A 50,077-nucleotide genomic window follows, 5' to 3' on the forward strand; every position below is an offset into this window, starting at 1 on the left:
AGTATTTGTTTTTTGGTTATGCATAATAAAAACTTTTACTCCACCTATTTATTAAATTTAACTATTTTTAAGCAAAATTAAAAATTACAAACTAATTTTCATTAAAAAATTTCAAATCAACAAAGTTTTTGAAAGAGTCAATTTTTAACTATTTTTATATAATATTAACTTCTAAAATTATATTATAATAATTTAATAATTTTGTTGATATCATGGACAAAAAAGAGTTAATTAATAGTGGAAAAGTAAAAAGCGTATTTACCACAGATGATGACAATGTAGTAATCATTGAGTTTAGAGATGATATGACTGCTGGTGATGGTGCAAGAAAAGAAGTTATGAATGATAAAGGAGCTTACAATGCCGTAATTTCTGCTAAAATCTTTAAGGTTTTAGATGAAAACGGTGTTGAAACCCAGTTCATTGACTTGCCTGAACCAAATGTCATGATTGCAAAAAAGCTGGATATGATTCCAATTGAAGTTATTGTGAGAAATATTGCTACAGGCAGTTTAGTCCGCAAATATCCTATTGCTGATGGTACTAGATTAGAACCGCCAGTTGTTCAAATGGACTTTAAAGATGATGAATATCACGATCCAATGTTAAATGATTCTCTTATAAAAGCATTAGGAATCGCAACTCAAGAAGAAATTGATATCTTAACTGAAAAGGCTTTGAAAATCAATGAAGTCTTAACCAAATTCTTTGCTGATGCGGGAATTATCTTAGTTGATTATAAAGTTGAATTCGGTAAGGATAAAGATGGAAACATTCTTTTAGGTGATGAAATTTCCCCTGACAGTTGCAGATTGTGGGATAGTGAAACCTTGGACATGCTAGATAAGGAATTGTTTAGAAAAGGAAAAGATGATGAAGTAATGGATGCCTATATTGAAGTTTATAATAGAGTTATTCCGGATGATGAAAAGGTGATTTAAGTGTTATTCGATATTGAAGTGAAAATTTCTTTGAAAAGTGGTATGTTAAACCCTGAAGCAACAACAATTGAAAGGTCTCTTGATTTATTAGGCTATGAAGTTAATAACGTTAAAACCGTTGAAACCATTAAGTTCCAAATGGAAGGTGAAGACAGAGAAGTAATCAGAGAAAATGTCGTTGACATGTGTGAAAGATTACTTTGTAATCCTGTAATTCATGATTATAAAATTAATGTTATTCCACAAAACATGGCTTGCGGTAAATAAGGTGTAATAATGAAAATTGGAGTAATTAGATTTCCAGGAACTAATTGTGACCGTGATGTAGCACAAGCATGCGAACTGGCTGGTCTCAACCCAGAATATGTCTGGTGGAGTGAAGAAAAATTAACAGACTATGATGGAATTGTTATTCCTGGAGGATTTTCATATGGCGATTACTTAAGAGCTGGTGCAATGGCTTCAATCACACCAGTTATTGATGGTATTAAGCAATTGGTAAAAGAAGAAAAACCAGTTTTAGGAATTTGTAATGGAGCACAGATTTTAGGAGAAATCGGACTTGTTCCAGGAATATTCATTACAAATGAGAACCCTAAATTTAATTGTGAATGGGTTGATTTAAAGGTTGCAACCAACAGAACCCCCTTTACAAAAGCATTTGATAAAGGTCAGAGTATTGCGCTTCCAATAGCTCATGCAGAAGGAAGATTTTACACAGAAGACATTGATTTGTTAAAAGACCAAGACCAAATCGTATTGCAGTTCGAAGGTAAAAACCCTAATGGTTCTATGGAAGCTATCACTAGTGTTTGTGATGAATCTGGTCTTGTTTGTGCTATGATGCCTCACCCAGAAAGAGCATGTGAGGAAATATTCGGTTCGGATGATGGTTTAAACTTCTTTAAAGGATTTTTATAACGTGATAAAATGGTAGTTTATTTAATTGGTGCAGGACCTGGAGATGCTGATTTAATAACTCTTAAAGCTGTAAAAGCTCTAAATAAAGCTGATGTTGTTTTATATGATTATTTGGCTAATGAAGAAATATTGGCTCATGCTCCTGAAACTGCGGAAAGAATATATGTCGGTAAAAAAGCGGGCGAGCATTATAAAACTCAGGATGAAATTAATGAGTTAATCATTGAACAGGCTCAAAATCATGAAAATGTTGTAAGACTTAAAGGCGGAGACCCTTTTGTCTTTGGTCGTGGTGGAGAAGAGATATTGGCTTTGATGGAACATGATATCAAATTTGAAGTAATTCCAGGTGTAACTTCAGCTATTGGAGCACCAACTTCTCTTGGACTACCGGTAACTCACAGGGCAGTAGCCACATCAGTTACAATAGTGACTGGTCATGAAGACCCGACAAAGGCCGAAAGCCAAGTTCATTGGGATTATACTGCTGATACTTTAATAATATTGATGGGTATTGGAAATATCAAAGAAAATACTTCAGAAATAATGAAATATCGGTCACCTGACACACCGGTTTGTGTTGTTGAGAGCGGAACATTACCTGATGAAAATCTTGTATTCGGCACATTGGAGGATATTTCAGATAAAGAAATCAACACTCCAGCAATCATGATCATTGGGGATGTTGTAAAAATGTATAAGGATATTTATGATTATCAAAGGTGAATAGCATGTGCGGAATTGTAGGATGCATATTAAAGGAGGATGGGGATGTAGCACCCATTCTATTTGATTGCATATCCAAATTAGAATACAGAGGATATGATTCAATAGGTTTAGCAACTTTCAGTGATGATAAACTCTTCATTAAAAAAGATAAGGGTAAAATTGTTGAGGTGGATAAGAAATTAAACCTTACTGACATGCCTGGAAACTTTGGTATAGCTCATGTTAGATGGGCTACACATGGTGACCCATCAAAATTAAATTCACATCCTCATGTTGATGAGGATAATCATGTAGCTGTTGTCCATAATGGTATTATTGAAAATTATTTGGAAATTAAAGAAAAATTAATCCTTGAAGGTCATGTTTTTAAATCAGATACTGATACTGAAGTAATTCCACATTTAATTCAAAAATTTATGGATGAAAAATTTGATTTGGAGCATGCTGTCAGAAAAACAATTGATGTGATTGAAGGAGCTTATGCAATAGCTGCCATTAGTGTCAATGAACCTGATAAAATTGTTGCAACACGTAAAGACTCACCTTTAATTGTTGGAATTGGTGAAGACGGCTATTATCTTGCTTCAGATTCTCCAGCTATCCTAAAATATGCTCGCGATATAATTTATCCGGAAAGAGGAGAAATCGTTATTATAGACAGGGATGGTGTCGTTGTTCATGATGAATTTGATAATGTGGTCAATAAAGAGATTGACACTATTAATTGGACACCTGAGATGGCTGAAAAAGAAGGTTATGATCATTTCATGATTAAGGAAATCAATGAGCAGGCAATTGCTGTGAGGAATACTCTAACTCAAAAGGACAATATTCAAGAAATTATTGGTGATGTGGGCGATATTCAAAGAATATGTTTTGTAGCTTGCGGAACTTCTTACCATGCATCCTTAACCGGTAAATATTTAATTGAATCTCTTGCAGGCATTCCTACTGATGTTATTCTCGCTTCAGAATTTAAATATTCAGCGAATACTTTAAATGATAAAACATTAGTTATTTTCATATCTCAATCTGGTGAAACTGCCGATTCTCTTAAAGCATTGGATGTAGCTAATGAAACTTCAAAGACATTGGGTATTGTTAATGTTGCAGGTTCATCAATTACTCGAAGAGCAAAATATGTAATTCAAACTCAAGCAGGTCCTGAAATAGGGGTTGCAGCAACTAAAACTTATGTTGCTCAGTTAACTGCAATTTATTTGTTGGCGGCATTAATATCTAAAAATGTTGAACTTTTAAAAGAGCTTGAAAAGGTACCTGAATTCATTGATGAAACATTAGAAAGTGTTGACTTGATTAAGGATTTATCAAAAAGATATAATTATGCACGTGATTTCTTCTATTTGGGAAGAGGTTACTCATACCCTACTGCACTTGAAGGCGCTTTAAAACTTAAGGAAATTACTTACATTCATGGGGAAGGTTATGCAGCGGGCGAACTAAAACACGGTCCTTTAGCTTTAATTGATGAGGGAATTCCTGTTGTTGTTGTAATTCCTCCTGGAGACAATTATAAAAAAACAATGAGTAATTTAGAGGAAGTAAAATCTAGAGGAGCTAATGTTTTGGCTATCGGTTCAGTTAATGATGAATCTCTAAAAGCCAAGGCAGATGACATAATTGCAATTAATGGTGATGTAAAAGAAATCATTGCTCCATTGGTTTATATTGTGCCGTTGCAATTGATAGCTTATTACATTACTCTTGAGAAAGGGCATGACCCGGATAAGCCTAAAAATTTAGCAAAATGTGTTACTGTTGAATAATCTTTTTTATTAGCTTAAATTTCATTTTAGCTATTAAAATCTATTTTTTTTATATTTATTTAATATATTTCAGTTATTTAATTTTTTAAGCTATTGAATTTGTCAAAACTAATTATCCTGATATTTCAGCAGGTTAGGTGGATTTTAAATAATAGCTTTGTAAAATATGTCAATTTTAAATTACTCTTGTCTTTTGATATCAATTTCAATCAATTTAACCTTTTTATAGTGATTATTAACTTTTTTTGACTTATTTATTCAAAATTTAACTTATTTGTGCTTTTTTTAGAAATCAAAAGCTTTTTATACATTAAACTATTAACACTTTATTATAAACAAATGTTAAATGGGGTTAACGTATGTTTAATAAAAAAATTAGTTTAATTTTAATTACGCTAGTTTTTATGTTGTCCCTATCTGCAGCTGTCGCTGCTGATACAAACTCAACTGATGACATGATTACTAGTGATGTGGATGAGGAACCTCCATCGGGAGACATGGAAATTCTATCCACCAGTGAAAGTTCAGCTTATCAGGCTAATGAAGACAACGGCACATTAACTGCCGGTGAAAATCAATATTCATTGACTGGTAATGATGTAACTATGTATTATAAGGGCGGTTCAAGTTACAGTGTAATATTGCGCAATGGAACTGTTCCCGTAAACGGTGCAAAGATCACATTGAAGCTTAACGGAGCAAGTTATGAAAGAACTACCGACTCTTCAGGTAAAGCTTCCCTTGTTTTAGATTTGAAACCGAACACTTATACAATCTCAGCTATTTTTGGCAACATTACTACAACTAATAAGATTAAGGTATTGCCTGTAATTAAGGCGGGTGATGTTACTAAACCATATAAAGGTTCAAAAAAATATACTGCCACTTTTTTAAACTCAAAAGGCAGTCCATTAAAAAATACTGAGGTCAAATTTAAATTAAATGGAGTTACATATACGCAAAAAACGGATAATAATGGTGTGGCCAGTCTTGCTATTGATTTAAAAGCTGGAGATTATGTAGTATATGCAATTCATCCTAATGGATATCAGGTTTCTAATAAGATAACCGTCAAATCATCAATTAGTGCATATAATCTTAATAAGTATTATTTGGGTTCAAAAAAGTTCAAAGCCCAATTCTTCAAGTCAAACGGTAAAGTCCTCAAGAAAGAATACATCACATTTAAAATTAAAGGAATTACCTATCATAAAAAGACAAATTCCAAGGGTGTTGCTTCCTTAAAGATTTTATCTCAACCTGGAACTTATAAAATAAAAGTGATTAATCCAAAAACAGGCGAAAAGAAAACTAAAACTATTACAGTATTGGCACCATTATCCGCCAAGTCCATGAAGGTTTTCACTGATGTCAAATCCAAATTTAAAGTAACATTACATAAACCAAATGGAAAATTGGCAAAAAATAAAAAGATGTACATATATATCGATGGGGCTAGGAAAAAAGTTAAAACGGATTCCAACGGTGTTGCAACTCTCAAATTCAAGCTGCCAAAAGGAACCTATGTTTTCAGATCAGTGGACCCATTTACTAAATATTCCGTAAGCAAAAAGGTTTATGTGAAATTAGCTTCGATTAAAGCGTATAACATTGGGGCAATAGCCAATGAAGCTTCAGCATATCAGGTTACTTTATATAAACAGAACGGAAATGTGGCTAAAAAGACATATATGCAAATAACACTCAATGGCCAAGTTCACAAGGTCAAAACCAATTCCAAAGGTATTGCAACTGTCAAATTCAAATTGCCTGTCGGAAAGTATAATGTTGTTTGTAAAGATTTGGATACAGGTTATACAATAACCAAGAAGATTACCATTGTTAACGACCGTATGGGAATATCATATGATAAGTATGGTGTTTCTGAAGACGGATTGACAATTTTGGCTATAGGCAGGCCATCTGCATCAGGGGAATTATCAAAGTATGGTTATAGTTTCTATATGGTGGAATTTGAAAGAACTTGTCCTCATTGCCATGGTCATAATCTGTATTGGGGTATCTTTTGGGCTGGAGATGAAACCTCCAATTGGGGTGTTTTCCCGGCGACTGGTAACAAGGAAGGTGGAAGTGTTGAAGGTACTATCTTCTGTAAAGATTGTGACGCTGATTTCTCAATATTCGGTAAAGAACACATTAATTCAAATCCAATGTACCTAAAAGTCATATCCGGGCCTGAAAAATCTTCAAAAGATATAGCATATATACTTAAAAGCGGAAATTATGTGCGAATATAATTTCCCATCTTAACTTTTTTTAATCTTTTTTTCATTTTTAGAATTCTGTTTGTTGAATTGTTTTCTGAATTCTGCCTTTCTGCGTAATCGTTTTCAACTTCTACAATATAATTTGCTTCAGGGGAAGTTGTTGAAGGGATATTCATTTTTGCAAGATTGCGTTCCACACGTCTTTTTAGTTTTTCATCATCCATTTCCTGGCCTAGGAATATCGGTGTTTTGACAGCCGAGGAAATTTTTGTGTTGTGTCTTGCATTGTGTCTTTCTTCGGTTCTTGTATCCAGTATTAATTCACTGGAACTGTTTAAACCGGGATCCCTAAACGGAATTCCTACGTCTGATAGGGCTATCCTTATTTCATCGTTTTTCGGCAAAGCCCAATCAAGCATTTCCGGATTTGGACTGGCCAATGTTCCCCCTTGCATTCTTCCAAATATAGGTCCCAATCCGATGTAAAAGTCAGCTTCAATGAATCCTTCTCTGACAGGTGCTGATGAGGTGTATGTTGCAACTATCCCGTCATCCTTAATCACTCGTCTGAATTCTTTGAAGAATTCAACTGAAAACAATTCTGGAGCCATATTCTGGCTGAACGGGTCTAAGAATATTGCATCATAAGTATTGTCTTTAAGGTTTTGTACAGTTTGTCTGGCGTCTTCAATAAATACATTAATATTAATATTTTTAGGAATTTCCGCAGTTTCTAAACTTAAAGTCGCATAATCCTGTGCAATCAGCTCATCCTCAATGGCTTTTTTGGTAATGTCATGTTCTGGGATTGGTGAGGGTACTAAGAGTCCGCAGGCAAATGTTGCTTTTGATATTTCAACCATGTCTATTGTCAGATTGGCGGTTGAATTTTTCATGAAGTCAGCTATTGCCGCTGATGAGTTATAGCCCAGTCCGGCACATATGTCTAAAATGGCGATGTCTTTTGAATAATCAAATTTCATCGGTTTGATAAACTTCTCAAATGACTCACTTATTGCACCGGTAGATGTATGTAATGTTTCAACTTTGTTGTTTATTTCTTTTGAGTTAATAGAATAAGATCCATCATCGGTTAAAACAAAGTAATCGTTATAAGTGTCAAAAAAATTTAGTCTGTATTCATTATTTCGACTACTTTTTTCCTTAGCAAAAGTTTCATTTATCAAATCGAATATGTCATCATTAATTATTCTAGCACTATTTTCATAACTCATTTTATCTAGGTGATAGTTTAGTTTCTAAAACTTTAAATACTTGATTATTTTAATTAATAGTATTAGTTTAGAAATATAATTTGTTTATTAGATTTTTTTTAATGCAATCTTTCTTAATAATAATTAATTTACATGTTTTTATCATTTTTAAAGTCTTTGATGAGCAAAATTTATATAATTTCTAATTTAAATGTTATTTTAAAGAATTGTAGTAAGGTAAAATAAATGTTCGAGATTAAAGCAAAAGATGGAAAAGGACGTGTTGGTGTTTTAAAAACCAAACATGGAGACGTAAAAACTCCTGCATTAATGCCGGTTATTCATCCCAGAAAACAAGCTTTGGATGTAAGTAAATACGGTGCGGATATTGTAATAACCAATGCTTATTTGATTTATAAAGATCCTGACTTAAAACAAAAAGCTATTGATGAAGGATTACATAAGTTAATTAACTTCGATGGACCTATCATGACAGATTCAGGGTCATTTCAATTGTCTGTCTATGGAGATGTGGAAATAACAAATAAAGAGGTTATCGAGTTCCAAGAATTAATTAAAACAGATATCGGAACAAGTTTAGATATTCCGACTGCCCCATTTGTTGACAGGGAAAAGGCAGAAAGTGACATGAAAATCACTCTTGAAAGGGCCCGTGAAGCAATAGAATATAAAAAAGAACAGAATATGGAAATGTTATTAAATTCTGTAGTGCAGGGATCCACATTCCTTGATTTAAGACGGGAATGTGCAAAAGAATTATCCGCTTTAGATGCCGATTTGTATCCAATCGGAGCAGTTGTTCCATTAATGGAATCATATCATTATAAAGATCTTGTTGATGTTGTGATGAACTCAATGAAAGAACTGTCAGATACAGTTCCTCGTCATCTAATGGGCGCAGGACACCCTATGATATTTGCATTATGTGTTGCAATGGGTTGTGATTTATTTGACTCAGCAGCATATATCTTGTATGCAGAAGATGACAGGCTTTTATCAACAAGAGGAACATTTAAATTAGAAAACCTGCAGGAAATGCCATGTTCTTGTGAAGTGTGCACTAAATACACTCCCGATGATTTAAGGGCAATGCCTAAAGAGCAAAGACGTGATTTAATAGCTCAACATAATTTGCATGTTTCATTTGCGGAGTTAAGATTAATTAGGCAGGCAATTTATGATGGGAATTTGATGGAGCTTGTTGAAGAAAGATGCCGTGCTCACCCAGCACTCCTGGAAGCTCAAAGACAACTTGGGAATTATTCCAGCGATTTGGAAAAATATGAACCTAGAAGTAAGAAATCAGCATTTTTCTACACAGGTCCGGAATCATTATGCAGACCGGAAGTATTGAGGCATATGCAAAAATTACGTGAAATGCCTAAAAAACGTGATTTAGTGATTTTGCCTCCAACAAAAAAACCTTACTCTAAATTTATCTCAGGAAAACTTGGCGAATTCTATATATATGGTTCTGAACAGGAATTGGATTTAGAAAATACTGATTTTATGGTTTTAGACATACCGTTCGGATTAATACCATTGGAAATCGATGAAGTCTATCCATTAAGCCAAAATGACGCTCCTAAAACTCGCGATGTGGACAGCATTGAATTCATTGAAGATTTCATTAATGAATTTGTAGAGTATTATGAACAAGTTTTAATCCATTCGAAAATAATTAAAGACCTGGAAATTGGCCTTTATAATAGATGCAGTTCTGATGAGATAAGATATCAAAAAGATGATGTTAAAAAAGTTAAAGCAATTGCCGATTATCAATTTGGAGTTGGAGCCGGAGAAGCATTATTTACAGGAAATATCAACATCGAAAAAAGTAAAAAAACAGGTAAAATCAGACATATTTACGATGGCAAAGTTTTGATTGTAAATATGAGGGCCTCTGATTCTTATTTAATCTTATCAAAAGAAGGTGCAAAAAGACTTCACAATGCCATGCCTTATCCGCAAAATAGAGTTGTTGTAAATAAAGACTCAGAACCATTTGCATTGGATGGAAAAAGTGTATTTTGCAAATTTGTCGTAGATTGTGACGAAAACATCCGTGCAAAAGATGAAGTTTTAATTGTAAATGAAGAAGATAAATTATTGGCTTATGGAAAAGCATTGCTGGGCGCCTGTGAAATAGAGCAGTTTGAAACTGGACAAGCCATAAAAACCCGTAAGGGAATGAAAAAGTGATACTATGAGCGATAATGATAAAGTAAATACAGGTCATCATATTGAAAATAAGGAATTAATTAAAAACGCAAGAAAACCGGAAGGGGAGCTAGGTCATCAAATCCTTGATAGAATGAATAAATCTCACGAATCAATGGCACAATGGGGAGTAACCCATTTTGAAATCGAAAAGGATAACAAAATTCTAGATATTGGATGTGGCGGTGGAAGAAACATTGAAAGGTTTGCAGAACAGATTTCCGATGAGGGAAGAGTTGTTGGAATAGATTATTCTGATGTCAGTGTTGAAAAATCAATCGAATTAAACAAAGAAGCTATTGATAGAGGAATTGTTAATGTATTGCAGGGATCCGTTTCTGAAATGCCATTTTACGATGAAACTTTTGATATTGTAACTGGATTTGAAACAATTTATTTTTGGCCGGACTTTATCAATGATTTAAAGGAAGTTAATAGGGTTCTAAAAAAAGGAGGATTAGTCTTTTTCTGCAATGAAGCAGTTTATAGAGAAGGAGAAATGGAAAAATATGATGATTTAGTAGAACTATTGGATATGAAAATATATTCAGAAGATGTTTTAAAAGAATCATTGGAAAAAACCGGTTTCAAGGATTTTAAAGCCTATATCAATGAAGAAAATGATTGGATTTGTATTACTGCCGTAAAAATCTAATTTTCACTCATATTTATCATTATGGCGAAACCTTTATATATTATTAAAACATATGTTTAGTTGTTGTTAGTTTTTATGCGGTGTTAGTCCAGCCTGGTTAAGACTCTAGCCTGCCACGTTAGCGACCCGGGTTCAAATCCCGGACGCCGCATTTTTTTATATGCAGTCGTGGTATAGTCTGGTTATTACTTGGGCCTTCCAAGCCTACAACCCGGGTTCGAATCCCGGCGACTGCATCTTGTTTTAATATTTTTTTTTTAAAATTCTTTTTTTGTTTAAAAAATGAGCTATTTTAGTTACTTTTATATAATAATAAGAATATAATATAAATAATTAAATTAATTTTTAATTACGTTAAGATTATAATTTAAGGTGATTTAATGGTAGGAATAGTAGGATATGGGGCACATGTGCCATCATATAGAATAAAGGTAGAAGAGATTGCTAAGGTATGGGGGGATGACCCTGTAGCTTTATCAAGAGGATTAGTTGTTAATGAAAAATCCGTACCTTCTCCTGATGAGGATACTGCAACTATTGCAGTTACTGCTGCAAGATATGCACTTGCAAGAGCTCAGATTGATCCATCAAAAATTGGTGCCGTTTATGTTGGTTCCGAATCACATCCATATGCAGTAAAACCAACTGCTTCCATTGTAGCTGAAGCGGTTTGCGCAACTCCAAAGTTAACTGCAGCTGATTTGGAATTTGCTTGTAAAGCAGGAACAGCAGGCATACAAATGTCAATGGGTCTTGTAGAATCTGGAATGGTAGAATATGCATTGGCAATTGGTGCTGATACATCACAAGGAGCTCCTGGTGATGCTTTGGAATACACTGCATCTGCAGGTGGTGCGGCTTATATTATCGGTAAGGAAAATACAATAGCTGATATTAACCATACATGCAGTTTTACAACAGACACTCCTGATTTCTACAGAAGGGAAGGTCAAGACTACCCATCTCACGGTGGACGTTTCACAGGTGAACCTGCTTACTTTAAACATGTTTTGAGTGCAGCAAAAATGTTATTTGAAGAAACTGACTCAAAACCTGAAGATTACGATTATGCATGTTTCCACCAGCCTAACGGTAAATTTTACTTGAGGGCAGGTAAAAAATTAGGATTTAGTGATGATCAAATTAAACAAGGTTTATTGACTCCAAATATTGGAAACACATATTCCGGTGCTGTACCTTTAGCATTATCCAATATTTTGGATGTTGCAGAGCCTGGAGATAACATATTTGTTATTTCATACGGTTCAGGTGCTGGAAGTGACGGTTTCACAATAACCGTTAAAGATGAAATTGTTGAAAGAAGAGAATTAGCTCCAAAAACACAAAGCATCATTGACCAAAAGACTTATGTCGATTATGCTGTTTATGCTAAATATAAAGGTAAAATCAAAATGTAAGGGGGCTTAAAAATGAGAGATGTTGCGATTATCGGAGTTTCACAAACAAAATTTGGTGAATTATGGGATTCATCATTCAGAGATTTAATTGCTGAAGCGGGTGTAAAGGCTTTAGTGGATGCTGACATTGACGGTAATGATATTGAAGCAATGTTTGTTGGAAACATGTCCTCTGGACTATTTGTACAACAAGAACACATTGCAGCACTTATTTCTGACCATGTAGGTCTTAATCCTGTTCCAACCACAAGAGTTGAAGCTGCTTGTGCATCAGGTGGATTGGCATTAAGACAAGGTATCATGGCGGTTGCATCAGGTTTCCATGATGTTGTAATTTCTGCAGGTGTTGAAAAGATGACTGATGTAGTAGATGCTACTCCAGCTATTGCTACCGCATCAGATCAGGAATGGGAAGCTCAACAAGGTGCTACTTTCCCATCATTATATGCAATGATTGCAAAAAGACACATGCATGAATATGGCACTACACGTGAACAGTTAGCACAGTTTTCCGTAGTGAACCACAAAAATGCATCCAAAAATCCAAATGCACAATTCCCATTTGAAATTAGTGTAGATAAGGTAATCAACTCTACAATGGTTGCAGACCCATTAACATTATTGGACTGTTCTCCAGTAAGTGACGGGGCAGCGGCAGTTGTAATGGTGCCTGCTGAAGATGCTAAAAAGTACACTGACACTCCAATTTATGTAAAGGCTTCTGCACAAGCTTCTGGAACTTTAACTTTACACGATAGAAAAGATATCACTACCATTGAATCTACAAAAGTGGCTTCCAGAAAAGCTTATGAAATGGCAGGAGTTACATGCAAGGACATTGACGTTACTGAAGTGCACGACTGTTTCTCCATTAATGGATTATTGGCAGTTGAAGACTTAGGATTCGCTGAAAAGGGTAAAGGAGGAATAGCTATTGAAGAAGGTCAAACTGAAATCGATGGTGATTTCCCAATCAACTCATCAGGTGGTCTTAAAGCACGTGGACACCCATTAGGCGCTACCGGTATTGCTCAAGCTGCTGAAATCGTATGGCAACTTAGAGGAGAAGCTGGAGCACGTCAAGTAGAAGGTGCAGAAATCGGTATGACTCACAACATTGGAGGTACCGGCGGTACTGCAGCTGTACACATTTTTGGAAGAGACTTATAGGTCTCTTTTACTTTTTCTTTTTTTATGATAATCAATACTGGTTCAAGAACAGATATTCCTGCTTTTTACTCAAAGTGGCTCTTAAACAGAATTGAGGAAGGATTTGTTTGCTCTAAAAATCCGTATAATAACGATATTTATAAATATCCTTTAGATTCTAGAATCATTGATTGTTTATGTTTTTGCACTAAAAACCCAAAACCCTTATTGAACAATTTAGATAAACTCTCACAATTCAGACAATTCTGGTTTGTAACAATCACTCCCTATGGCAGGGATATTGAAGTCAATGTTCCTAATTATAAAAATGTGATTAAATCATTTAAACAACTATCTGACTCATTAGGGGTTAATAAGGTTTCTTGGAGATATGATCCTATTTTTATTACAGAAAAATATTCTCTAGATTTTCATATTGAAAAATTTGAGGAATTCGCCTCACGATTGTCAACATATACAAATGATTGCACTATCAGTTTCATTGATCTGTATCAAAAAGTTTTAAAAAATTTTCCTGAGGTAAAAGAAGTTACAACACAAGAAAAATTGGTCATTGGTGAAGAATTTGCAAAAATTGCTAGTAAATATGATATTAAAATGAAAACATGTGTTGAGGGAACATTGCTTGACCAGTTTGGGTTTGATTCATCAGGGTGCATGACTACAAAAGTTATAGAAAATGCCATCGGAAAAAATCTTAAGATTCCTAAAGGAAAATATGAAATCCGCGAATGTGATTGTATATTTGGAAGGGATATTGGAGCATATAACACTTGCATGCATGGCTGCAGGTATTGTTATGCAAATTATTCCACAAAGCTTGTTAAAATGAATCAGAAGTTGCATAATCTAGATTCACCTCTTTTAATTGGTAATGTTAAGGATAGTGATGTTGTAAAAGAAATTTCAGAACCAAGTTTCATTGATGGGCAAACTAAATTAATATAATTATTTTTTATTTTTGAATTTTAATTTCACCGTAAACTATATAGGGGATGTTTTTCTCACTACAATTTTACGAAGTGGCTTCAACAAGCTTTAAATTTTTGATTAAACTATATATATTCAGTTAAAAAATCTCCAATATAAAATGTGTTGGGAGGTAGATAAATATGATTTTTAACTTATTATATTTATTTGCTAATCATTGCAGTTTTTCTCACAACTGTTATGGTAATCCCTCATCACACCTAAAGGGGGTGATAAGTAATGGAGATTATTATCTTCATAATTGTATCATATAGTTTTAATATTCTTTCAATTATTAAAGTTATTAATGACTATAATGGCAATTTGAGATAATAATTCATATTTTCACCTTCGTTTTAGGCAATTAAATATAAATCAATTATCGATGATAGTCTTTTGAAAACATTCACGTTTTCTGGAGATTTTTTCCCTTAGATGTCCACTATTTAATTGCCATTTTATAAAATAATTAAGTTTATATATGATATTCCATAAATTATTTACACAAGAGAGTTAATTTTAAAGTTAACCTCTATTAGGTGTGATGTATTTAATGTCTGTGAGAATATTGTGGGATTTATCTCTACAATAAGACATTAAATAACATTTTTTTACAGTTCTTTTTTTCGATGATTGTGTTGTTTTTTTTAGATTATTAATTATTTATTGAAAAATGAGTTCTAACAATTATTGTTATGCAAATTATTCTACAAATCTGGTTAAAAGGAATTTCAAGCTTCATGATCCAGATTCTCCACTATTAATTGGAATGTTAAAGAGAGTGATGTTGTAAAGGAGATTTCTGAGCCTAGCTATATTGATACACAACAAAAATTACTTTAAATGCTCTTTTTGAAACATGCTCTATTGAATATGTATTATTTATTTCTCCTCGAGTCGTTTGATATCTAAAATCATTTGATCAAAGTCAGAAATGAAGTTCTTATCTTGTAAAACTCGGAATTTTTCATATTTTTCAAGCACATGTTCTCTAGCTTCTTCGGCTGAGATTTTACCCTTACCAACTAAAATTGGCAGTCTTCGAAGTTTAAGGTAATCATCCAGTAGTTCCTTCCAATCCTTCATTCCCATTGGGATTCTATCTTCAGCACGTGATTCAGCTAAATTTAAAAAACCTTCCACTAAACTGTTTAATCTAGATAATTCGTTCTGATTTAAATAATTTTTTGATATGACTACATCACTTTGGAGTATTTTTCCATTTGGTGCTTTTTTCCAAGTTGTCAATCCCATATGGGTTTTTTCAATATCGCTTCGTGTTTCTATGATTTCGGCAGCAGTATTGTTGCTTATTGCATATATCAGTTTGTTCTGTACTGTAGCAAAGAATTCTTTTGTGATATCTGCATTTTTGTCATAATCAAAGCTTGTTGCATAAATATCTGTGATTTTTTGATTGAATCTTCTCTCTGAAGCCCTTATTTCACGTATTGTTTCTAATAATTCATCGAAATAGTCCTCTGTAAATCTTCCACCTTTTTTCAGAAGTTCTTTATCTACGACAAATCCTTTCACCATATATTCCTTTAAAATTTTATTGGCCCAGCGACGAAACTGGGTTGCTTCTTTACTGTTGATTCTATATCCTATTGATATGATTGCATCAAGATTATACCATTTTTGTGGTCTTCCGCCTTTTTTAGAGTTTATCAACTCTGAGTTGATAAACTCATTTTGGTTTTCAAACAACTTTTTAGAGGATATGGATACTTCGTTTTCTTCTAACTCTTCATCTTCGATTATTTTAATGAAATGCTTTGATATATTTTGAGAACTGGTTCCAAAAATCTCTGCTACAACTTTTTGACTCGCCCATAGGGTTTCGTTTCCTATTAAAAATTCAGCTTCTATGTTGTTCTGTTCACTTTTGTATAATAACTTTTCAATAAGTTTGAATTCTGGCATATGTTTCCTCCTTGCTTTAATTTAAAAATTATATTATTGGTTTTATATATGTTAATTATAATTATATCCATTTTTGTAAGAGCATTTGGTAAGTAATATTTGTTTGATATATTCGAACATATTCAAAAAAAGTAATGGATAATTCGTATACTTTTTAGGTATTGTTTGTTCGTATTATACTAAACAAGTTTTAAATTTGAGGTAGATAATTTCTATACTTTTATGCAAATTACTCATTAAATCTAGTCAAAAGGAATCAGAAGCTGCATAATCCTGATTCACCGCTTCTGATTGGTAATGTTGATAATGAAAGCACTGTAAAAGAAATAGTTGAACCTAGCTATATTGATAATCAAACTAGATTATGGTAAAAAGTAAAATAAAAAAGAGTAAGCAGAATTATTCTGCTGTAACTTCAGTAACAAAAGTCATGTTTTCAATAGTTTCAGTTTCACCAGATTTAATGGTGTAAATTGGGGAACCGAGTAAGATTAAACCGTTACAAACTTCTCTGATTTTATTATCAGTTACTTCTTGCATGTGGGTTCCTTCATATAAGAATCCTTCGTCTGAGTTACCTTCTAATGCGAATGAAATTACTTCACCGGATTTTTTATTAGTTGCTTTTACATCTAAAATCATTTTTTGAATCTCCAAAAATTTGATAATATTAATATGTTTTTTAAAGTTTTTAAATAATACGGTTTTTCTATCCAAATAGTAATTTATCAATAATGTCCATATCAATGTGCTCTTCCACAATTTCAGCAAGTCTGTTTAATGAGTAGTCTTTTTGAGTTTCGTATGGATCCTCACCATATTTTGCTTCAAGACCTTTCTTAACTCTTATGTAGTTTAAGAACTCTCTTCTAAAGTTATAATTGTGGAATATTCCATGGAAGTATGTTGCAAAGATATTTCCTGATGACGCTCCATCAATTTTGCCGTCTTCGTTGTTTCCTTGGCCTTTTTTAATATTTAGTAATCTGGATGAAGCTAAAAGTTCAGTTGTTCCTTCATGGATTTCATAACCGGTCACTTCTTCACCAATGATGTCTTTAAACATTTCGCCGGCAATGCCTTCTAAATTGTCAGGTATTGCAGCAACAGATTGAGTAACAATTTTGCCTTCTCTTGAAAAACTAGATTCAATGTCTAAAAGGCCTAAACCTTCGATTGTACCATGTTTTGATTCACGTTTTTCATCATCATGAATGACATTGCCTAAGATTTGCAGACCTCCACAAATTCCAACTATTGGAATTTCAGATGATTTTTCAATGATTTGCTCTGCCAAACCGCTTTCGCGAAGCGCATACATGTCTTCTGTTGAGTTACGTGTTCCTGGAATGATTATTGCATCAACATCTCCAATTTCATCGTTGATTCCTATCATCTTAAGGGCGACATCCTCTTCATATTCAAAAGGATCTATATCGGTGAAGTTGGCTATTTTCGGAAGCCTGATGACTCCGATGCTTATGTCTTTGTCCTCTGCAAAGACATGTGTGGTCAAGGATGCGGAATCCTCTTCAGGCAACTTCAATGTTTCATCGTAAGGCAAGACTCCTAAAACAGGTTCGCCAGTTATCTCTTCAATTCTGTCAAGCCCAGGTTTTAGAATATCTAAATTGCCTCTGAATTTATTAATTACAGTGGCTTTTAGCCTTGATCGGTCATAATCATCTAAAAGGACGTAAGTTCCTGCGATTGCCGCAAACACTCCTCCCATTTCAATATCAGCTATTAGAATTACATTGGCATCTGCCATGTGGGCAATTTCCATATTTGCAATGTCCTGTTTCCTCATATTGATTTCGGCCGGAGAACCTGCGCCTTCAATAATTATAACCTCATATTCATTAGACAATATTTCAAAACTTTCACGAATTGCCTTTAATGCGGTGTCGTGGTATTTGTGCTGGTAATCATAAAAATTCATATCTCCAATTGATTTTCCTTGGATGATAACATTGGAAGTAAAATCTCCTTTTGGTTTAAGTAAAATTGGATTCATATGTATGCTTGGTTCAACCATTGCGGCTTCTGCCTGTAGCATTTGAGCTATTCCAATTTCTCCATTTTCTTTTGTGGTGTAGGAGTTTAAGGACATGTTTTGGGATTTAAAAGGAGCTACTTTATATCCTCTATTTTTATAAATTCTACATAATGCGGCTACGAGCATACTTTTTCCGGCATTGGATGATGTTCCCTGAACCATGATACATTTTGTCATGATAAGATATATTGAACTAATGTTATAAATAATTTAAAAATGAGTTTAATTTAATCGTATTTGAGGTATGATTTAGGTTACATCTGGGGTTTATAATATTGTAAAAAATATTAATTGACTGATGTTAAATCATACCAGCAAACTTCGATTAACAAGAATAAATCATTGAAAATTTATTTTGTAATATACTATATTAAATCAGTAATATATATTATTATCTATCTCATGTTTATGGCAATCTATTTAATCAATCATTGAATTTAACTATATTTTTATGGATAATTAGTTTTGTATTATAGTTTAAATTTTATTGATATAAATTATGATTATTGTCGCGATTTGATAATTTGTTTTTAAGGTAAATCGAGGCAGGATTTATTTTACTAACTTTTATTTACTAAAATGGAAAACTTTTTATATTTTGTAATAATAAATAATATTTATATAGTATATGAAACTTAATTTTTTAATGATGAATTTTAACGAAGTGAGGTTTGTTTATGAAATTTGAAGAAAAAGAATCCATTGAAGATTCTACTGAAGTAATCGTTGAACCAGAAATAAAGGATTCTGGTGATGGTGAAGAAACCAAACCTATGTTAGATTACAATAATATTAAAAGTTCAAAAGATATTGAAGTCCCACCTTTGTTAATTGATCAAGTTATTGGACATGAAGAGTCCATAGAAACAATTAAAAAAGCAGCAAAGCAAAGAAGGAATGTTTTGTTAATTGGTGATCCTGGTGTTGGAAAATCAATGCTTGCAAAAGGTATGGCACAAATCTTACCACACGAAACACTACAAGATATTTTAGTATATCCTAATATGGAAGACAACAACCACCCATTAGTAAGATCAGTCCCTGCGGGGGAAGGTAAAAAAATAGTAAGAGCAACAAAAGGTTCTGCAAAAGGCCAAGAAGAAAGGAAAACTATAATTACCATGTTTGCAATTGGAGGAATACTAGTAATAGGATTCATGTATGGAAGATTACTGGAATCAATTATTGCAGCAGCATTAATCTTACTTATATCAATACAAATTAAACCAAAATCCAATAATATGTCTCCAAAATTATTAGTGAATAATGAAGAGTCCCGCTTTGCGCCATTCATGGATGCAACCGGAGCTCATGCTGGAGCATTATTAGGAGATGTGCGCCACGACCCATACCAATCTGGAGGATTAGGCACTCCTGCACATGAACGTGTGGAAGCAGGTATGATTCACAAAGCTAACAGGGGAGTTTTATACATTGACGAAATTGGTACAATGAGTATGAAAACCCAACAGGAATTATTATCTGCAATGCAAGAAAAGCAATATGCAATCACAGGCCAAAGTGAAAATTCAAGTGGTGCGATGGTAAGATCCCAGGCAGTACCATGTGACTTTGTACTTGTTGCATCAGGAAACCTCCAAGTACTCGAAGGAATGCACATTGCAATGAGATCAAGAATTAGAGGATATGGTTACGAAGTATTCATGAAAGATTATATGGATGATACTACTGAAAACAGAGAAAAATTAGTTCAATTCGTAGCACAGGAAGTCAAAAATGATGGAAGAATTCCTCACTTTGCTCCAGATGCATTGGATGAAATCATCATGGAAGCAAAAAGGAGATCAGGTAAGCAAAATGCATTGACCTTAAGATTAAGAGACCTGGGAGGACTTGTACGTTCTGCAGGTGATGTGGCTATTGAAAAAGGAGATGACATCGTAACTGCAGCCCATGTTGTTGAAGCTAAGAAATTTGCAAGAACTCTCGAACAACAAATCGCGGATAGGTCAATCTTACAAAGAAAAGACTACAGTATGGTGTCCTCTGAAGGTGGAAGAGTTGGTCTTATAAATGGACTTGCAGTAATCGGAGATAGAAGCGGTATTGTATCACCAATTGCGGCAGAAGCTGCACCAACCCAATCCAAAAACGGTGGCCAAATTATCGCTACAGGTAAATTGGGTGAAATTGCTCAAGAATCAGTTCAAAACGTAAGTGCATTAATTAAGAAATACACTAACAAAGACATTTCCAATTATGACATTCACATTCAATTCATTCAAACTTATGATGGAGTGGAAGGTGATTCAGCTAGTGTAAGTATTGCAACTGCGGTAATATCTGCAATTGAAGAGATTCCTATTGACCAGACTGTTGCATTGACCGGTTCACTAAATGTACGTGGGGATGTAATGCCTATCGGTGGAGCTACTGCTAAAATCGAAGCAGCCGCAGAAGCTGGAATGAAAAAAGTATTGATTCCAAAATCTAACTTAAAAGATGTAATGATTGAGAAGAAATACGAAGATATGATTGAAATCATTCCGACTGAAACTTTAAGTGATGTTTTAGAAAACATTTTAATCAGTGGATCCAGTAAAGATAAATTGATTGAAAAGATGAGAAACATCGGTTCTAAAGTTGTTGAGAAAGTTCCACAAACTACTTTAAACAATCCAACTACTAACTAAGTTGGATTATTCTATTATTTTTTCTTTTACTATTTTTTCTATTGTTTTGCAGAATTCACCGTCTATTTTTTCGAATTCCACAAATGAGGCGTCAACGCTGCAACTGCAAGTATCTGTCTGTCCGATTTTATAATCAGTTGAGTTTTTAGGAATCAAAATCCCAAATAATTTTTCTTCCTCATCAGCAAAGGTGTCGAATTCTTCTGGGGTTAGATGCAGATTATAATCTTCGCTGGAAAACAGGTCGCATTCATTAATGATAGGCATGAAAGTCATCACTCCCAATGGCAGGAAAATGTTTTCGCTTTTATGTATTTTCATAAGTCTTTCAACATATGAATCATCATCTTCAATGTCGTATCCTTCAATTTCCAGGATGTTGTTGCTTCCCATGAGGTCATTATCATCAATGATAAATGCAAGCAGGTTAGGGTCTACATAATTATTGCATGAAGCCCTAATATTTTTGATAGTTTTACTAATATTCATCACAAAACACCTCGTATCTTTCACATAATGAAAGCACTTCATCAATCTTATTGATTTGTTCTATCCAATCTATAGGGATTGAATCAAAACCGTAATAAATTCCAGCTAACCCACCACAGATTGCAGCATTTGTATCTGTATCCTCACCGATATTAACTGCTTTGAGGACAGCATCTTTGTAATTATCAGTAGTTAATAGACAATGGATTACACATTCAAAAGTATAGATAACGTATCCTTTACCGTTAATGTCATCCAAATCATTATTGAAGATTTTTTCAAAATGTTTTAATTCAGGGGAATCTTTATAATATTCTTTAATTTTATCACAAGCTGACTGAATATGTTGTTCAATTGTCAAATCATTTTCAAGCATGGATTTGGCGATTTCAACATATAAAACACAAGCTATTTTTGATCTTTTATGGCCATGAGTTAATGCAGATATGTTTTCAATTGTTTCAAAATCAATATCTTTTATGTATGCAAGCGGCAAAATCCTCATTAGAGATCCGTTTCCGTTGTCACGCTCGCCGGTTCCTCCACATTGTACGGGGGTAATTTTTTCAAACTCGTATCTGCGTATTGCAGAGGATGTTGTTATGCCGCTGTCAAATGTATAGTTGTCTTGCATATATTTTCCATCTTCAAGCCATTCTACAAATTTTTTCATCATATCTTCATAATCAATTCCTTGTTTTTGTACAATACTGTGCATTGTAGCTAGTGTCATTGCGGAATCATCAGACCAGGTTCCTTTAGGTTTATTATAAGTTCCATATTCTCTCATTTCAGTAACAGGGTCTTTTTCAAGTTCATATCTTGAGTTAAACTCAACAGGAACCCCTAATGCATCCCCAACTATAAAACCAATTATTCCATCTTTAACTTTCATACTTAATGTTATGTTTTTCATAGTTAATAAATTGTGTGTAAATTTTATATGATTTTAACACATAGTATATTCATGATTTTCAAAACAACTAATTTGACACTAAGGCCTTGGCAGGAATCTGATGCAGAATGCCTGTATCACTTTGCCAAAAATCCAAATATCGGTCCAATTGCAGGCTGGCCTCCTCATCAAAGTGTTGAAGACAGTCTAAATATTATCAAAACGGTTTTTTCTAAAAGGGAAACTTATGCTATAGTTTATGAAGACATTCCTATTGGGTGTGTGGGACTGTTATTCCATCCTGACACTAATCACTGGTGGGGTGAAGGCTCCGCAGAATTGGGCTATTGGATTGCTGAAGAGTATTGGGGAAACAATTACGCCTGTGAGGCATCACAGGTTTTAATTGACAGGGCATTCAATGAACTGAATGTGGATCAAATCTATGCAAGTTATAGATGTGAAAATACTCAGTCAAAAAGGGTTTTGGAAAAGTTGGGTTTCAAATATTATTCAGAGTTGACCAATGAAAATTATTTGGGCGAATTCTTCCGTGAAATCGCCATGATATTGGAAAAATAATTTATATTAAAAGATATTAATTTTTAAATAATGACTAGATTATGTAAAAACTGCGGATTTGTTAACCAGGACGAATATGATTACTGTGCTAAATGCGGCACTCCCTTGGTCGATGGGCTTAAACGTAAAAACGTCATCGTCTTCAAACCTGAAGACGTTAAAATCAATAAAAAGGCATTGGCCATATCTTATATCGTCACTATTTTTTTCTCATGGATAGGAGTTTTTGTAGGTTTGCTTTCAAAAAATACTCGTGCGGGAGTATTTGCATTCTTCGGATTTTTCATGCCATTTTATCTAGTCCAGTCAAGGCATCCAACTATCAGAAAACATGGTATTATCCAATTGATTATATCTATTGCCGGTGTGGCGCTCTCATTTTATATTATGGTACATTAAAAAAAGAATTAGACTGGGATAAATCTAATATTTCCCAGCAATATTTGTATTGGAATCATCGGGACATTTATCCCATCTTCAAGCATAGCAACGCCCACTGCATCCCCTCTTGCCATTGATCCTTGGACATTGGCGTTTCCAGTATATCCGAAATATCCGTCATTTGCACGGATGTCGCTAATAATGCTTCCACCAAATATTGTTTGAGCAGCCGCATTGTTTACGCTGATGATTAAAAATGGGCTCTCGTTATAAGTGTATTCCATAATATGCTTTATAGCACCATATGGGTCATCTGGACTGTCTGAATGAACGTTGTGCATAGTCTGGCCATATTCATTATGAGAACTTCCAGGGTACACCCAACTGAATCCCTTTATGCTGAATTCAGCAGCCATATCGATACCACCATACTCATCCGTATCTTCTGCAATAATTAATACTGGGCTATTGATTGTAGCCAATAAAAACATAAAAATTACCGCAATCACTGCTATAATAACTATATGAATATTTTCCATGATTATTTTATAACTACTTTTATATTATAAATACTTAACTTTTTTAATGAATTAAGACATATATAATTCCATAAATATTTTGGTGATAATGTGATTATTGGCGGTTCAGCTTCTCAAGATTTGGCAGCTCATGTTGCCCGTGAACTTGATGAAAAACTATGTTATGTTGAAACAAAGAAATTTCCAGATGGAGAAAGATATTTAAGAATTGATGGGGAACTTGAAGACGAAGTAACTGTTATTCAGTCAACAGGATATCCTCAAGATGAAAATTTAATGGAATTATTATTTATAATAGCCAATCTTAAGGATTTGGGCGTTAAGAAAGTAAGGGCAGTAGTTCCATATATGGGTTATGCAAGACAAGAAAAACGTTTCAATCCAGGAGAAACAATTTCTGCTAAAATTATCTGCGAATTGATTGAAGCAGCAGGTGCTGATGAATTCATCACATTCAACATTCATGAGGAATGCGTTTTGAACTTTTTCAACATTCCTGCAAGAAATATCTCTGCAATGCCGGCAATTGCCGAATATTTGGATAAGAAATTCTTTAGAAAAACCGATGAAAAACCTTTGATTATTGCTCCTGATAAGGGGGCTTATGGATTTGCACAGGAAATGTCTGAAATCATTGGTTGCGACTGCACATATTTAACTAAAGTGCGTTTAGGACCTGATAAGGTGGAAACTAAAATTGTTGATGTGAGATGCGACAGTGAAAGTGAAAATACAGTAAATGTCGACTCCGTAAAGGGCATGCACGCAATCATTATTGACGATATTATTGCAACCGGAGGAACTATTGTCAATGCCATCAACATTCTAAAACAATATGGAGCCTCAGCGGTTGATGTATGTTGTGTTCATCCAATATTAACAAATAATGGGGCTACAAGAATCTATGCCGCAGGCGCAGGCAAGATCATTGGAACCAACAGTTTATCTTCAGACACTTCACGTGTATCTCTTGCTAAAAGTATAGCAGATGCATTGAGGGAATAATATGGATAAGGAAACTATCAAAAAGGAATTGGTTGATAAATCAAATGAGATTTTAGCTAAATATTCAGAACCTGATGTTGTTGAAGACATATCAGTCATGAACATGTCTTCAAAAACAGTTTTTTTAGGTTCCCTTAAGATATTCAACACTGAAATAGTTCCAAATGTCATTAAGGATTTAAATAAGCAATTAAAAGGTTATGGGGAGCTGATTGTAAGAGACCAGAGGGTCACTCCATGCTGTTCTCCAAGCTATATACATATTAGTTTCAACATTACAATAACCAACTGATATCATGAAGGAATTCAAACTGAAGTCACCTTATAAACCATTAGGTGATCAACCAAAAGCCATTAATTCTTTAGTTCAGGGCATAAATAATGGTGTTAAGGAACAGACTCTTTTAGGCGTAACAGGTTCAGGTAAGACTTTTACAATGGCCAATGTCATTGAAAAGGTTCAAAAGCCAACCCTTGTTATTTCACACAATAAAACCTTGGCAGCCCAGTTATATGAGGAGTTCAAGGAATTTTTCCCGGATAATGCTGTCGAGTACTTTGTAAGCTATTATGATTACTATCAGCCTGAGGCCTATGTGCCGAGAACAGACACCTTCATCGATAAGGAAGCGTCAATCAATGACGACATTGACATAATGAGGCATTCGGCAACCCAATCATTGTTGTCAAGAGATGATGTTATTGTTGTAAGCAGTGTAAGCTGCATCTATGGTATCGGTTCACCGGAGGACTACGGGGAATTTGCTTTTGGAATTGCAGTTGGAGATATTTATGACAGGTCTGAAATTCTTTCCCGTTTGGTTTTCATGCAATACGAACGAAATGACATTGAATTTGACAGGGGTCAGTTCAGAGTTCGTGGCGATGTAATAGAAATCAATCCGGTTCATGGAACTCCTCCAATAAGAATTGAACTGTTCGGTGATGAAATTGATGCAATCAGTTTGATCGACAATGTCACAGGAAAAAAGAAGGAATCCCTTCAAAGGTACATGATTTTCCCTGCAAAGCACTTTGTCGTCGGCCAGGACAAGATGGACATTGCTATTTCTAAAATAAAGAATGAATTGGATGAAAGGCTTGCGGAGTTCAATGCTATGGGAAGGGTCTTGGAAGCTCAAAGGTTGGAGCAAAGGACCCGTTTTGATATCGAAATGCTTCAGGAAATGGGCTATTGTCCGGGGGTAGAAAACTATTCCATGCATTTATCCGGACGTGAATGGGGTGAAAAGCCTTATTCCCTATTGAAATATTTCCCGGATGATTTTTTAACAATCATTGATGAATCCCACGTTACCGTTCCTCAAATCAGGGGAATGTATAATGGGGACCGTGCACGTAAGGAAACTTTAGTCGAACACGGTTTCAGGCTTCCGTCCGCTAAGGAAAACCGTCCTTTGAGATTTGATGAGTTTGAGGCTTCTGTCAATCAGGTCATCTATGTATCGGCAACACCTGCACAGTATGAGCTTTCAAAATCAAGAAATGTTGTTGAACAGATTATAAGGCCAACCGGTTTGGTTGATCCTGAAGTTTTGATTCGTCCAGTAACGGGCCAGGTTGAAGACTTGCTTAAGGAAGTCAGATTAACTGCAGAAAAGGATGAAAGGGTATTGGTAACCACTTTAACAAAAAGGATGGCTGAGGATTTGACCGATTATTATGCAAGAATCGGGGTTAAGGTGAGGTACATGCACTCTGAAATCGATACCTTGGAAAGGATTGACATTGTCAATGACTTAAGACGTGGAAAATTTGACGTATTGGTTGGTGTAAACCTCTTAAGGGAGGGTTTGGATTTGCCTGAAGTGTCTTTAGTAGCTATTTTAGATGCCGATAAGGAAGGATTCTTAAGAAACGAAACATCATTGATACAAACAATCGGCCGTGCGGCAAGAAACGTCAACGGCCGCGTAATAATGTATGTGGATGACATGACTGATTCAGTTAGAAAGGCATACGACACTACACTCAAAAGGCGCAAACTGCAAATGAAATACAATGAGGTTCATGGCATTGTTCCTAAATCAACTCAAAGGACTCTTAAAGAAAAGCTTGCCGAAGAAGATGAAAAATACAAGGGCATCGGCAGGGATGTTGATAAGATTCCTAAAGATGAGCTTCGTTTGTTAATTAAGGATTTGGAAAGAGACATGAAGGATGCGGCTGCAAGACTTGACTTTGAACGTGCTGCAGATTTAAGAAACAAGCTTTATGCCTTAAAAGGTTTTGAAAAGTAATTTTTTTACTTATCAAATGCTCTCTCTAAAATATTTTATATAGTGATAAATCTAATAATATTAAGGAGTATTATTTATGACTAATGATTCTAAAAAACAAATTGTCATCAAGGGTGCACGTGAGCACAATCTGCAGGATATTGATGTCAGTGTCCCTCGTGATGAATTCATTGTAATTACCGGTATAAGCGGGTCTGGAAAGTCTTCATTGGCTTTTGATACAATATATGCTGAAGGACAGCGTAGATATGTAGAGTCCCTGTCAGCTTATGCAAGGCAATTCCTAGGGCAGATGAAAAAGCCTGAAATGGAGTCCATTGAAGGATTGTCTCCAGCTATTTCCATAGACCAAAAGACAACAAGGGAAAACCCAAGATCCACTGTAGGTACAATTACCGAAATTTATGATTATTTAAGATTATTATATGCAAGAATCGGAATTCCGCATTGTCCGAATTGTGGAAAGGAAATCTCACAACAGACAATTGGTCAAATTGGCGATTCAATAATCGAAGAGGGTGAGGGAGTTAAAATCCAAATTTTGTCTCCAATAGTTCGAGATAAGAAAGGCCAGTTTAAGGATGTCCTTGACGATTTGAGAAACAAGGGTTTTGTAAGGGTTCGTGTTGATGGGGAAATCCGTGATTTGGATGAGGATATTGAACTTGCAAAGACTTATAGGCACGATATTGATGTTGTGGTTGACAGGTTAAAAATCAGGAAAGACGTTGATTTTAAAAGAAGATTGGTTGATTCTTTGGAAACTGCAGCAGAATTTACCGATGGCCTAATTACTGTTTTGTTTGACAATGGCGAGGAATATGAGAAGAAATACTCAGAACACTTTGCCTGTGTTGACTGTGGAATAAACTTTGAGGAATTGACTCCAAGGATGTTTTCATTCAATGCTCCTCAGGGGGCATGTCCTGAATGTAACGGAATAGGTTCCAAGATGGAAATCGACCCGGATTTGGTCGTTCCGGATAAGACATTGACATTGAGTGAAGGCGCTATTGTGCCGTGGGCAAGTTCAGCCAAAAGGGAAAATTACTATTTCCAGATGCTTGATGCCGTATCAAAGCATTTCAATTTTAGTATGGACACTCCATTTGAGAATCTCAGTAAGGAACATCAGGATATAATTCTTTTCGGCTGCAATGAGAAAATACCATTCACTTTTAAAAGAAGAAACAAGTCTTATATGGTAAACCGTAAATTTGAAGGTGTAGTTCCAAGGATGCAAAGGCTATACTTTGAAACCAAATCAAGCTATTCCAGAAAATATCTTTCAAGATTCATGTCTGATAGGAAATGTTCCGTTTGTGACGGCAAACGTTTAAGGCCTGAAATCTTGGCGGTTACTGTAGGAGGAAAATCCATCATTGACGTGTGTGATTTGGCAATTAAGGATTCATACCAGTTCTTCCAGGATTTGAAATTGACTGAAAGAGAAAATTTCATTGCAAGGGAAGTTTTAAAGGAAATCAAGGAGCGTTTAAGCTTTTTAGTCGAAGTCGGACTTGATTATTTGTCAATGTCAAGATCATCAGGTACATTGTCAGGTGGGGAAGCGCAAAGAATCAGATTGGCAACTCAAATAGGTTCCGGTTTGGTTGGCGTATTGTACATTTTGGATGAGCCAAGTATAGGGCTCCACCAAAGGGATAACATCAAGCTCATTGAAGCTCTTAAAAGACTTAAAGACCTGGGAAACACATTAGTTGTCGTTGAACACGATGAGGAAACAATCTTGTCGGCCGACCATGTTGTCGATATAGGTCCAGGCGCAGGTGAGCACGGCGGTAAAATCGTTGCACAGGGAACACCATTGGACATAATGAACAATCCTGATTCAATTACTGGCCAGTACATTTCAAGAGTTAAGAAAATCGATATTCCAAAAGAAAGAAGGCCGGGAAATGGAAAGTTCATAACAATTAGGGGCGCAGCTCAAAACAACTTAAAAGAAATTGATGTTGAAATCCCATTAGGCAAATTTACCTGTGTAACCGGTGTGAGCGGTTCAGGTAAAAGTAGTCTTATTAATGAAATCTTATACAAAGGTGCTAAAGGCAAATTATCCAGGAAATTCACTTTTGCAGGCAAATATGATGAAATTGAAGGACTGGAAAACATAGATAAGGTTATTGCAATTGACCAAAAGCCGATTGGAAGAACTCCAAGATCAAACCCTGCAACCTATACTGGAGTATTCACTGATATTCGTGATTTGTTTGCAAACACTCCTGAATCAAAAGCAAGGGGATATAAGCCTGGAAGATTCTCATTCAACGTTAAAGGCGGAAGATGTGAGGCATGTTCCGGTGACGGTATCGTACAAATTGAAATGCACTTTCTGGCCGATGTTTATGTGCCATGTGAAGTCTGCGGAGGTAAAAGGTACAATGAGGAGACTCTGGATATAAGATACAAAGGCAAGAATATCTATGAAGTCCTTGAAATGACTGTTGAAGAGGCACTGGAATTCTTTGAAAACATTCCAAAAATCACTAAAAAGCTTCAAACATTATATGATGTTGGATTGGGTTACATGAAAATAGGCCAGCCTGCAACAACATTATCTGGTGGTGAGGCTCAAAGGATTAAACTTGCTAAGGAGCTATCAAGAACCAGCACTGGTAAAACATTATATATTCTTGATGAGCCAACAACAGGTCTTCATTTTGCTGATATCAAAAGACTGTTGGAGGTTTTGGCTAGATTAACCGATGCGGGCAATTCTGTAGTTGTAATTGAACATAACCTTGATGTTATTAAAACAGCAGACCACATCATTGACCTCGGTCCTGAAGGAGGAGATGGTGGTGGAGAGGTAATAGCGACAGGAACTCCTGAAGAGGTTGCAGAGGCCGGAACCTATACCGGTCAGTTCTTAGAGAGAATGCTTGATGAAAACATTACTCCTTATGCTAAAGAATTGGTGGAAGACATTGGCAAATGATGCCAAATACTTTGGTGATAATATGAAAAGAATCATTGCGGTCATTCGAGAAGAAAAATTTGAAGATGTAAAATTGGCCCTTTTAACAGCCGGATGTGAAGGAATGAACGTCTCTACTGTAAAAGGAAGAGGAAGGCAGATGGGCGTTAGGGAATCATACCGCGGCTCTAGCTATTGCATCGATTTGATTCCAAAAACCAGAGTCGAAGTAATCGTCAATGAGGAAGATTTGGATAGAATCATTGATGTAATCGTTGAAAGTGCCCGAACAGGCGAAGTTGGTGATGGAAAGATATTCGTTTCCGATGTTGAAGAGGTTATAAGGATTAGAACCGGTGAGAGAGGTTCTGATGCTGTTTAGTCAACTTCTTAATTTTTTATAGTGGATTATTTACATCCACTTTCAATTTTTATAATATTCAGCTCTTTTTTAATTATTTAAACATATATTAACAAATATCTCCTTTTTAAAAATTATTTAAACATGTTTAAATAATATGGTGAATAATTTATTATTATCTAAGAGTAGCTTTAGTATGAATTCATGCTACAATGCTCTTATTACCTAGGTGATAAAAATGAGAGAGTTATACGAAAAGATGATAAACGAGTCAATGGCAGCTCAAAAAGCTGACGTTGCAGTTATATCAGAAAATAGGTACAACGACTTTAAAATTACTGATGCCAAACCTTACGCTGATGCGGTAGCTGGCATGAAAGCTATTGACGGCCAAGCAGAATCAGTAATTAACTTACACAAAGAATCTGTTAAAAACCACTTTGAGATTTTATCTTCCATTACAGACACTTTGAAATGTGAAGATGATCCATTCATTGAACATTTTCAAACTCCTCCAGTTTTAGAAATTTTATGCGAAGAAGACGGTGAATTTGCAGACAGTATGGATAAATTCATCCAAGCTATTGCTGATTCTGAAGCTCTTATTTCTAAAGAATCTATTAGAAGATATGGTGGATTTTATGGACCTACCTGTGTTGTTGACTTTGCAATGATGCCGGGAAGTACAAGTAATGTTGTAAATCAGATTTTACAAAAAACCGACATTCCTGTAGCTCACAAACAAGCAATCTTATCTGCAAAATCATGGGGTATGAACACTTCATATGGTGTTGGAGATGCATTTGCAAATGCTATTGAAGCCGGCGCAACTGCTGCTGAAGCGACTGAAAAGGAAATTGCTGCATTGCAAATGATTTACAAAACTCCTATTGAAGGACAAGGCACATTAATGGATGATGCAGATCACTCATCATTTGATGTAAGAGATTACATGAACAAATATAAAAAAGCAATGACCTCTGCTGTAAAAGCGGCAATGGATGACGGAGTACATTACGGTAACATTGTAACCGTGCCTGCATACTGTGTTGGAGATATTGGACACCATATTGGTCAATCCACATACAACATGTGTAAAGATGATGTGACTTTAGCTATTGTTCAGGCAACTGCTGAAGTAATTGGAAATACATTAGAAAATAACTTAGACAATTATCAATCAGCATTTGATGTGCTTAAATTATCCACAGGTTCATCTGCATGTGCAACTGAATGCATTTTAGAATTAGATGGATTTAACGCACCAATGGTTGTAGATTTATTCTCAAAAAGATTCCACAACTTTGTACAACAATATCCAACTAGAGGTGCAGCCGCCGAGTTACACAACTGTGACTTCATGGACATGATTTACAGAGGATACAATGCAATCAGTAAAGCAAGAAAAACCAGAGCAGGTCTTAAAGAAGCTATTGTTCCTAAAATCGCTGGCTTTGATGTGGACTTAACCCCAATTTTAGAAAATGAAATTGTAATGAACCCACAAAGATACACATATCCTGCATGTGCAATTACAGTAAGATTCTCATCACTCATGAGATTAGCAGACTACCCATGTCTTTTAACCTCAGAACCAATTACAGCAACAATGATGACCAACATTATCGCACTTAATAAAGAAGCACCAGGATCTCCTGTAAGAGGATGTAAAAACTGTGCTGCTGCTTCACTTGTGGATGGTAAACATGAATATTGTCAATGGAGAGAAGCTGTATAGGTGAGTTAATATGACTTGTAACATTAGAAAAAAATTCTTTGCAGAACTATTAGGAACATTCTTCCTGGTATTTTTCGGTACAGGTGCAGCTGTTGTAACATTATTGATTTCAGATGCGGCTGGTGTAGCTGGAATCGGTCCTTTAGGAGGGCTCGGGGACTGGATTGCCATAGCTTTGGCATTTGGTCTAACTGTGATGATATGTATTTATGTATTCGGTAAGATATCCGGTGCACACTTGAATCCTGCTGTAACCATTGGACTGCTTGTAACCAAAAACATTGATTTAATTGACAGTGTATATTACATAGTTGCACAAGTAATCGGTGCATGTTTAGGAAGTCTTTGTTTATTCTTATGCCTAGGTGCTCCAGCGGTAACTATTGGAGGACTAGGTGCAACAGCACCCGGACTTGGTGTTAGCTACTTACAGGCAATGTTTGCAGAGTTCCTCGGAACCTTCTTCTTGATGATGGTTGTAATGGGTGTTGCAGTCGATAAGAAAGCAGAACCAGGTTTTGCCGGAATATCAATTGGTATGACTGTAGCAGCAGTAATCGTCGTTTTAGGTGCATTTACTGGAGCTTCAATTAACCCTGCACGTACATTCGGACCATACTTAATGGATATGATTTTAGGCGGAGCTAACCTTTGGGCATACTTCCCAATATACTTAGTTGGACCTATCCTTGGTGCAATCTGCGCAGCAATTGCTTATGCATACCTTGCAAAAGACAGCGGAGTTTGCGAACTCCCACAACCATTCAAAGAATAATTCTTTTGAATTATTCTCACTTTTTCTTTTTTTCAATAAGTTATTTAACATAGATTAATCTAATTATTCTTTATAGGTGATACATTGAGTTTTGATGTTAAGGAAGCTATTTTAATATTTGTCCGTGGGGTCCTGATGGGATCCGCTGATATTGTTCCTGGAGTTTCAGGAGGAACAATAGCATTAATAACAGGAATTTATGCTCATTTGGTAGAAGCAATAAGTAATATTAGATTTGGATTCATAAAACCATTATTAAAAGCAGATTTTAAGGGATTTTGGAATCAGATGCTTGAGGAAATTGATTTCAAATTCTTCATTCCATTGGTTTTAGGTATTGGAGTGGCATTTTTAACACTGGCTAAGGTAGTTACTTATTGCATGGACAATCACACTGCTTTGACATATTCATTTTTCCTGGGATTAATTATAGCTTCAGCAGTTATCTTATTTAGAAAACTCAATGAAATCAACTTGAAAAACATATTGTTTGCGTTATTGGGTGCTGTTTTAACATATATATTCGTAAGTTTAAATCCAATAGCTGCAAATCATTCATTAATAGTCATTTTCATTTCCGGAATGATTGCAATCTGTGCCATGATATTGCCCGGTATTTCAGGTTCCTTTTTGCTGTTGCTTTTGGGGCAGTACAAATACATGTTGAATGCACTTCACCAACTTCATTTCGTTGAAATCATTGTTTTTGTGGTTGGTGCATTAATAGGCATTCTTGGATTTTCAAAAATACTGAATTACTTGCTTAAAAATCATGAAGAAGTAACAATGGCATTTCTTATCGGTGTAATGCTTGGATCTTTAAAGGTTCCTGCTGTAGAAATAGTAAATTCAGTTAGCATTAACTTATCTGGATTATTACCATGCCTGATTGTTGCAATAATTGCATTTGCATTGATTATTATTCTAGAAACTAGATTTGATTATATTGAATAATCAATATTTTAAAATTTATTAACAATTAAAAACATAATATTAACAATGCTAGTTTTAAAGAAAGTAAAAAAACAGTGGAGATTATATCCAATCGGTTCGCCAAAGAATGCTCTGAATCATAAAAGGGAGCCTGAGTTTGTAGGCAATATTAAATTCTCAAATGAAGGAGATTCATTATCTATTTCTAGATTTGTAGCAGATTATAATTTTAAGGATAACTCCACTTTAAATGAAAAGCTAGTTCCTCCAGGAGAGGTTATTAAATTATTGCGTTCACAGGCGGTGTTTTTAGCAACACCTGATGAAAATGTGGAGAATTTTTTAAAATCCCTCAATATTAAAGTTAGGAAAACTCAAGTCTGTGATTATTGTGCATATGAGGGGAACATTACAATTGTCAATTCATCCTATTCTTACAAATATCACAATCAGTTAATCTGTAAGGATTGTGCTCATGATACTATTAAGCAGGAATTGAAACTACAGGGATTTGATAAAAAAATTTTCAGAAATCTTAAAAAGACCTTGGAAAAAACTGAAAGTTTAGAAAAAACATTATCTGTTTTAGACCCTCATTTTGACCCATTGAAAAATAAACAGCTGACATTATTCGATAGGACAAAAAAGTCAAAGCATATCATACCTCCGGTTGACATGAAAAGGTTAAAGATTCCTAAGGAATTCAAGGAGGTTTTGCTTGACTCCGGAAACACTAATCTGTTGCCGGTCCAGTATCTGGCCATTAAGGAAGGTCTTCTGAAAGGGGAAGACTTGTTGGTTGTCAGCGCAACAGGTTCCGGTAAAACTTTGGTTGGTGAGCTTGCAGGAATCACGCAGGCATTGAAAGGCAAAAAATTTGTTTTCTTAACTCCTTTGGTTGCCCTTGCAAATCAGAAATATCGTGATTTTAAAAAGAAATACTCTAAATTAGGTTTAAAGGTTGCAATTAAAGTTGGCCGAAATCGTGTAAAGGCAAAAGGAGAGTTAAATTTACCGGATAGTGATGTATCAAAAGCGGATATTGTAGTTGCAACCTATGAAGGAATTGATTACCTGCTGAGGAATGGTAATTCAGATAACCTATCCAATTTGGGCGTTGTATTAATAGATGAGATTCATATGATTGATGATGAGGACCGTGGAACACGTCTGAATGGACTGATTAAAAGAGTTAAACACCTATATCCTAAGACTCAAATCATCGGCCTATCCGCAACAGTCAAGAATCCTGAGTTCTTGGCAGAGGAATTCAACATGAAGCTGGTCGAATATTCTGAGCGGCCGGTTCCTTTGGAAAGACATTTAGTCTATGTAAGAAATGAGTCTCAAAAACGCCATATCATGCAAAAACTTGTTAAGAGGGAATTCAATGCCAAATCTAAGAAAGGTTTCAGAGGCCAAACTATTATTTTTACAAATTCAAGACGTAAAACTCATCAGATTGCCAATTATCTAAATAATAAACATGTCAATGCTCAAGCTTACCATGCAGGTTTATCTTATTATAAAAAAGAAAAAATAGAAAAGGATTTTGATAAGGGTAAAATTTCATGTGTTGTGACAACTGCCGCTCTTGCAGCGGGTGTTGATTTTCCCGCTTCACAAGTAATATTCGATTCATTAGTGATGGGCAATAAGTGGATAAATCCAAACGAATTTGCCCAGATGCTCGGTCGTGCAGGAAGACCTTCATATCATGATAGAGGTATTGTTTACCTTCTGCCTGAAGTCGGCAATGATTTTGCAGGCGAATCAGAAGAAGCTATGGCATTGGACCTTTTAGAAAGCCACAGCGATGACGTATACATTGAATATGATGAGGAATCCTCATACGAACAGATTCTTGCGGACATATCTTCAACATCAATCAAGTCATTCGACGAGTTGAACAAATTTTATAAGGATATTGATGTTCCAATAAGCATTAAGATAGCCATCGATGAAATGGAGGATTTGGGTCTTATAAACAGAACTGCTAACAATAAACTGGAAGTCACAAGATATGGAAGGGCCACATCAGTGTCATTCTTATCAATTGAAGAGGCGGAATTTATTAAAAATACGTTAAATGACCATAACTATTTAAAACGTTATGTTGGCCTATCTCCAATGTATAAGAAAAAGGATAACTTTGATAAACTTAAAGTTCTGATTTTGGCCATGGCACTGGATTTGGAGATGTTTGAAAACGCATATCTTTCAAGCGTTGTCCACAATCAGATATCAAATGCCCTGAAGATTAAATTTTCAACAAGACTCTTTGCAGAATCGACATTGGACATAATTTCTTCGGGCGAAGCAATCGATAAGTTAGATAAGAAATACCAGGATGCATTAATTGCTCTTCAGACTGACTTCATGCAATGCCGATGCCAGGACAGGCCGTTCTGCAGTTGCATGCAGAGGGGGATTTCAGAAGTGATAATCCATGAAAGGCTTAAGGGCAAGGATCCGCAGGACATATCCAATAAACTGTTTAGAAAATATCAGATTCAGGTCTATCCGGGAGACATATTCTCATGGCTGGACAATTTAGTTAAAAATCTAGATGCGATTAAGAGAATTTCAAGTTCATTTAATAAAAATAATATAGTTAAAAAAACAAACTTTTTAATTAAGAAAATTGAAAATGGGTGAATAAATGTTTGCTGAAGAAAAAATATTAATCGGTTGTAATGAAAATGCAAATGTGTTTTTATTGCCAAAACTAGCTAACCGTCACGGTTTAATCGCCGGAGCAACAGGAACTGGTAAAACTGTTACTTTAAAAGTATTGGCCGAATCTTTTTCCGATTTGGGAGTTCCTGTATTTTTGGCCGATATGAAAGGAGACGTTTCAGGACTTGCAAAAATAGGTTCTGGAAATGATTTCATAACTAGAAATAGGGAAAGATATGGCCTTGATGAGAAAGGATTCAAATTCAGGGAATATCCTGTCGAATTCTGGGATCTGTTCGGTCAAAAAGGACTTCCCATCAGAGTAACATTATCTGAAATGGGTCCGGTATTGCTTTCCAAAATCTTGAATTTATCTGAAGCACAAACAGGTGTTTTGAACATTGTATTTAGAGTGGCTGATGAGAATTCCCTTCCAATCATTGATTTGAAAGATTTAAAGTCCATGATTAATTATGTTGTGGAAAATAAGGGCCAATTTGAAAGTCAATATGGGGCAATAGCTGAAAAATCTGCAAATACAATATTGAGAAGTTTAATCACTCTCGAAGATCAGGGCGGAAACGATTTCTTCGGTGAACCTGCACTCGAACTTGATGATTTTATACAAGTTGATGATAATGGAAATGGGGTAATAAATATTTTGGATGCTCAAAAATTATCCCTATCACCTGAAATCTATTCAACATTCCTGCTTTGGATGTTATCAACTTTATTTGAGACATTACCTGAAGTGGGAGATATGGATAAGCCTAAATTCGTATTTTTCTTTGATGAAGCACATTTATTATTCGATGACATGTCTCCGGAATTCGGTAAAAAAATCGAACAAATCGTAAGGTTAATCAGATCAAAAGGGGTAGGTGTTTACTTTATCTCACAATCTCCGGCAGATATTCCTGATGATATTTTAGCGCAATTGGGTAACAGGGTTCAGCATGCACTTCACGCATACACTCCAAAAGATCAAAAAGCGGTAAAGGTTGCTGCTGAAACATTCAGGGCAAATCCTAATTTCGATACAGCAGAGGTCATATCCAATTTGGGAATCGGTCAGGCATTAGTATCAGTTTTGGATGAAAAAGGTGCTCCGACAGTAGTTGAGCAAGTTGATATTGTTCCTCCACAAAGCCATATCGGAGCTATTGAGGATGACTTAAGGGCTCAATTAATCAATATCTCAACATTGAAATCCAAATACGGCGAAGCCCTTGATGCCGAATCCGCTTATGAAATGTTGTTAACTAAAATTGATTCAAATCCTAACATTGAAAGTGAAGTGGCTCCTGAAGTTCTTGAAGAAGTTAAGGCACAAACCCAACAGGAAGCTCCTGAGCAACCTCAGCAAGAGGCTCCTCAACAACCTGGAGCTGCTGATGTTATAGGAGGCATTTTAGGAACTGTTCTTGCGGGTCAGCAACAGACAAAACGCAGAAAAACCAGAAAAACCACAACTGAAAAGGTTGTTGAAAAGGCGGCCACTCAAGCGGCCACTACTGTAACCCGTGAAGTAACCAAAGGTATTATGAGAGGACTGTTCGGACAGATGAAATAAGGTGATTTTATGGCACATCCTCACAATGAAGCAATAGCAAAAATGCCTGCTTCCAATTTGATAGGAATCATCGAAGAGTCTAAGATGACTTACGTACGTGAAAATCTCTCAATCTTTTTACATGAAAGTCATATAAAACTATTAAAACAAGTGAAAAAGCATGAAAAACCTCATCACAAAAAGATTAGGATAAAACAGTTTGAAAAAGCCAAAAAGGACGATTTGTTTAATTTGCATTTGGGAATGTATTTGAAAAGATATCAAAAACTGGAAAAACAGGGATTGATTGAGATTAATCTTCAGCCTGAAAACGGTTTGGAGTATGATTGCAAATTGACAGCTAAAGGCATCGAAACTTTAGATGAGATTGACAATCTTGAAAGCGAATGGGAAGAAATTGTCGGCATAACTGAACAGGATATGGAAGTTTTAAAGAATTTGGCGCTTAACTCTTTTGAGATTTCTTATAATCACAAGAAAAATAAAGGTTTTATATTCTAGTTTTTCCTGGCTATTGATTTTCTTTCAATAGCTTATTTTTAATTTTTTTTATCGTGTTTTTTTGACTAAATTATATTAGATTTTTTTATTCAAGTATACTTGATTTATTCTAATTAAAACATTAATTATTAAATATGAGTAATATTATATATTACATCATAAAGTAAAATTTACTTTTTATTATATTTACTTTATAAAAAAATCGAGTGGTCAAATTGAAATTGGATAATAAAATTTTTATTTGTGCACTCCTAGCATTAATATTACTTTTGTTTATTGGTGCTACAAGTGCAAGTGATACGCTTGAAGATAATTTAGCCACTAATGCTACGGGAGATGAAGTAATTAGCGTTAGTGAAGCTGAAGATGCTTTAAGTGAAGGAAACACTATCATTGTTGATGGTGGGGGCGATGGAAAGATATCTGCTGCTGTTAGTTCTGCTAATGGTGGAGATACAATATATATTAAGAATGGAGAATATACAGAAAGTAATACAATAACATTTACAAAATCTTTAACTATCACTGGAGAAAGTCAGGATGGTGTAAGGATTACTGGAGCGGCCAAATCATTATTTAGTGCAGTAGAACCTGCAATGGACTTGTCATTTAATAACTTAACAATTTTAAATGCGGGTGGCAGTTCAAATGCTGCATTAAAATTAACATATAGTGGGCATTCTTTAAATGTTGTTAATTGTACTTTTGATAATTGTGGCAGTAAATATGGAACTATGCAGTTAGGACATCCTGGAACCGCTTTAATAGATAACTGTAAAATTTTGAATTCAAAAGAAACAACAAGTGCAGGTTCCGGTGCTATTTATGTAAGTGGTGCGGGTACTTTCACAATCAGAAATACTATAATTGACAATGTTCAGTATACTGTTGCTTCATCATATATGAATGGAGCTATTTATGTTTACAATGCTGGGGCAGTACTTAATATTGAAAACACTGTTATTTCAAACGTTACTGCACCAACAAGAGGAATTATAAATACTGTAGGAACTGTAAACATTAAAGGTTCTAAATTTATGGATAGCACATTAAGTCAATTTAGTACCTCAATAACTAATCATTTAATTTATATCGGAGATAAAGGCAGTGTAAATCTTGAACAAACTGAAATTTCAGGAAATACTTGTGTCGATGAATTATTCAATAATTATAAGGATACTTCTAAATTAAAAGTAAACCATTGTAATATTCATGACAATTCCGCAAGCGGAACCGTAAATTCACTTGGAACTATTGATTTAGAAGCAAACTACTGGGGATCTAATGACTTGCCTAGTGGTGTTTCTGCATCTACTTGGATTGTAAACAATAATGGCGTTTATGAATACAATAACGGAGATGCTTTGGATGTTGTCATTCCGGGTCTTAGTGATGGCGGTGATGAACCTGTAGCTGATGGTACAATCTATGTATCAACTGCTGGTGATGATGCAAATACTGGTTTAACTAAAGATACTGCAGTTAAAACCATTGCAAAAGCAATTGAGATTGCGGAAAATGGTAAAATTGTCATTTTAGCAGGTACTTATACTCTCGATGCAACATTAACTGTTGCCAAAGACATGGCTATCACAGGTCAAGGTGAAGTAATAATCGATGGTAACTCAGCAAGAATTTTAGAAAACACTGCAAACCTTAACCTGACCAACATTGCATTTACCAACGGTAAAGCAGCATTCGCATCAGCTATTTTAGATGATGGAAATATGATAATAACTAATTGTGTTTTCTATTCAAATAGTGCAACAGGTAATAGTGGAAATGCTATTAATAACAGAAAAGGTTCAATGGTTATTGATAATTCCAAATTCTATGAAAATAAAGCTTCAAGAGGGGTTATTGGTTCACAATCTGGTACTAATTTACTTGTTAATAATTCCGAGTTCTACAATAATGATATGACTTCAATATCCACTACTTACGGTATGATTTACTCAAATAGTGCAGATACTATTGTTGAAAATACCGTATTCAGAAATAATAAAGCCAAAAGTGGTGGAGCAATTTATACAACAAGAGCTACATCCAGTACTACTGGAACTTTAGAAGTTACAAATTGTACTTTTGACAACAATACTGCTTATCAAGGCCCAGGTGGAGCAATATTTGCTGGAAGGACTCCAACAACAATCAAAGACTCTACATTTACAAACAACCAAGCTACTAATGGGGAGTATGTTAAAGGTCAAGGTGGAGCAATCTATCAGACTTTAGATGACCCTAAATCCGCAATGACTATTGACAATTGTATATTCATCAATAACACTGCAGGTGACCTTGGTGCTGCAATATTTATCAACACTAATCAAGGAACTTTCGATATCGCAAATTCTGTCATCATTAACAAAGAAGGAGATGATAATTATGCGATTGACAAAAAAGATGGAGCAACTACTGTTATTACCGCTGATAACAATTATTGGGGAAATAACACTAAAGTCAACTTTAATTTAGATGAAGATTCAGAAATTGCATTGGATGTTTCCGTCATCGTTGATGATGAATCCACCGGTGCAGTAACAATCACTGCAAAATTCTCAAAAGACCTTCCTGACGGCATCGAATTGACTTTCTCCACTGATTCAGGTTCATTGGATAAAACCGTTTCAAATGATAATGCTGGAGTTACTGTAAAAGGAACTGTTGGTGAGACAGATAAGGACGTTCTTGTTTCAATTAACGGAATTCCTCAATTCAGAGTGGCTCTTGGAGAAATTTTAGATGTAATCTATGTATCTCCACAAGGTAAAGATACAAATGACGGATCATTAGAAACTCCTGTTGCAACAATTGCACGTGCTCTTGAATTAGCTAAAAAAGGCCAAATTGTTGTATTGGAAGGAACATACAAAGTTAATGATTTGGGAACTATTTCAAGTGATTTAAACATTACAGGTAACGGAACTGTTATCATTGACGCTCAAAATAACAACAGGGTTTTATATGTGGGCACCGATGCTAATGTAATTCTTAAAAACTTAATTTTCATAAACGGTTACACTTCAGATGTAAGCGGTGCTTTACTTGGAAATGCTAATGAATTAACTCTCATCAACTGTACTTTAGCAAACTCCTCAGCAGGCATAAATAATGGTGGAGCAATCTACAATGTAGGTAAATTAACAATCATCAACTCCACTATTGCAAACAACACTGCCCGTGAAGGTGGAGCAATATTTACAAATGATGCATTAGCTAAAGGAGCAAGCATTGTCATCGACAATTCCGTATTTGAAAACAACATTGCAACCGGTAATGATAACTTAGGTGGTGGAGCGATATTCACTCAACAAATCGCTGAGTTTAGAATTACAAACACCACATTCAGAGATAATGAAGCACAAACCAAATCAAGCGGTGGAGCAATATTCATTTCACATTCCACAGCAACAATCACAATAACCGACTCCAAGTTTATCTCAAACTTCGCTAAGGGTCAAAGCAATGTTGGCGGTGGAGCCATCTACATGGCAGGTGCTTCAAACTATGAAAGAAAAGGCACTTTAGACATTACAAATACCTTATTTGATTCCAACATTGCAGGTTACGATGGTGGAGCTATTTACGTAAGAGCAACAACCTTAAAAATTGCAAATTCTGTTTTAATTAACAATGCAGATCAAAATGGATACGCAATTTTCGGATATGGAACCGAACAAGTAAACCCTTCAATCACCGCAAATGATAACTGGTGGGGAAGCAATGATAATCCTAAAGACAACATAGGAGGATACAGGTTCACTCCTAGTGTTGCAAGATGGGCTATCATGACAATCGCTAACGCTTCAGAAATCAAAGCCGGCGAAAACGTATTGTTAACCGTAAGCATTAACAATTACACAACAGGCAGCGCAAACGGCACATTGGCTAACCCAATTAAAGTTGCTCTTCCTGTAACTATCAAAACAACTTCCGGCGATATTGAAGGAGTATTGGAAAACGGCGAATTCACCACCAATTATGCAGTTCCTGAAGGATTGAAATACATTAGTGCAACCTTGAATGATGAAACAGTTGTGTTATATGTTGTTCCAACTGTAACTATTGTTGAAATCAATGACATTACTGCAAAACAAGGTGAAAGAGTAACCTTCGAAATAACTGTGGTTACAAACGATGGAACTATCGTTAACAGCGGCCATATTGAACTTTACATCGGCGATAATCTAATGGCTAACATTGCAGTCATCAATGGAACAGCCAGTGACAAATTCATGATTGTCAATGCTGAAGGAATATACAATTTAACCGCTAAATTCGTGGATGATTCATTATTATTCACTGAAAGTAATGATACAGCAGTTTTAAATGTCTCTGGAATTTATAATATTGTAACTAAAGACAATTTCTTCGAATTCTTTGGAGATAATGGAGTAATATCAAGCGATTTACCATTCAATGAATTAATATTCCAAGGTGAATTCAAAGATTTAGGCATTAATGTAATTACATTAAACAAACCTATATCAATTGTTGGTGATGAAGCGGTATTAAATAATATTGCGATTTCTGCTTTAGGAAATGACATAAAATTAACCAATATTACCTTAAACGCTAATGTTGATTTCATGAATAATGCCGGTGCAGCTATTTTCGTCATGGGTTCAAATTCTGCTTTGGATAATGTTGTAGTAAACTACACAGTTCCTGATGATACTGAAGGATTTGGCATTTATGCTTATGAAGCAGATGGATTCACATTAACCAATTCCAAAATCATTTTCGATGGAAATAATTTAAATGGTGATGTTAAAAATCATGCTTTACGTATCTGGGAATGTGATGATGTTGTAGTTAAAGGAAACCTGATTAATGCGACATTGCCTTCCGTAAACTGTGATTGGAGTGCATGGGGAAGTATGGATACCGATTTGGTATTGGCTGTAGGTATTCAAAATGGTGAAAATATCCTTTTCACTGAAAACCAAGTATTCTCCAACGTAAAAGCGGCAGCTAGCGGATACCCAACTTTAGACACCATCATTGTTTATGGATCTACAGATATCGTAATTTCCCACAATAATATTACTGAAAACGACTTTACTGGTCAAGGTATTCCAGGTTACTCATATTGTGTGGATTTATACAGCTTCAACGGTGCAACCGTTGAATACAACAATATCTATGTAAAAACATCAACTGGTATTGAAGGAGCTGGAACAGCTTACTGTGTCCAGGCTACAGGACCATACACAGGTTTCGTAGTGGACCACAACAACATTACTGCAATCGGCGCAGGCCCTGCATTAGGTATCTACTCACAAAACTATAACGGTCAAACAGACATTATAGTTACAAACAACTACATCAATGTTACAGGTTTGGCAACTGGCAGTTATTATGCTTTAGTTTCAGGTATGGAACTTCAAGATACTGTTGCAAAAGTATACAACAACACTATATATTCATATAATGTTGGTACAGGTACTAGCGGCCTATTTGGTATAAGCTATGCTCAAAGTACTAGTGGAAATCATTACTTTGATATCCAAAACAATACAGTCATTACTGAAGGTGCATATGCAGTATACCTTAAGAGTGCTAAAGATTCCACCATTAAAAACAATATTTTATATGCTGATGACTTAGTAGGTGATGAAGCGGCAATGATTGGCGGTGGTAGCGGCAATGTAATTGAAAACAATTATCCTATTGTATGCAACAACATCACTGTTGTAGCTACAGACGTATTTGAAGGCCAAGCAACTACAGTTACTGTAACCGTTCCTGACGCTACTGGCAGCGTAACAATCAGAGTAAATAATAAAGAATACACTGTTGATTTAATTGATGGTGTTGCAGTTAAAGAAATTGAAGATTATGGCGATGACTTTAATGTAGAAGTTACTTATAATGGTGATTTAAAATACTTGCCTAACACTAACTCAACCACCTTCAAAAAACTTGATAACATAGTAACTCCTGATGAGTTCTATGCTTACTTTGAAGCTGACGGTTCATTAAAATCAACAATGCCATATGCAGAATTAATATTCAACGGAACATTCGAAGATTTCCCATACATAGTGATTAAAAAATCAGTTACCCTTAAAGGTGGAGATTCAGTATTCTACAACTTCGGAATTGTTGTTAAAGCTTCTGATGTAACTGTAGATAATTTCACTATTTCAATCACTGTTGATGAAGACGATGCTATTGTGATTAGTGCTGTAAACGTTGATGATGTAACTATTACCAACAATAATCTTTACTTGGAAAGTCACATTACCGACGATACATTTGATGCTAATGCTATTAATTTAGATAGAGTATCCGGTGCTACTGTCCTAAACAACACTATCTACACTAGCTTACCTGCTTTATATGCAAGCAATTATGACATGGAAAACTTCATGATGGGATTGAATACTGTAAATCCTGTCAGAATCAGAAACTGTGAAGATGTCAAATTTAAAGATAATGATGTTGAATCATATGTCAATGATGTAAGCGCAAGTTACCCAACAATCCAATGTTTATTCGTTGTCGGATCCAAAAACGTTTTAATCGATTCCAACAACTTCACAATGGATGATGAGGTTTCACCTTTAGGAACACCTGTCTATCTATACGCAATCAACTTTGGATATGATGAGAAGACAACTATTTCAAATAATAACTTCTATATCTCCACTTTAAGTGGACAAGATTCCGCTGGAACAGCATATGCAATACAAGGTGTCGAATCTGAATTGGATATTATTGGAAATAACATTACTACTATCTCAAACGGTCCTAACTTAGGTATTTACGTAGCCAGTATGATGGGAGGTTCATCAGAGCTTTACATTGAAGGAAACATTATTAATGTAACCGGTTATGCTGTATCTAGTGCACAATGGGCATTGGTATCAGGTATTGAAATGACCAACGGTAATGCAAAAATCTACAATAACACCATTTACACAAATAACAAAGCGGGTTATGTAGAAATCGCACCTGTACACGGTATCAGTTATGGCCAATACATGTACGGTTCCCGTTCCATCGATGCTCAAGACAATACCATTTATACAGAAGGTAAATACACAGTATCATTCTTAGACCCAAGCGGAATGTCAATTACTAATAACTACCTAATTGCGCATGACCTCAAAGGTGATGACTCAGTATTAGGTGCGGAAATCGTAAAAGACAACCTTCCAGCTAAAGCTAATTTAACTGTAACTGTTGAAGATATCACTGTTGGTGAAGTGGCTGTAATTAAAATTACCCTTGATGAAAGAGCAATTAACAATGTCACTGTTCTTGTAAACGGTAAATATTATGATGTTGAAATTAATGAAGGCAAAGGACAAATTGAAATTTCAGACTTAAGTGTTGGAGAATATGCCGTAGTCGCAACTTTCGCCGGCGATTATTATGTAATAGAAGATGAAAATTCAACTACATTCAATGTTGATAAGATTGCATCCGAATTGACTATTACTATTGGAGATATTGTCGTTGGTGAAGATGTAAATGTAACCATTTCAGTTCCGGGCGTTGCTGGTGAAGTGACTGTCTATGTTGATGGTGCTAAAATGGTTTTACCATTAACTGACGGTAATGCTACTTACACAATTCCAAGCATTTCTGCAGGAGACCATTCAGTAACTGCAGTTTACCTTGGTGATAAGACACACAGTATAGCAACAAACACTACAAAATTCACAGTTGAAAAATTAGCTACTACAATTGAAGTGCCTTCAATTGAAATTAATGCTGGCGAAACTGCTGAATTTGATATTGTATTGTCTGCTAATGCAACTGGTAATGTTTTAGTGAAAATTGGTGATAAAACTGCTTATGCTGCTATTAAAGATGGCATAGCACACGTATCCATTTCAGGATTACCAATCGGAGTATACAATATTTCTGCAATTTACACTGGTGATGATTTCTATGGTGAAGCTGAGAGCAATTCCTCAACCGTAACAGTTAATGCCCTTGATTGCGGATTGTCTGCTAATGCAACCAATATTGTTGTTGGAGAAGATGCTGCAATTAACATTGAAATCAATAAGGAAATTACTGAAGGTGTTAAAGTTGTATTAGGTGAAAACGAATATCCTGCTGTCTTAACTGATGGTAAAGCTATTGTTTACATTCCTAATTTGGCTAACGGCACTTACACAGCTACCGTAATCTTTGCAGGAAATGAAAAATTCGCAGCTAAAGAAGTGGAAGTCACATTCACTGTAGGCAAAAAGGAAATTCCTGGAGACATCAATATTACTATGGACATTCCTGAAGGAACTACCTCTCCTGAATTTACTGTTAACTTGCCTGCTGATGCTACCGGTAACTTTACTGTGACTGTTGACGGCAAAGACTACACTGCTCCTGTAGTGAATGGTAGTGCTACTGTTAAAGTCCCTGATTTAACTGTTGGAAACCACACAATCTCATCATCATACTCTGGTGACGATAATTATGGCGGATTCACTTCAGACAATCAAACCATAGACATTCCAAAAGCAACCATTCCTGGCGGCGACAGTGTATTAGACCCAACTACTCCTGAAGGATCAGATTCACCTTCATACACAATTAGCTTACCTGCTGATGCTACCGGTAACTTAACAGTGACTGTTGATGGTGTAAACTACACTGCTCCTTTAGTAAATGGTACTGCTACTGTAACCGTTCCTAAATTGGCTCCGGGCGACCACAACATTACCGTTACATACACCGGTGATGGTAAATACTCAAGTATTTCCAAAAACACCAAATACAATGTAAAAGAAAAAGCAGATGATGTGAAACTTGTAAAACCTAAAGACATTACAATGCTCTACACTGCTAAAACTCCTTACAAAGTACGTGTAATGGTTAATGGTAAAGCTGTTGGCGCAGGACAAGTTGTAACCATAAAATTCAACGGCCAAACATACAATGTCAAAACCGACAAGAATGGATACGCAACTTTAAAATTGCCTGATGTAAAACCTCAAAAAGCAGTATACACAATAACTGCTGAGTACAAAGGCGTAAAAGTTACCAACAAAGTCAAAGTAAACAGTGTAATCAAAGCTAAAAAGGCTAAGGTTAAAAAATCCAAAAAAGTCAACAAAATCAAAGTTACCTTGAAAAAAGTAAACGGTAAAGCCCTCAAAGGCAAAAAACTCAAACTTAAAATCAACGGTAAAAAAGTAAAAGCTAAAACCAACAAAAAAGGAAAAGCAGTTTTCAAACTTAAAAAGAAAGTTGTTAAAAAACTTGAAGTTGGTAAAAAATACAAATACACTGTAACTTTCGGCAAAGACACAGTAACCAAAAAACTCAAAGTTAAAAAATAGAGATTAAGTTCTCTATTTTTCTTTTTCTTTTTTTTAAAAATCATTTAAAATTTGATTTATAGGACTCTTTTTTGATAAATTTATATATTTTATCTAACATAGATATTAATGATTCAAATTATATTTAGTTTTTATCAAAAGGGTTGATATTATTGAAAATGGAAAATTTTTATTTATTATTTGTATTCTTATTAATACTAATATTGGGAGTTAGTAGTGTAGCTGCAAATAATGTGGGGGAATCCCCGGAAATTTTAAATAACGATTCTTCAATGCAGTTAAATGATAATTTAGCTAACGTAGAAGATTCACAGGATCTTCTTGAAGATTTAAATGATGAAATAATAGTAGAGGATTGGGATGAATTAAATTATTATTGTTCTTTAAATGATAAGAACTATAATCTAAAATTAAAAGAGAATACTAATTATTATCCTACAAATCCATCCTCTGATGATTATCAGATTATTATTAAAAATAATGTAACAATTACTGGTAGTTCTGGAGCATATATTGGTGATGCGTCACCTAATGCTAGAAATATCAATTATGCTCCAATTAAAGTTTTAGATAAATCAGGTATTGGTATAACATTACAAAATATTACATTTAAATGGATTTCTACAAGTTACCAAACTGATGGAGTTTTTCTCATATTGGGAGGTGATGTAAATAATACAATTAGAAATTGTACTTTTACTAATATTACTACTGATATGGGGCATTCATCAATACTTCATATCAAGTATGGTGATTTGGATGTTATCAATTGTACTTTTACAAATTGTACCACTGATTTTGGTTGTATAAGTGTGTATTGTCCAGCTGATAATCCGAGTGATATATGTACTGGTGCACGTATGGTTGTTAGAGATTCATACTTCAGCGATAATTATGCTAAAACAGAACCTGGTTGTATTAATAACTGTGGTGTGCTAAGTGTATACAATTCTACATTTTATAGAAATAGTGCTTTTTGGTGGGCAGGTGCAATACATACTCATGGTGGTGGTAATACTTCATTATATAATTCCAACTTTATAGATAATGTAGCTGGTTGGAATGGTGGTGCATTATATACATATAGTTATTTACAGATATATGGCTGTACATTCATAGGTAATAATTGTACTACTAACAATGGTGGTGGTGCAATAGGTGCTTGTAAATATTTACATAGTCCATACATCTACATTGAAGATTCACTATTCCAGGATAATGCCAATAATTGCTGGGGACTCGATGAGTTGTCAACTACCGGTACCGGTCGTGGTGGAGCAATTTCTCTAATGGATGACGGAAGCATAGATGTCATAAACTCAACATTCATTCATAATTCTGCTTCAATGGGAAGTGCATTAGCAATAATTGCTCAAGGAAGTTATGGAAGTCCGGACGTTACTATAATAGGAAATACTTTTATCAATAACACCCGTATGGGTGATGTGCTATACATTTACTTATCTAAAACATCAAAATGTGAAATTAGAAACAATACTTTTGAAAACAGCACAATTGAACTTTCAAAGCTCAGAATCGAATCTGATGATCCTTTTGATAATGAAATAACAATTAATATCGACACCGCTTTAAAAAATCCTAGTGCTTATGATGGTGATATTTTAGATAAACTTGAATATGATGTATATGTTGATGGAGAATTTTATCAGAGGGTAATGGGTAAAAAATTTAATTATACTTTCAATGATGATGGAAAACATGATATTTTCATAGCTTCATCTATCTCTAGCGATGTAAGTAACACAATTTCTGTAAGTAATAAGAAAGAATACATCTTCCTGTCAAAATCTGGAAATGATAATAATGATGGAAAGTCCAGAACAAGCCCTGTAAAAACATTGACAAAAGCAATTCAACTAGCAAAAGACACAGGAAATATTCACATATTGGATGGTGCATATGACGAGTCCAATTTTAATATTGATTATGATTTGGTAATGAAAGCGGAAGATGGTGTGACATTAACCGGTTCTGGAAATAATTTATTTAATATAACTTCTAGTTCAGTGACATTTAAAAATATAGTATTTTCAGATATTACGCAAACCTCTCAAAACTCCAGGATAATTTCAACTAACGGCAAATTGATATTGGAAAATTGTAAATTCATTGGTGGCGATTATAGGTATTATGGTATTGATGCCAGTGAAATTAGCTTAACCAACATAATTTTTGATGGCATGCAATAT

The 50,077-nt window shown here is 35.0% G+C and carries 34 protein-coding genes and 2 tRNA genes; 29 read left to right on the plus strand and 7 right to left on the minus strand.

Annotated features, from left to right (window positions below; genetic code table 11):
* Nucleotides 1-212 precede the first annotated feature (212 nt).
* The 6 genes from purC to IKS50_RS07940 all read left to right on the plus strand — a co-directional run bounded on the left by purC (nt 213) and on the right by IKS50_RS07940 (nt 6,636).
* A complete protein-coding gene (purC, locus tag IKS50_RS07915) occupies nt 213-941 on the plus strand; it encodes a phosphoribosylaminoimidazolesuccinocarboxamide synthase (RefSeq protein ID WP_292848048.1) in 729 nt (242 codons plus the stop codon).
* On the plus strand, nt 942-1,208 hold the full coding sequence (gene purS / locus IKS50_RS07920) for a phosphoribosylformylglycinamidine synthase subunit PurS (protein ID WP_292848051.1): 267 nt from the start codon (nt 942-944) through the stop codon (nt 1,206-1,208).
* Nucleotides 1,209-1,217: 9 nt separating this feature from the next.
* On the plus strand, nt 1,218-1,862 hold the full coding sequence (gene purQ, locus IKS50_RS07925) for a phosphoribosylformylglycinamidine synthase subunit PurQ (RefSeq protein WP_292848054.1): 645 nt from the start codon (nt 1,218-1,220) through the stop codon (nt 1,860-1,862).
* Between the two features lie 9 nt (nt 1,863-1,871).
* On the plus strand, nt 1,872-2,588 hold the full coding sequence (cobA, locus tag IKS50_RS07930) for a uroporphyrinogen-III C-methyltransferase (RefSeq protein WP_292848057.1): 717 nt from the start codon (nt 1,872-1,874) through the stop codon (nt 2,586-2,588).
* 5 nt (nt 2,589-2,593) lie between these two features.
* Complete coding sequence (glmS, locus tag IKS50_RS07935; RefSeq protein WP_292848060.1) at nt 2,594-4,378, plus strand: glutamine--fructose-6-phosphate transaminase (isomerizing); 1,785 nt, start codon at nt 2,594-2,596, stop codon at nt 4,376-4,378.
* Between the two features lie 359 nt (nt 4,379-4,737).
* Nucleotides 4,738-6,636 (plus strand): collagen binding domain-containing protein, encoded by a 1,899-nt coding sequence (locus IKS50_RS07940; protein ID WP_292848063.1) that lies wholly within the window; start codon nt 4,738-4,740, stop codon nt 6,634-6,636.
* Here the strand turns inward: IKS50_RS07940 and IKS50_RS07945 are convergent.
* Entirely contained in the window at nt 6,621-7,841 is a 1,221-nt protein-coding gene (locus IKS50_RS07945; protein ID WP_292848066.1) for an MnmC family methyltransferase, read from the minus strand. The two genes, IKS50_RS07940 and IKS50_RS07945, sit on opposite strands and share 16 nt — an antisense overlap.
* A gap of 225 nt (nt 7,842-8,066) precedes the next feature.
* Here IKS50_RS07945 and tgtA point away from each other — a divergent pair, with 225 nt between their 5' ends.
* The 7 genes from tgtA to IKS50_RS07980 all read left to right on the plus strand — a co-directional run bounded on the left by tgtA (nt 8,067) and on the right by IKS50_RS07980 (nt 14,252).
* Nucleotides 8,067-10,043, plus strand: a complete 1,977-nt coding sequence (gene tgtA, locus IKS50_RS07950; RefSeq protein WP_292848069.1) for a tRNA guanosine(15) transglycosylase TgtA — start codon at nt 8,067-8,069, stop codon at nt 10,041-10,043.
* A 4-nt stretch (nt 10,044-10,047) separates the two neighbouring features.
* Entirely contained in the window at nt 10,048-10,716 is a 669-nt protein-coding gene (locus IKS50_RS07955) for a class I SAM-dependent methyltransferase (protein ID WP_292848073.1), read from the plus strand.
* 77 nt (nt 10,717-10,793) lie between these two features.
* Nucleotides 10,794-10,867, plus strand: a tRNA-Gly gene (locus tag IKS50_RS07960).
* Between the two features lie 11 nt (nt 10,868-10,878).
* Nucleotides 10,879-10,952 (plus strand) — tRNA-Gly (locus IKS50_RS07965).
* 144 nt (nt 10,953-11,096) lie between these two features.
* Nucleotides 11,097-12,134 (plus strand): hydroxymethylglutaryl-CoA synthase, encoded by a 1,038-nt coding sequence (locus tag IKS50_RS07970; RefSeq protein ID WP_292848076.1) that lies wholly within the window; start codon nt 11,097-11,099, stop codon nt 12,132-12,134.
* Nucleotides 12,135-12,146: 12 nt separating this feature from the next.
* A complete protein-coding gene (locus IKS50_RS07975; RefSeq protein WP_292848079.1) occupies nt 12,147-13,304 on the plus strand; it encodes a thiolase domain-containing protein in 1,158 nt (385 codons plus the stop codon).
* A 24-nt stretch (nt 13,305-13,328) separates the two neighbouring features.
* Nucleotides 13,329-14,252, plus strand: coding sequence for a DUF1848 domain-containing protein (locus IKS50_RS07980; protein WP_292848082.1), 924 nt, complete (start codon nt 13,329-13,331; stop codon nt 14,250-14,252).
* A gap of 903 nt (nt 14,253-15,155) precedes the next feature.
* Here the strand turns inward: IKS50_RS07980 and rhuM are convergent.
* The 3 genes from rhuM to cobQ form a co-directional block, all read right to left on the minus strand.
* Nucleotides 15,156-16,199: a RhuM family protein gene (rhuM, locus tag IKS50_RS07985; RefSeq protein ID WP_292848085.1), complete on the minus strand. Its 1,044-nt coding sequence runs from the start codon at nt 16,197-16,199 to the stop codon at nt 15,156-15,158.
* A gap of 399 nt (nt 16,200-16,598) precedes the next feature.
* A complete protein-coding gene (locus IKS50_RS07990; protein ID WP_292848088.1) occupies nt 16,599-16,841 on the minus strand; it encodes a hypothetical protein in 243 nt (80 codons plus the stop codon).
* Nucleotides 16,842-16,908: 67 nt separating this feature from the next.
* Nucleotides 16,909-18,435 carry a cobyric acid synthase CobQ gene (gene cobQ, locus IKS50_RS07995; RefSeq protein ID WP_292848091.1) on the minus strand — a complete coding sequence of 509 codons (1,527 nt, stop codon included), beginning with the start codon at nt 18,433-18,435 and terminating at the stop codon, nt 16,909-16,911.
* A gap of 596 nt (nt 18,436-19,031) precedes the next feature.
* Here cobQ and lonB point away from each other — a divergent pair.
* Complete coding sequence (gene lonB, locus IKS50_RS08000; protein WP_292848143.1) at nt 19,032-20,912, plus strand: ATP-dependent protease LonB; 1,881 nt, start codon at nt 19,032-19,034, stop codon at nt 20,910-20,912.
* Between the two features lie 6 nt (nt 20,913-20,918).
* On the opposite strand, the gene IKS50_RS08005 is transcribed toward lonB, so the two are convergent.
* Nucleotides 20,919-21,401, minus strand: coding sequence for a hypothetical protein (locus tag IKS50_RS08005; protein WP_292848094.1), 483 nt, complete (start codon nt 21,399-21,401; stop codon nt 20,919-20,921).
* Nucleotides 21,391-22,317 (minus strand): ADP-ribosylglycohydrolase family protein, encoded by a 927-nt coding sequence (locus tag IKS50_RS08010; protein ID WP_292848097.1) that lies wholly within the window; start codon nt 22,315-22,317, stop codon nt 21,391-21,393. Before IKS50_RS08010 ends, IKS50_RS08005 begins: the two co-directional genes overlap by 11 nt.
* A 51-nt stretch (nt 22,318-22,368) precedes the next feature.
* Here IKS50_RS08010 and IKS50_RS08015 point away from each other — a divergent pair, with 51 nt between their 5' ends.
* On the plus strand, nt 22,369-22,878 hold the full coding sequence (locus IKS50_RS08015) for a GNAT family N-acetyltransferase (RefSeq protein ID WP_292848100.1): 510 nt from the start codon (nt 22,369-22,371) through the stop codon (nt 22,876-22,878).
* A gap of 30 nt (nt 22,879-22,908) precedes the next feature.
* A complete protein-coding gene (locus IKS50_RS08020; protein WP_292848103.1) occupies nt 22,909-23,277 on the plus strand; it encodes a zinc ribbon domain-containing protein in 369 nt (122 codons plus the stop codon).
* Nucleotides 23,278-23,285: 8 nt separating this feature from the next.
* Here the strand turns inward: IKS50_RS08020 and IKS50_RS08025 are convergent, their stop codons facing one another.
* Nucleotides 23,286-23,750 (minus strand): hypothetical protein, encoded by a 465-nt coding sequence (locus tag IKS50_RS08025; protein WP_292848106.1) that lies wholly within the window; start codon nt 23,748-23,750, stop codon nt 23,286-23,288.
* 138 nt (nt 23,751-23,888) lie between these two features.
* On the opposite strand from IKS50_RS08025, the gene IKS50_RS08030 reads away from it, so the two are divergent.
* From IKS50_RS08030 to IKS50_RS08090, 13 genes are all read left to right on the plus strand, one after another.
* On the plus strand, nt 23,889-24,803 hold the full coding sequence (locus IKS50_RS08030; RefSeq protein WP_292848108.1) for a ribose-phosphate diphosphokinase: 915 nt from the start codon (nt 23,889-23,891) through the stop codon (nt 24,801-24,803).
* A gap of 1 nt (nt 24,804) precedes the next feature.
* Nucleotides 24,805-25,095 carry a hypothetical protein gene (locus IKS50_RS08035; protein WP_292848111.1) on the plus strand — a complete coding sequence of 97 codons (291 nt, stop codon included), beginning with the start codon at nt 24,805-24,807 and terminating at the stop codon, nt 25,093-25,095.
* A gap of 4 nt (nt 25,096-25,099) precedes the next feature.
* Nucleotides 25,100-27,064, plus strand: coding sequence for an excinuclease ABC subunit UvrB (gene uvrB, locus IKS50_RS08040; protein WP_292848114.1), 1,965 nt, complete (start codon nt 25,100-25,102; stop codon nt 27,062-27,064).
* Nucleotides 27,065-27,140: 76 nt separating this feature from the next.
* On the plus strand, nt 27,141-30,026 hold the full coding sequence (gene uvrA / locus IKS50_RS08045) for an excinuclease ABC subunit UvrA (protein WP_292848116.1): 2,886 nt from the start codon (nt 27,141-27,143) through the stop codon (nt 30,024-30,026).
* Nucleotides 30,027-30,048: 22 nt separating this feature from the next.
* Complete coding sequence (locus IKS50_RS08050; RefSeq protein WP_292848119.1) at nt 30,049-30,387, plus strand: P-II family nitrogen regulator; 339 nt, start codon at nt 30,049-30,051, stop codon at nt 30,385-30,387.
* 217 nt (nt 30,388-30,604) lie between these two features.
* Complete coding sequence (locus tag IKS50_RS08055; RefSeq protein ID WP_292848122.1) at nt 30,605-32,104, plus strand: DUF2193 domain-containing protein; 1,500 nt, start codon at nt 30,605-30,607, stop codon at nt 32,102-32,104.
* Nucleotides 32,105-32,114: 10 nt separating this feature from the next.
* Entirely contained in the window at nt 32,115-32,879 is a 765-nt protein-coding gene (locus tag IKS50_RS08060) for an MIP/aquaporin family protein (RefSeq protein WP_292848126.1), read from the plus strand.
* A 135-nt stretch (nt 32,880-33,014) separates the two neighbouring features.
* Complete coding sequence (locus tag IKS50_RS08065) at nt 33,015-33,833, plus strand: DUF368 domain-containing protein (protein ID WP_292848146.1); 819 nt, start codon at nt 33,015-33,017, stop codon at nt 33,831-33,833.
* A gap of 45 nt (nt 33,834-33,878) precedes the next feature.
* Nucleotides 33,879-36,470, plus strand: coding sequence for a DEAD/DEAH box helicase (locus tag IKS50_RS08070; protein WP_292848129.1), 2,592 nt, complete (start codon nt 33,879-33,881; stop codon nt 36,468-36,470).
* 4 nt (nt 36,471-36,474) lie between these two features.
* Nucleotides 36,475-38,064 (plus strand): helicase HerA-like domain-containing protein, encoded by a 1,590-nt coding sequence (locus IKS50_RS08075; protein WP_292848132.1) that lies wholly within the window; start codon nt 36,475-36,477, stop codon nt 38,062-38,064.
* A gap of 9 nt (nt 38,065-38,073) precedes the next feature.
* On the plus strand, nt 38,074-38,565 hold the full coding sequence (locus IKS50_RS08080) for a hypothetical protein (protein WP_292848135.1): 492 nt from the start codon (nt 38,074-38,076) through the stop codon (nt 38,563-38,565).
* A 215-nt stretch (nt 38,566-38,780) separates the two neighbouring features.
* Entirely contained in the window at nt 38,781-47,867 is a 9,087-nt protein-coding gene (locus IKS50_RS08085) for an Ig-like domain repeat protein (RefSeq protein WP_292848137.1), read from the plus strand.
* Nucleotides 47,868-48,025: 158 nt separating this feature from the next.
* The coding region (locus tag IKS50_RS08090; protein WP_292848140.1) for a DUF1565 domain-containing protein at nt 48,026-50,077 on the plus strand (2,052 nt) is incomplete at its 3' end.

Origin of the sequence: Methanobrevibacter sp., assembly GCF_017539065.1 — an archaeon.
Lineage (GTDB): Archaea > Methanobacteriota > Methanobacteria > Methanobacteriales > Methanobacteriaceae > Methanocatella.

Bases quoted from the DNA above. Each gene is read 5' to 3' on its own strand.
- IKS50_RS08060 (WP_292848126.1), top strand. From the start codon at position 32,115: ATGACTTGTAACATTAGAAAAAAATTCTTTGCAGAACTATTAGGAACA.
- uvrB (WP_292848114.1), top strand. From the start codon at position 25,100: ATGAAGGAATTCAAACTGAAGTCACCTTATAAACCATTAGGTGATCAA.
- rhuM (WP_292848085.1), bottom strand. From the start codon at position 16,199: ATGCCAGAATTCAAACTTATTGAAAAGTTATTATACAAAAGTGAACAG.
- IKS50_RS07980 (WP_292848082.1), top strand. From the start codon at position 13,329: ATGATAATCAATACTGGTTCAAGAACAGATATTCCTGCTTTTTACTCA.
- IKS50_RS08025 (WP_292848106.1), bottom strand. From the start codon at position 23,750: ATGTTTTTATTGGCTACAATCAATAGCCCAGTATTAATTATTGCAGAA.
- uvrA (WP_292848116.1), top strand. From the start codon at position 27,141: ATGACTAATGATTCTAAAAAACAAATTGTCATCAAGGGTGCACGTGAG.
- purC (WP_292848048.1), top strand. From the start codon at position 213: ATGGACAAAAAAGAGTTAATTAATAGTGGAAAAGTAAAAAGCGTATTT.
- IKS50_RS08005 (WP_292848094.1), bottom strand. From the start codon at position 21,401: ATGAATATTAGTAAAACTATCAAAAATATTAGGGCTTCATGCAATAAT.
- IKS50_RS08020 (WP_292848103.1), top strand. From the start codon at position 22,909: ATGACTAGATTATGTAAAAACTGCGGATTTGTTAACCAGGACGAATAT.
- IKS50_RS07955 (WP_292848073.1), top strand. From the start codon at position 10,048: ATGAGCGATAATGATAAAGTAAATACAGGTCATCATATTGAAAATAAG.
- glmS (WP_292848060.1), top strand. From the start codon at position 2,594: ATGTGCGGAATTGTAGGATGCATATTAAAGGAGGATGGGGATGTAGCA.
- lonB (WP_292848143.1), top strand. From the start codon at position 19,032: ATGTTAGATTACAATAATATTAAAAGTTCAAAAGATATTGAAGTCCCA.
- IKS50_RS08050 (WP_292848119.1), top strand. From the start codon at position 30,049: ATGAAAAGAATCATTGCGGTCATTCGAGAAGAAAAATTTGAAGATGTA.
- cobA (WP_292848057.1), top strand. From the start codon at position 1,872: ATGGTAGTTTATTTAATTGGTGCAGGACCTGGAGATGCTGATTTAATA.
- IKS50_RS08010 (WP_292848097.1), bottom strand. From the start codon at position 22,317: ATGAAAAACATAACATTAAGTATGAAAGTTAAAGATGGAATAATTGGT.
- IKS50_RS08080 (WP_292848135.1), top strand. From the start codon at position 38,074: ATGGCACATCCTCACAATGAAGCAATAGCAAAAATGCCTGCTTCCAAT.
- IKS50_RS08065 (WP_292848146.1), top strand. From the start codon at position 33,015: ATGGGATCCGCTGATATTGTTCCTGGAGTTTCAGGAGGAACAATAGCA.
- IKS50_RS08070 (WP_292848129.1), top strand. From the start codon at position 33,879: ATGCTAGTTTTAAAGAAAGTAAAAAAACAGTGGAGATTATATCCAATC.
- IKS50_RS08055 (WP_292848122.1), top strand. From the start codon at position 30,605: ATGAGAGAGTTATACGAAAAGATGATAAACGAGTCAATGGCAGCTCAA.
- IKS50_RS07945 (WP_292848066.1), bottom strand. From the start codon at position 7,841: ATGAGTTATGAAAATAGTGCTAGAATAATTAATGATGACATATTCGAT.
- IKS50_RS08075 (WP_292848132.1), top strand. From the start codon at position 36,475: ATGTTTGCTGAAGAAAAAATATTAATCGGTTGTAATGAAAATGCAAAT.
- purQ (WP_292848054.1), top strand. From the start codon at position 1,218: ATGAAAATTGGAGTAATTAGATTTCCAGGAACTAATTGTGACCGTGAT.
- IKS50_RS08035 (WP_292848111.1), top strand. From the start codon at position 24,805: ATGGATAAGGAAACTATCAAAAAGGAATTGGTTGATAAATCAAATGAG.
- IKS50_RS07970 (WP_292848076.1), top strand. From the start codon at position 11,097: ATGGTAGGAATAGTAGGATATGGGGCACATGTGCCATCATATAGAATA.
- cobQ (WP_292848091.1), bottom strand. From the start codon at position 18,435: ATGACAAAATGTATCATGGTTCAGGGAACATCATCCAATGCCGGAAAA.
- IKS50_RS08015 (WP_292848100.1), top strand. From the start codon at position 22,369: ATGATTTTCAAAACAACTAATTTGACACTAAGGCCTTGGCAGGAATCT.
- IKS50_RS07940 (WP_292848063.1), top strand. From the start codon at position 4,738: ATGTTTAATAAAAAAATTAGTTTAATTTTAATTACGCTAGTTTTTATG.
- IKS50_RS07975 (WP_292848079.1), top strand. From the start codon at position 12,147: ATGAGAGATGTTGCGATTATCGGAGTTTCACAAACAAAATTTGGTGAA.
- IKS50_RS07990 (WP_292848088.1), bottom strand. From the start codon at position 16,841: ATGATTTTAGATGTAAAAGCAACTAATAAAAAATCCGGTGAAGTAATT.
- tgtA (WP_292848069.1), top strand. From the start codon at position 8,067: ATGTTCGAGATTAAAGCAAAAGATGGAAAAGGACGTGTTGGTGTTTTA.